This window comes from Streptomyces sp. NPDC058008 (assembly GCF_042886395.1).
GTDB lineage: Bacteria > Actinomycetota > Actinomycetes > Streptomycetales > Streptomycetaceae > Streptomyces.
The window spans coordinates 1-57,626 of record NZ_JBHVQX010000045.1 but is presented as its reverse complement, the minus strand read 5'-3'; the positions used below and the strand labels follow the sequence as shown (position 1 = coordinate 57,626).

Genomic DNA, 57,626 nt, shown 5'->3' with positions numbered 1-57,626 from the left:
GGGGGGGCCGCCCGGTGTGGGACGGCGGCGGGGGGGTGTGGGGGGGGGGGGGGGGCGGGGGTTGGGGGGGGGCGCCGTTTTCCCGGGGCCCCCCGCCCCTCCCTTTCCGGCCCGGGCACGTGACCCGCAGGTCCGTGCTCCGGATGATGAACCGCCGCGAACAGTTGCCGAAGGCCTCCGGAATCCGCCCCCGCCTCCCGTCCCCGGTCCGGTCTTCGCGAGGGAGGCTCGCGCCGGGCGGCCCGGCGGCTCCCGGACCGTCGGCGTCGGCGCGCTCGACCGCCTCGAAGCCGCAGCCTCCTGGCGGGCGGTTCCCGCTCGGGAACTCATCCGTGAACCCGGCGGCTACCGGCTCGCCCAGGAAGTCGTACCGCACGGAGCCAGCTGCTCCCCGAGCCATGGCGGCCGACGTAGCGGAGCGGCACCACGACGCCGGTCCGCCGACCGGGCCGAGGGCGAACATGGCGATACCTGCGGGTGGTTGAGCGGAACACAGACCCCTTGCTCCGTCCCTCGAATCGCACAACCGCTCAACGCAAGGCCCCGACCGCAGGTCAGAGCCTCGCCCTCCCAGCCTGTGTCCGGGCTGGGGCAGAAGGGCCGGAAACCGTCGCGTCACGCGGAGTGTTCAGGGGGAGATACGGGCGGTCGCATGCTCTGAGTAACCAGGGGGTCACGTGAAGTGGGTAGACGCGTTCGCTGACGCGATGAGGGAACTGGAGGCCTTACAGCACCAACTCGCACGGCTGGACGACCCGACGGTCGGGCTCACCGCCCTCCACGGAGAACTCACGCAGAGCCGCCTGAAGACCCTGGAGACCATCCAGGGAGGCGTCACCGGCTTGCGCGAGGAGAACCGGGAAGTACGCCGCCGCCAGGACCGGATGATCACCGACCTCAACGAGACACGCGGCGAGCTACGGCAACTGCTCGGCCTCGCCGACGCTCTTCGCCCGCTGCTTCCGGCCGCCGTCGAGGGCACGAAGACCGCGGACGATCCGTCGGCACCGGCCGAGCGGACCACACCACTGCCGGAGCCCGTCGGAGAGGCCGACCACAACGTTCCCGGGGCCGCCGCAGCACACTCCGCCGTCTCGCCCAGCACCGACTCCCAGGGGGGAACCATGGACAACACCGGGAACCAGGCACCGTCCGCCGCCGGCGGCCAAGCCCAGGACCTCGCGCTCAGGAGCGCCATCGAGGCCGCTTACCGGGGCACGGGCACGTCCGCTGTCCAGCCCTCCACCGCCGCACCTCGTGAGTCCGCCGATGCCCAGGACCCCCGCGTCGCCCACGGGGTCCTGCTGCTGAAAGCCGCCGGAGTGGCCTCCGCAGAACTGATCGCGCACCGCGACACCTGGGAGTGGCTCGCCGCCCTGGCCGTAGGACACTGCCACTTCCGTACCCCGCCGGCCATCGAGGACTTCAAGGAAGGCCGCGTCCGGACCGTCCTGTCCGGACGCTCCCTGATCGCGTTGCTGATCGAGCTGTGGGACACGCGCTCCACCGCCGCACCGCTGGGAGCCGACTGGTCACTGGCCATGACCTCGTACGAGCGCATCGCGGCCGAACTCGCCGACATCGCCGGACAGGGGGAAGTGGTCCGCATCATCCTGGACGACGGCCTCCCCTTCCCGGAGGCCGACGCCTGACCACTCGCCGCACGCCGCCGAGCAGACGGTGGCCGCCAGGACGGATCCGGGCGGCCACCGTCGTGGCGCAGGAGCCTCGCCGAGCGATGCGGAGCACAACGACTGTGTGCGCACCGACCCGGCGCGCACCGACCCAGCGGGCAAAGACCCAGCGGGCAACGACCCGGCGCGCACCGACCCGGCGCGCAACCGGAGGACGGTGGCGTCGGTATCCGCGGTCCTGCCGGAGGCGTTTCGTGTGACGACAGCCGGATGCCCATCGCCTGGGACGGCGGGCGTCGTCCAAGCCCGTTCGCGAGGGACGGTCACCCCGGCCCGGACGCATGACCTTCGTCGTCAGCCGTCCGCCCATGATCGGAGTACCCGTGCCGATCCGTGGTCGTGGTCCTGTCCCGAGCTGCCTCCGACTCCAGGCGGGGACGGTGTCCCGGGGCGCGCGCTGGGCGGCTCACGCCGTGCGGCAGAGGGCGTGGTCGATCAGTTCGCGCAGGGCGTCCTCCTGGCGGGCCGCCGTCGGTGCACCGGCCGGGCGGCTGTGCGCGGAAACGGTGACGGTGCGCCGACCGTCCGTCGTCGTGGCGGCCCGGACGAGGTAGCCGAACCCGCTTCCCCCGTGCCCGAGGTATCCGCCCCCGCAGGACAGCGGGGTGAAGAACAGGCCCAGGCCGTCCCGGGTGCCCGCGGGGTGGCCATGGTCCGGCGGCACCGGGACGGTGGCCCGCATGGCGGCGAGAGCGGCGGGCGTCAGCAGTCGCCCTCGGACCAGGGCTTCGAGGAAGTGGTTGAGGTCGCGGGCGGTTCCGGTCATCGAGCCGTCCGCCCCGCTGTCGAAAGGACGGTAGGGGATCGTGGCGTCGGTCATCGGTCCCTCCTCGGCGAACTGCTGGTAGTTGGCCGCATGCGGCTGCGGGAGGAAGGGCCAGGTGCCGGGGGTGTCCGTGTGCCGCAGACCGAGGGGGCGCAGGATGCGGTCGTGGACCTCTTGTTCCCAGGAGCGGCCGGTGACCTTCTGGATGATCATTCCGGCGAGCACGTAGTTCGTGTTCGAGTACGCCCAGTCGGTTCCCGGTGCGAAGTCCGGCGTGTGCCGCATGGCCATGGCGACCAGTTGATCGGGCCGGTAGGCGTGCCACCGGTTGGTGTAATACGTCTGTGCGCTCGGGTCGGGGAACACGTCGGCCGTGTAGTCGTACAGACCACTGGTGTGGTGCAGCAGATCGCGGACCGAGATGATCCGGCCATCGTTGCCGGCACCGGACACGACCCCGGGCAGCAGCTCCTCCACGGTCTGATCGAGCGTCAGCCGCTGCTCGTCCACCAGTTGCAGGACGACGGTGGCGACGAACGTCTTGGTGATGCTGCCCAGCCGCAGATAGCCCTCCTCCGGAACCGGTCGGCGACTCACCAGATCGCTGACACCGGAGCGCGCCGTGACAGTTCCACTGGGGGTCACCAGGCGGGCCGACACCCCCGTGACCCCGGCGTCGCGCAGTACGTCGGCGTCGCGCTGCAAGGACGGGCCGCCGTCGAGGGAGCGGGAGTTGGCCGCTGAGGCCCCCGCAGTGGGGGGAACCGTCAGGACTGAGGTCAGGAGAGCGGCTGATACCAGTGAGCGGCGAAACATCATGGACCGAAGCTAGGAGTCACAGAGTCCGCCAGCCATCCGGGCCGCCCCCAGATGTACCGGGGGGCTGACCGTATGGACTACAGGTGTCAGCCGACGCGCTGACGGGGCGTACGCCTCCTGCGAAGACCGCGCCTACCCGCGACGCCAGGGAATCCGCCGCACGCTCCCGGGCAGGGCCGACCCGGCGCGCCACCGCAGGAAGCCCGGCTCGCGTGGCAGCGTGCTCGTACCCCTCGTCCAGGAAGCGCTTCGTCCAGGGCTCCCGGCTCGCGCGGTTCGACCCGGCCGACCAACCGCCGGCGCCACGCGGCCGAGTGCGGGAACAACCGACTCAAGGCACACCGCACCGTCGCCACGCGATACGACACACGCCCCGTTCCCCGCGAAGGGACAGCGACAGCGCTCGTCGCAACGGCCGACGAGTGGCTACGACGCGGTCACCCTCGACATCAGATAGGTGTTCCCCGCGTCGGGATCGCCGTAGAAGAAGAACAGCTTCAGCCCATCCCGCTGTGCACGGTCCACGTAGAAATTCCACGCGTACGTGGACGGGGGCTCGGGCGGCGGGGTCTCGCCGGTCGTCGAGGGGAGACGATTCTCGACCTGGGTCCGGGCCGTCAACGCCAGCTTGACCTCCTGTCCACTGTCGTGGTCGGTCAGCTGCCACGTCCCCGTACCGGAGAGGCGCCAGCCGTCCTCGAAGTCGAAGTCCTGGCCGTCGAGTCTCCGGACACGGGCCGTTCCGTCCTCGCGCAAGGCAACGCGCGTGCCCTCGACGTTCTCCCAGACACCGGAGACCTCGGCGCGCGTAGCATCGTGAAGCCCCGTCCCCCCGTAGTACTGGGAGGGGCCGCACGCTGTCAGAACAGTCAAGGCCACCATCGAGCCGCTGAGCGCGGTCCTCCACGCGCGCAGCCTGCGCCTGCTCCCGTCCGCCACGGACCCGCCCCCCTTCGCCCGCACCGGCCGACCGGTAGAAGCGGGCTGTGGACGGTTACTCTGCCAGCCCGACTGAACACGTTCAACTCCGGGGCTCGGGGCTCGGGGCGGGAGGACGGCAGTGCTGTCAGGAGATACGGCAGTGATGCCAAGAGAGTCAGGGACGGTTGCTCAGTTCGCCTCGCCGCTCCGCGGCAGGGGTTCCTCCGGTGGAGGCTTCCCGTCGCTCTCCGCCGCAGGGCCGGTCGAACGGTAGCGCCCCATGCCGGCAAGGATCACAACGGCTCCCAGAGGAGCCATCCCGAAGAGCACGGGGAGGTCCCTGCCGAACCTGCCGATGAGGAAGGCCAGACCGGCAAGGGCGAGGATCAGCAGGGGACGCCTGATGACGTGACGGCCCACGACGGACATGCGACGCCGTACCCCGTGAGCTTCGTTGAGCCGTGTCCAGTCGGACGGTGACATGACATCAGGGTAGTTCGTACGCCGGCCGTCGCCCGGGCAGGACGAACTCGGGCCGGTGACGCACTGTTCCAGAGGCGTGCGTGCGCCACCGGCCGGGCAGCGCAGACGGTTCGCCGCCCCACGGCGGCGCCGGCCCCCGTCGGCCGCGCCGACCGGGAAGCCGCTCGTCGGCCTGACGGCGGTGGCAGCACGGAGCATCTCGCCGAGGAGCGCTGAACCCTTCAACTGCCGGCCGCGAGACGGCTACCGTGGTGGCACCACCAGCATGGAGGACCCGATGAGCGCGCAGCCCGAGGAAGCACCCGTACCGCCGGCCCCGGCCGCCGCGGCTCAACTGCTCCAGGAGCTGCGTGCCGACCGCCGGGCCGGTGCGTGGGTGCCCGCGTTCGAGCAGGACTGGGCCCGCGCCCTGGACGACGCCCGTCACAGCTACAGCCTCGCCCCGCTGCACGGCGTGGTGGATGCCTGGCGGGCACGGCTGGCCGCCGCGCCGGCGGTGGACGCGTTCCTCGCCGGCGGGTGCGACGACTCCGACGGGACCGGCCTGGACCAGGTCCTCGGTGCCCGCCGGTGACCGACCTGCCACCCTGGCCTCCGCGCCTGTCGCCCCAGGCCGTCGGCACCGTTGGTGAGTTGCCCGACCACGCGTGCGAGATCCTCCGGGACGTCCTGGACATAGCGGGCCGCGACCCGTGGTCGTTCCCGCCCTTCGACTCCCGTGACCCCGAAGGTGAGGACGTCCGGGCCGCCTCGGTCGGACAGCTCACCGCCGTCTACTGGGTCAACCGCCCGGCCGGGCGCCTGTACGTGGTGGATGTCGTCTGGCTCGGCTGAACCCGACCAGCACCGGCGACCGCCACCGGTTTCAGGGGCCGGGACGGTTCAGGCCCGCGTTCCTGAGCCACGGCGGAGGCGGGATCACGACCATGCCCGAGCCATGACCGGGTCGATACGGGCCGCTGTACGGAGCCGGCCACAGCGCATCGAGCCGGTCAGGTGGCCGGGCCGCAGGTACGACGAGTGGGGCGAGGCCCATCGGACCGGTTGCTGGTCCACGTGGCGGGAGGCTCGTCGGACGGGTTGCTGGGCGGCTCGTCGGACGGGGGTTGCTCATGGATGGCCGGAGGCCCGCTGGATGGATTGCTCGCGGACGTGGCGGGGGTTCCATCGGACGGGCCGCTCGTGGACGTGGCGGGCGGCTCGTCGCACGGGTCGCTGTTCGACGCGGCGGGGTGGCCCGGCCCGTGAGAACCCGGGCCGTCTCGTGGCACCGAGTAGTGCGTCGGCGAGGACCTGGGGCCATGACGCAACCCTTCCCATAGGTGGCACTCAGTGCCACAGTGGGGTCATGGATTCTCCAATCATCTCGGGGGCCTCCCAGGCTTGGGCGGCACTGGGTGCCGATTCTTCGCTGCTCGACCGGGTGTCCTACGGCGGTCCGTCCGGAGGGCTGCCGGCGCGGCTGCCCGTCATGGAGCTGGCGCGGGCCACCGTCGCGGTGTGCTCGCTCGCGGCCGCCGAGCTCACTTCCGTACGCACGGGGCGCCCCGTGCCCCGTGTGCGGGTCGATGACGAGGCAGTCGCGGCGGCGTTCCTCAGCGACCGGTTGGTGCGGGTCGACGGACAAGGGTGGTCGACCTTCTCGCCGCTGTCCCGGTTCTGGCGGGCGACCGACGGATGGGTTCGTACGCACGCCAACTACCCGCACCACCGGGCCCGATTGCTCTCCGCTCTCGGGGTGCCGGGAGACGTCGTCGAGGAGGCGGTGGACGCGGTGGCCCAGGCGATCGCGGGGCTTACCGCGCTGGAAGTGGAGGAGACCGTGTACGCGGCGGGCGGTTTGGCCGTCGCGGCACGCAGCCCCGAGGACTGGGCCAAGAGCGAGCAGGGGGTCATGGTCGCGGGGCAGCCGCTGCTGACGACGGCGCGCATCGATGATGCCCCGGATCGGATGCCCGGAGGTGCCGCACTACCGTGCGCGGGGCTGCGCGTTCTGGATCTGACCCGAGTGCTGGCCGGACCGGTCGCCACCAGAACGCTTGCGTTGCTCGGAGCTGACGTGCTGCGGATCGACGCTCCACAGCTGCCGGAAAGTCAGGAGGCTCACAACGACACAGGGATGGGGAAACGCTCGACCACCCTGAACCTGGGGGAGGCCACCGACCGTAGGCTCTTCGAGGAACTGCTCGATGCGGCAGACGTGGTAGTCACCGGTTACCGGCCGGGCGCGCTGGAACGGTTCGAATTGACGCCCGAGGCGCTCGCCGAACACCGCCCAGGGCTCGTGATCGCCCAGCTCTCCGCGTGGGGCCGTTACGGGCCGTGGCGCGAGCGGCGCGGCTTTGACAGCCTGGTCCAGGTGGCCACCGGCATCGCCGAGCTGGAGGGCTCGCCGGACTCGCCCGGTACTCTGCCCGCTCAGGCGCTCGACCACGGCACCGGCTATCTGCTCGCGGCCGGTGTCCTGCGAGCGCTCACCGAGCAGCACCGCACGGGCGGCACCCGGCTGGTCCGCCTCGCGCTGACGCAGACCGCGCACTGGCTGGTCCACGACCTGGCACTCGCTCCGGGCGAGGACGAGGGCTTCGACGCCGAACGCTGGCTGACCGAGACCGACAGTCCCATGGGCCGACTGCGGCACGCGCTGCCGCCGGTGTCGTACGAAGGGGGCCCGGTGAACTGGGCACGTCCGCCGGGTCTATGGGGAACGGATGCCCCGGTCTGGGGCGGTGCCTGACGCATACCTTCGGGGCGTGCGCCCGTCACACCAACGCAGTCGTGTCACGGCCGCCGGGAGTCGGACGGCCATGACACCGAGTCGCCCCTCACGGCACCGCACGGAGGCGTGGCAGGAGTCGGCCGGCGGCATCGGCGTCACTCCTGGCTCCTGCCCCGGAGCGAACAAGCGCGTCTCCGTTCCTCCGGCGTCGCCGTGACCCTCGTCGTCCGCGAGCACAAGCGGCTCGGCCGTGGCAACAAACTCTCGATGCTCGCCGAAGAGTTGAAGGCCGGCGACGTCGGGCTGGAATTCCTGACCGGGGAGCTGAAGGGCTCGCACGACCCCTCCGGGATCGTGTTCACCGTGTTGGCGGCCATGTCCGGGACGGAGCGCGAGTACATCCGCGACCGCACCCTTGAAGGCCACGAATCCGCCCGCAAGCGCGGCAAGACCATCGGCGGCGCGGGTGTCACCGACGAGGACATGCTGTCCATGGCCCTGTACCTGCGTGACCAGGAGATGAGCCTGCGCGACATCGCCAAGCGGCTCGTCGTCACCACCGGCACGAAGAGGGGCCAGCACCCCTCACCCGCCACCGTCATGCGGATGCTGCGCGAGCACGACGAGAAGGCCGCCACGGTGGCCAGCGTGTGATCACCCGCTGCCTTGCGGCTGATGTCCGAGCCAGGACACCGGGGCCGGCAGGGCGGGGTACGAGCCGCGGCCCGGAGACGCGTGCCGCTGGGCCCGGGCAGGGGACATCCCTCAGGCGGCCTGGTAGTGGTGTGCCCTGCCGCCCCGCCACTCCACCCAGCCGGTGTCGTCGAGGAGCCGCTCGGTATCCGGGAGTCCGGCACGGCGGAGGAATTCCTCGACGTCGCGGTCGTCGTGGGCGAGGCCGACGATCTGTCCGTTGATGGTGACTCGTCGGCCGCCGGTGGGGGAGGGGCGGTGGATGACTATCGGCGCGCTCATGGTTCCAGCCTGCGACGCGCGGCCGGTCACGGCACCCCGGGCGCCACCACGTCCGGGGCGGTTCGGCCGGTGGGCGCGGTGGGCGGGAACACGGCGAACGTATCCGCTCGCCCTCGCCGGAGCCGGGTGAGGACGTCGCACGGGAGGGGGCAGCCGCAACGGCCGGGACCTGACCGGCGAGGCGCGGCACCTGGCGCCCGACCCGGCACCCGCCCACCTCGCCCAGGCCCCGTCCCTCCGCCTCAGGCTGCCCGCGGGGCGCCGTGGCGCAGGCCGTCGAAAAGGAGGCCGGTGATCTGCCGGGCCTCGATCAGCCAGCCCTCCGTGGCCCGCATTCCGCAGATGCCGCCCAAGGCGCGCAGCAGTGTGGAGCCGGTGACGTCGGCGCGGACGGTGCCCGCCGCGCTGCCGGCTTCGAGCAGCAGGGAGAGGGCGTCCGCCATACGCGTCCGCGCCGTGTCGAAGACCGGTGAATCCGTCGCCATGATGCTCTCCAGGACGGCGGACATCCCCTTGCCCACCGCCGCGTGATCCACGAGCAGCAGCAGGAAGCGCCGCAGCGCCTCCTCCGGGGGGTACTGGTCCAGCAGGTCGCGGGGCGCGGCACAGAGGGCGTCGACCTCCTTGCGGTAGACCTCCTCGATCAGTGCTTCGCGGGTTTCGAAATGGCGGTAGAGCGTTCCGACGGCGACTCCGGCGCTGCGGGCGATGTCTTCCACGTGCGCGTCGGCGTCGCCGCCGAGGAACGCCTGGCGGGCCGCGGACAGCAGGGCCTCGCGGTTGCGCCGCGCGTCGGCGCGCAACGGGCGTGATGACGGCAAGGAGACCTCCATAAGGTGAGTCTGGTTCCGTTTATGTGTATGGTTTCCGGAGTCCGGTTCATCTTACGGAGGGGATTCCTGTGCCCATCACGGACGACGGCCTCGGCGGCCTGCGCGTACTGATAACCGGTGGTAGCCGGGGCCTGGGTGCGGCCGCCGCACGCCGCTTCGTCGCCTCCGGCGCGACCGTGCTGACGGCCTCCCGCACTCGGCCCCAGGACGACAGCGGCGCCACCTTCATCGCGGCGGATCTCTCGACCCAGGAGGGCGCGGCCGAACTCGGCCGCCGGGTCATCGAACACGTGGGCGGCGTGGACGTGCTCGTGAACAACGCGGGCGCGGCGAGCGCCCCCGCACCGACCCTGGGGCGGTCGGACGAATCCTGGCAGGCGGACCTGGAGATGAACCTCCTCAGCGCCGTGCGCCTGGACCGGGCCCTGGTGCCGGGAATGGTCGAGCGGGGCTCCGGTGTCGTCGTGCACGTCTCCTCGATCGCCAGCCAACTTCCCCAGCGCACGGAGGCGTCCTACGCCGCCGCCAAGGCCGCGCTCAACACCTACAGTCGCGAACTGGCGACCGAGGTCGGCGAGCACGGGGTGCGTGTGGTGTGCGTCCTCCCCGGCTTCGTCGTCACCGACGGCGCCACCGCACACCTCCAGCACATGGCAGACCAGCAGGGCGTCACCACCAGGGAGGTCACGGAGCAGATCATGCGTCACCTGAAGGTCCCCATGGGCCGTCCCGGGGACCCCGAGGACGTCGCGGAGATGATCGCCTTCCTCGCCTCCAGCCGTGCGAAGTGGCTCACCGGAGCGCAGTTCCGTGTCGACGGCGGCATCGTCCCGACCGTCTGAGCAACCACCGACCATCAGAACAGGACACTCCCGATGCCCATCACCCTGGCCTCCGTGATCATCGACGCCGCTGACGTCGAGACGGAGAGTTCCTTCTGGCACCAGCTGCTCGGCGGCTCGCTCGCCCGCACGCCGACCCACCACTTCGTCCAGGCCCCCGGCCTCCCGGTGATCGTCATCCAGTCGGCCCCCGGACACATCGCCCCGAACTGGCCGGACGGCACCCCCCAGCAGATGCACCTCGACTTCAACGTCGGCGACCTCGCGACCGCCGACCGCACAGCCGTCGAAGCCGGCGCCGACCGGCTGCGGCCCACGGACGAGATCACCCCGCCGCCGCGCACCGGCAGCTGCGTCTACGCCAGCCCGGCCGGACACCCCTTCTGCCTGCGCTCGGCCTGAGACCCGCCGGTGACCACCGGGTACGGGGAGGCGCGTACCCGGCGGGCAGCCCGGGGCCATCCTCAAGTCCGGGGGCTCCCGCGAACGCCCGGCCGACGCACCCTCATGACCGGCTGTCAGCCGTCGCTGTGACGGGTGATCAACGGCACTGCTGGCTCTACTGGTTGTCGCGCCGGAGAGCTGTACACAGGAGCGTTGCTGCCGGGGCGGCACCGGGGAGCCGCAGTGCGCGCACATCGGCGCGGCGGCCCCGCCGGTCACATCACCCCGTACCCCCGTACCCCCGTACCCCCGTCACCCGTCACCAGAGGGATGGGGCCCCTCGCCGGTCCAGGCAGCGCTCGCGTGCGCCGCGGCGCGTGGGTGTGCCTTCTGCCGGCGCGGGCTACGCCGTGACGGCCGGTCCGTGGGGAAGGGGGCTCCGCTCGGACGGGGCGGAAGGGAACGTGACGCCGGTCAGCTCTTCGGAGACCGCCCACAGCCGCTGCTGGACGGCCACCTCGTACGACTCCGCGCTGGAGGTGACCAGCCGGGGGTGGCCCTTGATCTCGTTGCGTCCGCCGGGACCGTAGTACTGGCCGCCGAGCGCGGCGGGGTCGGTGGCGGCGCGCAGGGTCGGCAGCGCTCCCATCGCCGGCGTCTGGGTGAACAGCGGCGCGAACCAGGTGAGCGGAAGCCGGAGGGCCGCGGGGGCGTTGCGGGTGAGTTCGGTGCTGGACATGCCGGGGTGCGCGGCCGTCGCGACGGTCGTGCCGTGCGGGGCGAGCCGGCGCTGCAACTCGTAGGTGAACATCAGGTTGGCCAGCTTCGACTGTCCGTAGGCGGCGGCCCGGCCGTACGACGCCTCCCACTGCAGGTCGTCGAAGTGGATCGCGGCCCGGATGCGGTGGCCGGTGCTGCTGACCGTCACCACGCGCGAGCCGGGCACCGGCAGCATCAGGTCCAGGAGCAGCCCCGTGAGCGCGAAATGGCCGAGGTGGTTGGTGCCGAACTGCATCTCGAAGCCGTCCCGGGTGGTCTGCTTCGGGGTGTACATGACGCCTGCGTTGTTGACCAGCAGGTCGATCCGGTCGAGCCGGGACCGCAGCGCCGCCGCCGCGGTCCGGACGGAGTCGAGCGAGGTCAGGTCCAGCGCCTGCACGGTCACGTCGCCGGTCATGCGGGCCGCGGCCTGCTCGCCCTTCCCGGCGTCGCGCACGGCGAGTACGACGGACGCGCCGCGTTCGGCGAGCGCCTTGGCGGTCTCGTAGCCCAGTCCGGTGTTGGCGCCGGTCACCACGGCCACCCGTCCGTGCTGGTCCGGAATATTCGCCGTCGTCCACTTCTCGCCCATGCCAGGCTCCCAACTGATTAACATACCGGAGGTACCTTACGTCGGGAACGTTAAAGTACTTCCGGTACGTTGTCAACGTACCGAAGGTACCTAAGTTAGGCTGGTGATCGTGACTTTCCAGCGGGCACGGACCGAGGAGCAGCGGGAGATCCGCCGGCAGGCGATCCTCGACACGGCGTCGGCGATGCTCGACGAGATGCCCGTGGCCGCGGTCACCCTGAACGAGCTCAGCCGCCGGGTGGGCCTGGCGAAGCCGAACGTGCTGCGTTACTTCGAGTCCCGCGAGGCAGTGCTGCTGGAACTGCTGGACCGCTTCCTGCGGGAGTGGCTGACGGAACTGGCGGACGAGCTGACCGCCGGCATCGACGAGGACCTGCCCATGGCCGAGCGAGCGACAGGCGTGGCCGAGATCCTCAGCCGCTCACTCTCCGGCCGGGCGGTGATGTGCGACCTCTTCGGCGCGCAGGGAAGCGTCCTGGAGCACAACGTCTCCGTCGAGGTCGTGGCGCGCTACAAGCGCGCCTCCCTGGAACGCCTGACGACCATGACCGCGCTGATCCGGACGCACCTGCCGGAGCTGGGCGGGAACGCGACGCTGTTCAGCCTCCAGACCATGGTCATGGCGGGCGCGCTGCCCGCGTACAGCACACCCCCGCCCAGCCTTCGGGCGGCCTACGAGGCCGAACCCGACCTGGCACGGCTCCACCTGGAGCTGAACGACTACTTGAGGCAGGCACTGACCGCGACCCTCCTGGGTGTGCTGCCCCGCCGCTGACCCGCCCGCACGGCACCGACGCGCACCACGAGCCTCTGGGTGCCCCACGTTCGGCCGGCGGGGAGAGCGGGGCGCCCAGGCGTACGTGGAAGGCGGGACGCCGGCGGCCCGTGCCCGATCCGAGCAGTCGGAACGGGAATCCCGTCACCACCTCGGCGAACGGCCGGGCGGGCGAGACCCGGAGCGGTCGGCCGTCCTCATGTGTCGGCGATCACCCGCACGTTCATGCCGTGGGGTCCGTGACTCCCCGGGCGGCACGGGACGCCGGCCACGACGTCGCGCGCCCCGGGAGCGGGACGCCGTCGGGTGCGACGGACGCGCTCGTCCGGATCAGGCCCGTCACCTCGACGAGGCTCGACGCACGGGTCCCGGAAACCCGAGCGTCCTGCCCCAGCGGCCGGCTCATGGCCAGCTGCCCGCCGTCGCTGCCGCCCGCCCGCGGTGGTTCCACCGCTCGACGGATCGTGGACCGCCGACAGGCGCGTGGGCACCGACCGGAGCGCGAAGGGACGCGACGCCCGCGATGCGCCCCTGTCCGCCCTGCCCCCTGCCGGCGCGTCGCCGTGGCCTCAACTTCCCACCGCCTATGGAGGATTGCAGGCGTGTCACCTGCTCTCGAAGGGGCTGTGAAGCTTCAGGCCGATCCTGGTTCCGGGGGCGTCCACGCGGAGAGGCGGTGGTCGACGCAGCCGACGATGGCGGGTGTCACCGCCGTCATCTGAGGACGCCAGCCGGGGACGGCGTTGACCTCGCAGATGGTGAACGTGTCCTCGGACGTGAACAGGAGGTCAACCCCGGCGATGGCGAGCCCCACGGCCCGGGCAGCGCGGACGGCCAGGTCCTCCGCCTCCGGATAACGGCCCGTACACAGGGTGGCTGCGCCTCCCCGCCCGATGTTCGAGGCGAGACCACCGTCGCGGGAGGTGCGCACCGCGGCGGCCACCGGCACGCCGTCGACCACGATCAGGCGGAGGTCCCGGCCGTGCGAGTGGGACACGTACTCCTGGAAGAGATGCGGTGTCTCCCGTGCCAGGGCGCCTGCCACGCCGCGCAGCAGATCCGCGTCGGGGGCGAGGAACACCTGCTTTCCCTTGTGGCCGGTGACGGATTTGACCACGCACGGTGTGCCGAGGCGCCGGGTGCGCACGACCCCTTCCAGAGGGGCGGTCGCGTAGGAGAGCGTGTCGGGCACCGGCAGTCCGGCCAGGGCCAGTTCCTGCGCCTGCCAGATCTTGTTCCGGCACACGAGCTGCGCGTCCAGCGGGTTGAGGAGCGTGGCTCCCATGCGTTCCAGATGCCGCAGAAGGGTCACCTCGCGGTCCTGGCGCATCGAGCTGGGCATCTGGCGCACGCACACGACCTTCGGGACGGGAACGTCCGCGCCGCCCAGCGTCCGCAGGACCAACTGCCCTTCGTGGACCCCGAGGACGAACTCGTCGGTGTGCCAGACGGCGAACCGGGGTCCGTGGAGTGCCGCGAGGGCATCGGCCAGCTCGCGGGTCGCGCCTTGCAGCGGAACCGGGCGCTCCCGCACGAGCAACCACACATCGGCAGGTGACGGTAACGCCGCGCGCGCCATGCACGCTCCTTCCCACCTCGGCACCGGGACGGGAGAAACCTACCCCGCCGGAGGGGAGGCCACCACGGAATCCTCCGGCTGAGCACGCCCGCCCCGGGCCCCCGCTCCCACGCACGCGGCGAGCGCCCTCCGGACGGAGACGGCGGACCGCTCAGCCGGCCGGTCCCCGGACCGACTCACCAGGCGTCCGGACCCGCGTCCGCCGCCCCGGTCCCGGCCCGCCACCCGCGCCGCCGCCCCCGGCTCACCGTGAACACCCCGAGCAGCAGGGCCCCCGCCGCCCCCGCGACCGCGACCGTCAGGGCGAGCGCCGTACCCCTGGCGGTGTGCGCGGCGGGCGCGGTCACCGACACCGCGCGCCCGTGCGGGGCCGCCGCCCGCGCGGGCCAGGGCGCGGTCACCGCCGCTACCGGATCGACCGACCCCGCGCCGACGAGTCCGGGCCCCGCCGCGGGCATCCGGTAGGCGGTCGCCGTCAGCCTGTCGGCCAGTTCCGGGCCGGTGACCTGCGGGCGCGCCGTCACCACGAGTGCCGCCGCCCCCGCCACGAAACCCGTCGCGAGGTCCGCCCCGCTGCCGGTGAGCTGACCCCTGCCCGGGCCGACACCGACCAGGGCCGTGCCGGGCGCCGCCACGTCGGGCGCGGTAAGCGGCGGGAGCGTACGGTCAGGAACGCCGCCGGGGGCCAGCGCCGCCACCGCGACGACCTCGGGCAGCGCCGCCGGGTAGGCGGCGGGCGCCGCCGTCTCGGGGTCACCGGCCGCGGCAGGCGCGTACGCGGGTGCGACGACCACCGAGCCCTGGTCCACCGCGGCCCGTACGGCGGCCGTCAGCGCCCGGCTGCCGCGCGGAAGGGCCAGGGGTACCGCGATGACCCGCGCCTTACGGGCGAGCGCCGCCCGGACCCCGGCCGCCACCCGGTCCGCGCTCGCGGTCCCGTCGTCTCCGGTCACCCGGACCGACAGGATCCGCGCCCCGGGCGCCACCCCGGCGAACCCCGTGCCCTTCAGGGGAGCCGCGCCGGCCAGACCCGCGACGAACGTGCCGCGCCCGGCGCAGTCCGCGCCGCTCTCCCGGCCCGCGCCGCCCGCCAGGTCGGGGCCCACCACCACCCGGCCCTTCAGCGCCGGTGCGTCGGAGTCGACGCCGGTGTCGAGGACGGCGATCGTGACGCCCTCGCCCCGGGACCGCTCCCAGGCGCGGGTGTATCCGAGGTACGCCTGTGCCCACGGCGCCCCCGCCAGACTGCGCCGCGCGGGCGTCACGCAGCCGCCGCCCCGCGGGACCGCGGCACTGACGGCGGGCAGCGAGTCATCCGCGTCCGCAGCCACCGCACCGGGCGCCCCGGCCGTCGACAGCAGCAGAACGGGCAGCAGTACCAGCCCGACACCCCGGCCCTGCCGCGTGACCGGGCGGCCCACGACGCCGCCCTCCACGCCCCCGCGTCGTCTCCTCAGCACGGCACATCCTCCGGCAGCAGGGTCCGCAGGTCGTCGACGGTGGCCGTAGGCAGCGCCCCCAGCCGGCCGGCCTGCCGGGTCATCATCCGCTCCAGTACCGTGCGCGCGTACCGCGCGTTGCCGAACGCCGGCCCGCGCTCCACCTGTGCGAAGTGCGCCCGCAGCAGGTCGAGCGTGGGCGCAGGCAGCGTGTAGGCGTTCCCCTCGCACATCCCCCGTACGATCTCCACCAGCTCGTCCGCGTCGTACGAGGCGAACGGGACCGTCCGCCCGAAGCGTGAGGCGAGGCCCGGGTTGGAGGCGAGGAACCGCTCCATCTCGGGGCCGTACCCGGCGACCACCACGGCCGTGTCGCCGCGGTGGTCCTCCATCAGCTTCAGCAGGGTGTCGACCGCCTCCCGCCCGAAGTCGGAGCCCCCGGCGCCCTCCGGGGTGAGCGTGTACGCCTCGTCGACGAAGAGCACTCCGCCGCGTGCCCGTGCGAACGCCTCCGCGGTGAGCTGAGCCGTGTGCCCCACGTAGCGGCCGACCAGATCGGCACGGGCCACCTCGATCAACTGCCCGCGCGGCAGTACGTCGAGGGCGCCGAGCAGTTCCCCGTAGAGACGGGCCACGGACGTCTTGCCGGTGCCGGGCGGGCCGGTGAAGACGAGATGGTGGGCGACGGCCGGTGCCGGAAGACCGCTGGCGCGCCGGCGCCGGGCGTGCTTGAGCAGGTTGACCAGGTCACCGACCTCCGTCTTGACCGCCGCCAGCCCGACGAGCGCGGTCAGTTCGCCGAGGACCGTGTCGAGCCGCCCGCCGTCCGCCGCCGCGCCGTCCCCGGTGTCGGAGGCGACGGCCGCCGCCACGTCGGCGCCGACGTCGGAGGGCAGGAGAAGCGTCAGCTCCTCCTCGGAGACCGCCTCGTGCTCGGTGAGCCGGAACGCCTGCCGGTCCACCATCCCTTCGAAGACCTTGCGTGCTTCGCGCGCGTTGCCGAACGAGTCGTCGCGGGCCATCCGGCTGAAGTGCAGGGCGAGCGCGCGGGTGGTGTCCGCACGCAGCGTGAACCGGTTGCGTTCGCACAGCGAGGTGACGATGGTGACCAGATCGTCCGGCTCGTAGTTCTCGAACTCCACGGTGCGGCTGAAGCGGGAGCCCAGCCCGGGGTTGGAATCCAGGAAGGCCCGCATGCGCTCCGAGTAGCCCGCGACGATCACCACGGTGTCGTCGCGGTGGTCCTCCATCAGCTTCACCAGCGTGTCGATGGCCTCCTGGCCGAAGTCCGCGCCGCCGGAGCCCGCCTCGGCGGCCAGTGTGTACGCCTCGTCCACGAACAGCACCCCGCCCAAGGCCCGTTCGAAGAGGGCGGTGGTGCGCTGCGCGGTGCTGCCCACGTACTCCCCGACGAGATCGGCGCGGGCCGCCTCCACCAGATGGCCCGAGCGCAGCACCCCGAGTGAGCCCAGGATCTGCGCGTACAGCCGGGCCACGGTCGTCTTGCCGGTGCCGGGCGGGCCCGCGAAGACCAGATGGCGGCCGGTCGCGGGAACAGGCAGGCCCATCTCGCGGCGTCGCCGGGCCAGCCGGTTGAGGTTGACGAGGGTGGCGACCTGCTCCTTGACCTGCCGCAGCCCCACCAACTCGTCCAGCGTCGCGAGAGCCGCGTCCGCGCCGGTCTCCGCCGGGCCCTCCACGACGCCGCTGCCGTCACCGCGCGACCCCAGGACGTCGGGCTCGGCGTTGTCACGGCTGTCGAGGTCGTCGGCCGCCAGGACGCCCTTCCTCACGGTCTGCCGCACTCCCGCGCCCCCGCCGCCGGTCACCGTGCAGCGCACCGCCCGCACCGGCCGCTCGCTCGCCACGCGCAGGCCGTCGCCGCCGGACCCCTCGACGCGGATGTCCGTGAGATGCGCCGCGGCGCCCGCCCCGACGAGGATCCCGTTGCGGGTGCTGCCCGCCACACGGCAGCGTACGGCCGTCAGTTCGGCGGGTCCCTCCACGAGCACACCGTCCGCGCCGGAGCCCTCGACCGTCACTTCGGTCAGAGCGGCCGTGCCGTCGCCGCGCACCACGACCCCGGCCTTGGCGCTCGCCCGCACCGTGATGCCCTGGAACGCCGGACGCGACCCCTCGACGACCAGGCCCGAGCCGCCGCTGCGGTCGACCGTGCCGTCCTCGACGGTGCCGCGCGCCCCGTCCCGGAAGAGCATCCCGTGGCCCACCGCACCCCGCACGCCGACCCCGCGCAGCACCGGTTCGGCGCCGATGACGACCAGCCCGTGCCCGGCCGGCGACTCGAACACCACCCGGTCCAGACGTGGCGCCGCGTCTCCCCGGAACACACCGCCCTCCGCCCGCCCCGTGTCCACCGTCGCCCGGACCAGTACGGGCGCGGCGGCGTCCCGCACCAGCAGTCCCGCCGCCGTCGATGCCGACACCCGGGTGTCGGTGAAGGTGCCCCGCGAGCGGTCCGTCGCCACGATCCCGTGCCCGCCAGACTCCCTCACCACGAGCCCCTTGAACGCGGGGTTCGCCGCGGCCGACAGGAGCACCCCGTGCGTGACGCTGCGCTGTGCCTCGCAGTCGTCGAGGACGGGCGAGCCGGTGGAGGAGAGGTGGAAGCCGATGACGCACTCCACCGTCCGCGCCCCGACGAGCCGGGTCGCCGCCTGTTCCTCCAGGGCGATCCCCGGCTTCAGGCTGCGGGTCACCGTGAGGCCGGTGACCGTGCCGCCCGCCCGGCCGTTGGCCAGCAGCCCGTTGCCGCGCGTGTCGCGCACCTCGCAGCCGCGGACCGAGGTCGCCGCGTTCTCCCCGAGCACCAGGCCCGAACTGCCCAGGTGTTCGAAGACGCAGGCCTCCACGACGCTCGGGTGCGGCGACAGATCGACCAGGCCCGCGCCCCGCGCGTTGGTCACCCGGCATTCCCGCATCGCGAGGGAGCCGGTGTCCCGGGCGAGCAGAGCCGTCCAGCCGTTGCCGTGGACCGTGCACCCCTCCAGCTCGGCCTGGCCGCGTGGCACGTCCACCACCGGCGCGTCGTCGTCCGCGCCGCGCAGCACCAGGCCCGACAGCTTCACGGCGTCCGCGACGACCTGCACGGCGCTGCCGTCGCGCGGCGTGATCTCCGGCGGGTCCGCCGGGTCGTCCGCGACGATCGTGACCGTCTTCGTGACGACGAGCGTCTCGTCGTACCGGCCGGGCCGCACCCGCACCACACTGCCCGGCCGGGCGGCGCTCAGGGCCGCCGCCACCGTGGACTCGGGGGTGGCCACGAAGGTCTGGCGTCCCATGGGGTTCCTTTCACGAGGTCGAGCAGGTGCGACGGGGACCTCAGTCCCGTAGCGCTGTCTGGATCTGTGTGGTGCGGCGCCTGGTGATGTACAGGCCGCGGCCCGCGGGCAGCACCCGCGACCGGGTGCCCGGCACGACCTGTCCCTCCGACGGCGGGCACGACAGGAGCAGGACCGGCGTGTTCGTCTCCATCAGCCGCCGCAGGAGCGGATCCGCGCCGACCGCGCGCGCCGCCCCGTTCGCGCCGCGCGCCACGATCAGGTGGAAGCCGATCTCGGTCCCCTGCGCGAGGAGTTCGTACAGCGGTGCGAACGGGTCGTTGCCGCCGAAGCCGCCGCCCGACACCAGTTCGTGGTCGTCGACGATCACGAACAGGCGCGGCCCCGACCACCAGTCGCGCAGCGCGAGCCGGCCCGGCGCCACGTCCTGGCCCGGTACGCGTTCGCGCAGTGCGCGCGCCGCACCGTCGACCATCTGCCGCAGCAGATCCGTGCCCACCGCGTAGCCGAGCCGGTGCGCGTCCGGCACGGTGTCGGTGAGGCCGCGCCGGAAGTCCACCAGGAGCAGCCGGGCCTCGTCGGGCGAGAAGCGGGAGATGACGGCCTCCGCGAGGTGCGCCACCAGGTTGGTCTTGCCGGACTCCACGTCACCGACGACGACGAGGTGCGGATGCGCCTCGAAGTCGTGCCGGAACACCTCCAGACGCAGATCCTCGAGCCCCAGCGGCACCCGCAGGTCACCGTCGGCCGGCGGCAGCGTGGTGGCCGGCAGCGACGTCGGGAGCATCCGCACGGCCGGCGCCCGCTCCCCGTCCCAGGCGTCCTGCGCCCGGCGTACCAGAGCCGCGGCCCCGGCCGCGAGGGTCCCGGGCGACGGGTCGCCGTCCTCGCGCGGCAGCGCGGTGAGGAAGTGGCTGCGGTCGGCAGCCAGGCCTCGCCCGGCGACCGCCGGCACCGTCGCCGCCGCCCGCATGTTCACCAGCGACTCCACCGGGTCGCCGAGCCGCAGTTCGAAACGCGTGCCCAGCTGGTCGCGCAGCGCGGCGCCCATCTCCGACCAGCGGCCCGACGCGACGATCAGGTGCACCCCGAAGTTGAGACCGCGCGAGGCGATCAGACCGAAGGTGGGCACGAGGTCGGGGAACTCCTGGCGGACCGTGTTCCAGCCGTCCACCACGAGGAACACGTCACCGTGCCGTTCCTCGGGGAACTCGCCCGCCGAGCGCCGGCGCCTGAAGTCCGCCATCGACTCCACTCCCCGCTCCGCGAACAGACGTTCGCGGAGCGCGACGACCGCGGTCACCTCCGCGACCGTCCGTGTCATCCGTTCCGGGTCGAGGCGCCCGGTCACGCCGCCGACGTGCGGCAGCCCGGCGAGCCCCGTCAGAGTGCCGCCACCGAAGTCCAGGCAGTAGAACTGCACGTCGTGCGGGGTGTGGGTGAGGGCGAGCGCGCAGATCAGGGTGCGCAGCAGCGTCGACTTGCCGGACTGCGGGCCGCCCGCCACACCGACATGGCCGCCCGCCCCGGACAGATCCGCCGTCAGCTCGTCCCGCCGCTGGTCGAAGGGCCGGTCCACGACCCCGACCGGCACCTTCAGGAACGGCGTCGGCTCACCGGGCGGCGGCAGCAGCAGGTCCAGCGTCGGCGGCTCGTCGAGCGGGGCCAGCCACACCTGGTGCGCGGGCGGCCCGGAGTGCTCCAGCTTCGCCACGGCCACGTCGAGCAGCGTGCGCGCGGGTCCCGCCCGCTCCGGCTCGGGAGCGGGCGCCGCGGGTACGGGCAGCGCCCGGGGCGGCACCCAGCCCGCCTCGAACGGCACCACCTGCCCGGCGATCACCGCCCGCTGCGCGGTGGGCCGCGCCGGCCGGTACCCACCCGAGACGTAGGCCGCCTTGAAGCGGGTCAGCGACCCCACACCGTTCTTCAGCAGACCGCTGCCGGGCTGCGGGGGCAGCTCGTAGGCGTCCGGCACACCGAGCACCCCCCGGCTCTCCATCGCGGAGAAGGTGCGCAGCCCGATCCGGTACGACAGATGGGACTCCAGCTGGTTGATGCGCCCCTCGTCCAGGCGCTGCGAGGCCAGCAGCAGATGCACCGACAGGGAGCGCCCGAGCCGGCCGATCATCACGAACAGGTCGAGGAAGTCGCGGTGGGCGGCGAGCAGTTCACTGAACTCGTCCACGACCACGAACAGCGTCGGCAGCGCCGCCAGGTCCGCACCGCCGGCGCGGGCCTCCTCGTAGGCGCGTACCGAGGTGAAGTTGCCCGCCCTGCGCAGCAGTTCCTGGCGGCGGATCAGCTCCCCGTGCAGGGCGTCCTTCATGCGCTCCACCAGCGCCGCCTCGTCCGCCAGGTTGGTGATCACCGCCGAGGTGTGCGGCAGCCGGTCGAGGCCGAGGAAGGTCGCACCGCCCTTGAAGTCGGTCAGCACGAAGTTCAGCGTCTCGCTGCTGTGGGTCAGCGCCAGCGACAGGACGAGCGTGCGCAGCAGCTCCGACTTGCCGGACCCGGTCGCCCCGACCAACATGCCGTGCGGGCCCATGCCGCCCTGCGCGGACTCCTTCAGATCCAGCATCAGGTGCCCGCCGTCGGCGGCGACCCCGATCGGCACCCGCATCCGTTCGCCCGGCGCGCGCGGCGCGTGCAGCCGTGCCACATCCGCGTCGCCCAGGTCACGGATGCCGAGCAGATCGGTCAGCTCGGTGTCCTCCTGGAGCGGCTGGTCGCTCCTGACCGCCGTGCCCAGGCGGTACGGAGCCACGGTCGTCGCCAGCTGCCGGGCCGCAGCCGCGGCGAGCGCGTCCGGCCGGCCCACCGGGGTGCGGGCCGGCCGGCCCGCCGCGTCGTCGGTGAGCATGGTCAGGGTGCCCGGGGTGACTTCGAGGCGCAGGGTGCCCAGTTCCTGGGCGCCGGCCGCCAGCGCACCCCGCACGTCGAGGACGACCGTGTTGCGGTACCCGCTCTGCGCGAGCCGAGCGCCCGGCGGCACCGCCGACAGGTCGAGCACGATCACCGTGTACGGCTCGTCCCGGTCCGGCACCACGCCCGGCTCGAACGGGCCCCGTGCGGTGAACTCCGCCCCCAACAGGGGCTCCAGCTCCGACACCGACTGCGCGACGAGGCGGGCGGGGCCCACGCCGTCGCGGTCCGTGGGGTGCTGGGCGTGCGGCAGCCACTTCGTCCACGCCCAGGCGTCGAACCCGTCGCCGTCGGCCAGCACCACCACACCCAGGTCGTGCGGCGCGTGCAGCGTCGTCAGCTGCGCCACCACCGCCCGCGTCATGGCCCTGGCCGCCGCGAGGTCCTCGCGCGCCGCCTCCTCGGGGACCCGCTCGCCCTGCGGCGCGGTCCGCCCGCTCATCAGGACCCGTGCGAACGACCGCAGCCGCACCGCGACCGGCTGGTCCGCGACCGTCGTGTACGTATGGATGAAGCGTCGCAGCGCGTGCGCGCACAGCGGCTCCAGATCCTCCACCGGCCGTGTCGACAGGGGTGTCAGCGTCAGCGCGAGCTGCTGGTCACCGGTGCCGAACCGCACCTCGCCGAAATCCTCGTGGCCCGCCCGCCGCTCCCACAGCCGTCCGGTGCGCGCCACCGACCAGAGGGTCCCGGGCTCCGGATGGCTCCACGCCCCCGCCCGCGACTGCTGCTCGATGACCTTGCGGATGCGGCGCCGGCTGGTCGCCAGATAGCGCAGGTAGTCCCGCCGCTCCCCGCGCAGCGCCCGCTTGCGCTCACCGGCCGCCCTGAGGAACTGGGACACCAGCATGACGACGGCCGAGAGCGCCATCATGCCGACGGCCACCCACATCAGGACGCCGTTGCCGTCCCCGGGACGGATGAAGACCAGCACCATGCCGAGGGAGCTGAGCGCCATGGGCAGATAGGTGACGACACCGCTCATCGCGCTCTGCGGTTCGGGCAGCGCCGGCGGCTCCTGGAGCGCCAGTTCCCCCTGCGGCATCTGCGGTCCCGTCCGCCGCGGCGGACGACGGAAAGTGACGGTGCTCAAACCGGCTCCCGGCTCGACGGAACGGCCCCGGTCCGGACAATGCGGACAGCGGCCGACGGGGTGTGACACGAAGTGGCTGAACCCGAATACGACTTGACGTCGGGTGATCATACTGTCGGGCCGGAGTCGCGGTAGTGTGCCCCCGTTCCTGAATCGGACCGTCGGTGAGTTCTCGGCGGGAGTGAATCGAGCTGCCGTGAGCGACATGACAGGCGAACTCTGCCGCATTACCGTCAGAGCGCCTTCCATATCCTTCGAGTTGGGGATTCCGGAGGACGTTCCGCTCACCGATCTGCTGCCCGTTCTCGTCGAGTACGCGGGCCCCGAACTCCACGAACGCGGCCTCGACCACGGCGGCTGGACCCTGCAACGTCTGGGCGCCGCCCCGCTGGAGGAGGACAGAACCGCAGCCTCCCTCGGCCTGCGCGACGGCGAGACCCTCTACCTGCGGGCCCGTCACGAGACCCTGCCCGAGGTCGCCTTCGACGACCTGGTCGAAGGCATCGGGGACACCCTGCGCGCCCGCCCCGACACCTGGCGCCCCGCACTGACCCGCCGCCTCCTGCTCGGCTTCGCCGCCGCAGCCCTGCTTGCCGGCCTCGCCACCCTCGCCCTGCCCGGCGAACCCCTGTGGCGGGCCGGCACCGCGGGCGCCCTCGCCCTCCTGCTCCTGGCCGGCGCCCTCACCGCCTCCCGCGCCGTCGGGGACGCGGGCGCCGGTGCGGTCCTCGGCCTCCTCGCCGTCCCGCACCTCGCCCTCGCCGGCGCCCTGATCCCGCAGGCCGGGGCCGGCGAGGACCCCCTCGGACCCCGGCTGCTCGCCGCGTCGGCCGCTGCCGCGGGCGCCGCCGTCGTCGCCCTGGCGGCCGTCGGCGCCTTCGCCCCGCTCTTCCTCGGCGCGTTCACCGTCGCCCTCTTCGGCGCCCTCGGAGCAGCCGCCACCTCGGCGGGCCTGCCACTCGCCCAGAGCGCCGGCTGGATCGCCGTACTCACCGTCGTCACCTGCGGCTTCGCCCCCGGCCTCGCCTTCCGGTTCGCGGGCATGCGGCTGCCCTCGCTGCCCACCGGCGCCGACGACCTCCAGGAAGGCATCGCGTCCTTCCCCGCCGAACGCGTCAAGGCCCGCGCCGCCCTCGCCGACTCGTATCTCACGGGCATCTACACCGCCTTCGGGATCGTCGCCGTCGGCTGCCAGACCGCGCTGCTCACCGCCGACGGCTCCCAGGGGTGGACCGGACCCGCTCTCGCCGTCGCCCTCGGCCTGCTGTTCCTGCTCCACGTCCGGGTGGTCGGCGCGACCTGGCACCGGCTCGCCCTCGCGGGCTCCGGGGCCTACGGGCTCGCCGCCACCGCCGTCGTCCTCGCCACCCGCACGGGCCTGCCCGACCGGCTGGGAGCCACCGCCGTCCTCGCCGTCCTCGGCGCCGTCGCGGCCGTTGCCGCCTGGACCGTGCCGGGCCGCCGCCTGGTGCCGTACTGGGGACGGGCCGCGGACGTCCTGCACCTGCTGAGCGCGCTCGCGCTGCTGCCGCTCGCCGCGCTCCTGTCCGGTGTCTTCGGCGCGCTCCGCGCGATCAGGGGCTGACCCGCCCATGAGCACCCAGACCCGCAAGGACCAGGTCCAGGCGCACCTCTTCGTGATGGGCCGGCTCTCCGGCGGCCTCCTGCGCGCAGACCCCGACGCCGCGGAGACACCCTCCGCCCGCACCTCGCGCGGCCTGCTGTGGGGTGCCCTCCTGCTCGCCCTCGCCTGCCTGGTCACCGCCCTGTTCGGGCTGATCCGCCCCGGCGGCGCCACCTCCTGGCGGGTGCCCGGCACCATGGTCCTCGTCCGTGACACCGGCGCTCGCTACCTCTACGTCGACGGCGTCCTGCACCCCATGCTCAACGAGGCGTCCGCCCGGCTGCTCGTCGGTGACCAGCTCACCGTCACCGACATCGCCGAGGCATCCCTCGGGGACACCCCGCGCGGGCCCGCGCTCGGCATCGTCGGCGCCCCCGACGGCATACCCGCCGATCTGACCGCCCGGACATGGTCCGTGTGCGCCGGGACCACCGCCGGCTCCGGGGACACCACCACCGGCGAGCCGGTGACCGGCGTCGTCATCGGCGCCCGGGGACACGCGGGCAGCGACGGCGGACTCCCCGCCGACCAGGGCGTCCTGGTCACCGCCCCGGGCGAGGGCGTCCAGCTCCTCCTCAACGGCCGCCGCTTCCCCCTCGACACCCGCCACGGCACCCAGGCCGCCCTCGGCTGGGCCGGCGTCACCCCCACCCCGGTGGGCCCCGCCTTCCTGGAGGCGCTCGACGCCGGGCCCGAGCTGGGCCCGCCCGCGGTGACCGGACGCGGCGACAGCGGACCCGGCCTGAGCGGCGGCGCCCCCACCCGGGTCGGCCAGCTCTTCACCGCGTCCGGTCAGCACTACCTGCTCACCACCGGGGGACTCGTCCCGCTCAGCGACCTCGACCACCGGCTGGTGCGCGGTGATCCGCGCACCCAGCAGGACGCCTACCGGGGCGCGGAGGTCCGCGAACGACCGCTCGGCCCGGCAGACCTGGCCGCCCACACCGCCCCCGCGTCGGCCGCCGTACCCGCCGCGGAACGGCCGCGCACCGCCCCGCGCGTCGAGACCGTCGATGCCGCCGCGAAGGAGATCTGCGTCCGCACCGCTCCGCGCGGCGACGGCCACGTCACCACCGTCGCACTCACCGCCGCCGACACCGTGCCGCACGCGGCCCCCGCCGTCCAGGCGGCCGTACGCCCCGCCTGCACCCCGGCCGACAGCGTCTGGGTGCGCCCCGGCGTGGGGATGCTGATCGGCGCCGAGTCCACGGCCGGCACCGGCGGCTCCCGCTATCTGCTCACCGACGTGGGCGTCCTCTATCCCTTGACCGACACCGCGCTGAAACAGCTCGGCCATTCCGCTTCACCCGCCGTTCGCCTCCCCCAACGCCTCCTGCGGCTCATTCCGCACGGCCCGCTGCTGGATCCGAAGGCCGTCACGGAGAGCCGGGCGGGAATCGCTCCGGAGCAGACAGAAGCGTCGGGTGCGGCGAAGTCACGACAATGCGGGCCGTGAGATGGCCCGGTGAAAAATCTGAGCTATATCTGAGGTACTTTCGCTCACCAACTACCAATCCCAGCCGATAGTGTGACTGCCTGTTCGACCGGTGCTCGCGGGGTGAAAGGAAACATCACATGAGTCTGAGCGAAGGCGTCAGCGCGGACCTCCTCAACCGGCAGCAGGCCGATATCGATCTGGCGCGCGCCGCTTTGGAGGACAACGTCCTCGCGATGGCGAAGGCCGGTGCCACGGCCGAACAGATCCGCAGCGACGCGAGCCTGGCCTACATCGCCCAGTCCTCGGCCATCTTCGGCCAGAAGCTGGAGGAGTGGATGGAGGCCTACCGCACGGTCAAGGCCAAGGTCGACGCCCTCCACGTGGCACTCACCGAGGCCGACCGGACGCAGAACGCCGGCGAGATGGACGCCCAGACGTACTCCAGCGCCTGGAGCCCGTCGGGGGAGAGCTACTTCGACGCCGGGGACAACGCCTACCTCGCCCTCCGCGGCGGCGGCGCGTAACACCGGGGCCGGCCCGGCACAACCACCGACCAGCGGGATCAGCGACCAGGAGGCAGTGTTCATGGCGGACGTACAGGTGAAGAAGGCCGCGGCCCACGCGGTGATCGACGACATGGTGCAGGCCAACTCCACGATGACGGCGGCCCTCCAGGACATGCTGGACCGCATCCGGCCGCTCCAGGCCTCCTTCTCCGGCAACGCCGCGGCCGCCTGGACCGAGTTCCAGACCACGGTCAACATGTCCGTCGAGAAGATGAACAGCACCTTCGGGCAGGGAGCGCAGTCCCTGGAGCGCATGGTCGACGCCCAGATCGGCGCGGACCACCGCGCGGCCAGCCAGCTCGCGCAGTAGCGGTCATGGCGAGCGACGACACGGTGACCGGCAAGGCCCAGGAGTCCGACGGGTCCGGGACCGGCACGTACAAGGTCGACGAGGCGGAGATCGACCGGGTCGCCGCCCTGCTGAACGGCGTGGTCGAGACGCTGGGAAAGCAGCCGTCGCGCCAGACCCTCCAGTACTTCGCGGGCCAGGGCGGCGTGGGTGACTACACACACATCCACGCCGGCTCGGGCCGGGGCGTGACGGGCAGTCAGGCGCTTCAGGACAAGTTCAAGAAGTTCGCCACCGACCTGGAGAAACAGCTGACCGACATGGAGACCAACATCCGCGGTCTCGTGGTCGATCTCCTCCTGGCCAAGCAGTACATGAAGGGCGGCGAGCTGACCGCCGCGCTGACCGCCGAGCAGATGATGGCGGACCTCCAGGATGCCCTGGCGGACTTCGGCGGCACGAACAGGGCGACCACACCGGGCACCACGGTGTAGTCGCTCCGCCCACGGCCGTGCGCGGCACACGGAGAACCGGTGGGCGGGACGGAAGAGGGAGAGGCATGGCGGGCAGTACCTGGGAGGAGGCGCTCTCCCTCTACACCGGCGGCACGCCGACCACGCGCCTGGAGGTCGCCGGCAGCGGCGAGGGGTACGCCAGCTGGTTCGCCGGGACCAAGGTGGACCCGGCCGGCGTCCGGCCCGACTCGACGCAGGCCTGGGACCTCGCCGTCTCCATCCCGTGGGTCGACAGCGACAACGCCCTCTGGTACTACCAGGTCGGCCTCAAGATCGCCCCCGAGGTCGGCAGCAACATCGACTCCCCGCTGAGCCGCTTCATGAAGGAACCGATCGACTGGCTCTACGCCGCCACCGGTGAGGTCGGCACCGATGTGGTGAAACTCCTCAGTTTCGACTCCGCCGGGATGGCCGCGCGCGGGATGCGCGAGCACCTCATGGCCACCCACGAGCAGCTCATCAGCTGGGCCGGCACCCTCGACGTGCCGGACGCCGAACTCCAGGGCAGCGCCGCCGGGATCCTCAAGGACGCCCTCATCGGTGTCGCCAACGAGTTCGAGGACCTCGCGGTCCAGATGACCGTCCCGCACGACTTCTCCCTCGACATCGACCAGGCACGCAGCCAGCTGCGCGACTCGACCTTCGTCCTCAGCCGTGCCTACGAGACCTGGCGCAACAGCCCCGGCGCCTGGCCCGCGCAGCGGATCGTCTTCCGCTTCTGGGAAGCCTTCCAGGCGTACATCGGGCAGCCCGCCCAGGTGACCGGCTCCGACACCTTCACCCCCGTCACCCCCTTCGGAGACCCCGCCGGCCAGGAGTTCTGGGACCGGATGGAGGACCAGGCCAAGAAGGACTGGACCTACGGCGTCGTCGACAACCTGGACCTGGCGGCCGTCACCGAACTGCCCCGCGTCGAAGCGCGCTACGCCACCACCACGAGCGCGATCCCCGTCGTCACGAAGCCGTCCTGGCGCACCCCGAACAGCGTCGTCCCCGCCGGCGACGCGTCACTGCCGGGATACGGGACCGACCCGGCGAAGGCCGCACAGGACATCGCCGACGAGGCGGAGAGGGCCCGGCAGGAGGCCGAGAGCCTCGCGGCCGACGCGAGCACCGAACCCTCCGGGTCCGAACTGCCGTCCGGTGAAGGGTCCTTCGCCACCGACGCGTCGACCGCCACCGCCGACGAGCTCTCCGGCACCACGCCCGACAGCGACCGGTCGCTCCAGGACATCGTCGACGGAGCGGGCACCGGCACCTACGAGGCCACCGACGCCACCGACGCCGCCTACGGGGCGGGCATCTACCCGGCCGGCTCCGTCATCAACGGCGACGGCACCGTCACCGGCCCCGGCGGCACCCTCCTGAAGAACTCCGACGGCAGCCTGGTCAAGGCACCGGCCGGGGCGTACGAGCGGCAGCAGGGACAGCTGCGCCAGTCCCAGGCACTCAAGGACGCCGCCAAGGCCCAGGAGAAGCAGTACCAGGACGACCTGCGCAGAAGGCAGCAGGAGGCCGAGCAGCGCGCCACCCAGCAGCGCGCCGCGGAGCAGTCCCTCCAGAGGGCCCGCGCCGTACGCACCTCCGGGCTCGACGCCGACGCGCTCGGACAGGCCCGCTCCGCCAAGGGCTCCCTGCGTGTCAAGCAGCCCGACGGCAGCTACGCCGACTACACGAGGTCCGGCGAGACGGCCAGGGTCCCGCGCTCCACCGCCGTACGCACCTCCTCCGGCGAGGGCGTCGTCGCCGAACAGGCCGTCGGCCGCCGCACCAGCTCCTCCGGCAGCCCCATGATGCCGCCGATGGGGGGCGGCGCGCCCGCGGCCGGAGGCCAGGGCCAGGACCGCGAGCGCAAGAGCTACCTCGACGAGGACGAGGACGTCTGGGGCACCCGGCGAACCAACGGCACAGGAGTGATCGGCTGATGGACGAACGCACACCACGCGACCCGGGCGCGGTCGTCGCCTCGACGCTTCAGGAACAGCTCGGCGAGATGACGGAGGGCCTCCTCGCCCACCGCGACCGGCTCCTGAAGACGCAGGCCGAAGTGGCGGCGCGTACCACCACCGTGCGCTCCAAGGACCGCTCGATGAGCGTGACCGTAGGCGCACGGGGCGACGTGCGCGAGATCAAGTTCCACACCGAGGACTACCGCAGGCTGGACCCGGCCCGCCTCGGCAAGGCCGTCCTGGACATCGTCGGCAAGGCGCAGGAACAGGCGGGCCGTGAGGCGTACGAGGCATTCGCGCCGCTGCGCGGAGCGGGCGCCGCGATGCGCCGCTCCATGGAGTCGGGCAGCGCCCTCGAAGGCCTTCTCGCCCCGCTACGGGCCGCCGCTCCCGGCTCGCAGGGTGAGGCCGGTACTCCGCACACCGGCGCGCGCTCCACCGCGCGCCCGGGAGAAGGACCGGTCGCATGAGTGAGGACCTGCGCACCGCCGAGCAACTGCGACAGCTCTTCGCCCAGTATCCGCAAGCCGGCCAGGCCCTTCAGCGGATCATCGGCAACGTCGACCAGATCAACGCCCTGAACAGCCGGGGCGGCGGCAACGGCGAGGACGACGCGTCCAAGCAGTACCAGCTGGCCATCGGCCAGGGGATGCCCCCCATCAACGAGACCCTCGATCTGCTGAAGGTGCTCGTCCTCCAGATGGGCGTGAACGGCGCGTCCGCGATGAGCGTCTTCGACGCGGCGGAGGCCGAGGCGCAGGAGATCGGTCACTCCTGGCAGCAGGACCCCGCACAGTGACCCTCTCCGGGCGGTAGCCGTGCTGAATCCCAGTCCCGAGGTGCAGGAGCTGATGAAGGCCCTCACGGGGATGCCCTGGCCCTCGATCAACGAGGACGAACTGCGCCGGGCGGCCCAGCTCTACGAGGCCACCTCCGACGACTTCGACGTCGTCCGCGACGAGCTGACCACCATCGGCCGGTACATCCGTGAGAACTTCTCCGGCGAGGCCGCCCAGACCTTCGCCCACTACGCCGAACTGCTCACCGGCGGCGACGCGGCGGCCCTGGCCGGAGTCAAGGACCAGGCCGCCACTCTCGCGAGGATCGCCGACGACACCGCCGTCGACGCCGAGTACGTCAAGTGGATGATCATCGCCCAGATGATCGAGCTGATCGCGGAGATGCTCTTCGAAGCGGCCGTGTTCTGGGTGCCCGGCCTCGGCCAGGCGGTCGCCGCCCACGTGTCGTTCCTGACGATGCTCGTACGTCTCCTGGTGCCGCGCCTGGTGCTGGCCCTGGTCAAGTCGATCGCCACGCACACCGTGATCAGCATCGCCATGGGTCTTGCCATGGACGCGCTGATCCAGGGGCTCCAGATGTCGATGGGCCGCCGGGACGAGTGGAACACCGACCTCACCCTCCAGGCCGTGACGTACGGCGCCTTCCAGGGCCTCGTCGGCGGCCCGCTGGCCCTGCTGGGGGCCAAGGTGGGTACCACACTGGGCCGGAAGTTCGGCAACGACTTCACGAAGACGCTGACCGACCAGATCGGCGACGCGCTCGCCAAGGGCGCCGGCTCCGGCCGCCGGGCCCGACGGTTCTCCGGCGAGTTCGTCGAAACGCTGGGCGGGATGAACGCGGAGCTGGTCAAGGGGCTCAACAAGTCCGCCAAGGAGACGGCGTCCGACGCGTTCGTACGAAGTGTGGGCGACCAGTTCGTCCGCGCGGAGATCAAGGGCCTCAGCAAGGACCAGGCACGCTCCCTGGGGGAGACCTGGGCGAAGACCGTCGCCAAGGAGTGGTCCGGGACGACGGCCGTCGCCGACGTCAAGAAGGCTCTGCGGACGGAGCTGTCGGCCGTCGCACAGACCATGCCCGACTCGGTCGGGCCCCTCGTCAGGACGCTGGCCGACGAGGTGCCCGACGCGATGTCCAAGGCGGGCGTCAACCCCTCCAAGGGATTCCTCGCCGCCCTCTACGCCACCGACATGCTCACCCAGGGCATCTCCGAGAACCTTGCCGAGGGCGGCTACAACCTCATCACCACGGGCGAGTTCACCACATCGGGCGGCACGTTCCTCGCGGGCGTCCTGACGACGGGCGTCAGCCACGCGGGCCGGCACTTCGTGGTGCAGCCGCTGATGACGCACTTCGCGACGACGAACGCGGCGGTGAACAAGGTCAACGATTTCCTGCTCTCCCTCGACGGCCCGGAACACGGATTCCTCCCCAAGGGGGCGCCCACCACGCCGTCCACGGTGCCCGCCGTGAACCAGGCCGCGACGGCGAACGCAACCCCGGAGGAACTGCCCGGGCCGGTGATCAAGCCGACGCAGTCGTCGGCGCCGGTGCTGCCGGTCGACGACGGCTCGCCGAGGCAGGAGTCCCCCGACACGGCGCAGGAGGTGATCGCGCCGTCGCACCTGACTCCGCTCGACCAGATGCCGTCGCAGCGGACCTTGTCCGGTCCGGCCCCGTCCAACCAGGCACCGGCCAACCAGGCACCGTCCAACCAGGCCCCGTCCAGTCAGGCCCCGTCCAACCAGGCCCCGCCGAATCAGACTCCACCCGACCCGACGGCCGGCCGGACCCAGCCGAACCGGACGATCCCGGACCAGACACCTCGGAATCAGCCTGAGCAACAGCTGGGAGAGGCGGGGCGGAGCGAGACGGCCGAGGTCCCCGGCCCTCCGGAGAAGATCCGCCTCACGTCCACGGCGTACGACCCGGAGGCACCGTCGTTCGGAGACGGCGAGACCGGACCGCAGGTCACACCCGGGACCGAAACGGCGGAGACACCGTCCTCCGCGGTGCTGCCCGACGGCGTTCCGTCGCTCGACGAGCACGACCCGCAGGCCGACCACGGGACGCCGACCGAGACTCCGGTGCACCTGGACGACATCGGATTCGAGCAGGAGCCCCCGGTTCCGCAGACGGTGCCCTTCGTCGAGGAGTCCGGGCCGCCGGACCACCTGTACGACATCAGCGGCTATCTGACGGACCCTGACACGAAGGAGAAGTACGAGGGGCAGACCGCCCCGGGACACGTCCGGATCACACTGGCCCCACCGCCGGACACGCAGGCGCGAACGGCCACCGGAGACAGCCCCGGGCTGGCCGTGGCGAAGGACCTCGTGGCGAAGCTCTCCCCGGAGCTGCGCGCGGAGGCCGACGTCGAGGCGCTGGCGCGGCTCCTCGACCACGAGACGCGCACGCTGATCGGGGACGGGCACGCATTCATCTACACCGAGCGCGGTGGCGACAAGGTCGCGGTCCTCCAGATGAAGCTGGGGCGGGAAGGGCTGGAGAGGCGGGAGGAGACGTCCGGCACCCCCGGGCAGCCGTACAAGACCGATCTGACGGACGGTGCCGCCCGCTCGGTCCAGAAGGGCCTCAGGAAGAGCGCGTTCTTCCGGCTGGGGCTGAGCATTCCCGGGTCCGTCTCCGGGGTGCTGCCGTTCTCCGCGGGCGTGGCCCGCAACAAGAGCCTCTCGCACAGCGTCTCGCAGATCTCGCTCTCCACCCGGCACCGGGAGACCCGCGCCGCCGAAGCCACCAGGTCGTATCTCAGCGGTGCGGACATCACCCTGACCATCACTCCGCTGAGCAGTATCCGCAAGGGCACCACGACCGGAGCCGAGACCGTGACGGTCCCCCTGGACCGGCAGGTCCGACTCGAGGTGCCGGTGAGCGCCGACCGGCGGGTCACGGCCGCCGACGTCCTGCCGAAGGTGTTCGACCGGCCGCCGGGCAGTCGCATCTCGGGCGGGCACGTCGAGGGCGTGGGATCGATGAAGTCCCTGGCCGACTGGGCCCTCGGGGGCAAGCGCCGGCCGGGGGCCGGATCCGGCGGTCAGCACGGCCAGACCGTGCTGGACTTCTTCTCGTCGCGCAACTTCCAGCAACAGGGATCACGGTTCCTGCTGGGCGAGCTGACCCCGCCCAGGGGACACGAGGTGTCGGCGCCCGTGCTGGGAAGCTATCGCACCCTCTCCGCCTCGTCCGCGTACGAGCTGCGGAACACCGATGTGGGCGCCCAGCGGACGGAGATCGGCCGCTCCTCCGCCGTCTCGTGGCTGTGGAGCGCCTTCCTGGGGATCAAGGTGGACTTCCTGGCCCGCGCCGGCGGGAAGGTCACGCACAACCGGGCGACCTCGCAGTCGGTCCTGAAGGCTTCGCAGTCGGCGCGCAAGACGGTGGCCCGGACCAAGGGGTCGCTCACGGCTTTCGGTCTGCAGGAGGTCACCTTCGACGTCACCCGGCCCGACGGCGAGCGGAAGCAGCACACCACCTGGATCCTGGTCCGTGAGGCGGCCGACGACGTGCGCCGGGCCGCGGGCTACGACACGGGCCAGGAAGTGAGCGTGGGCACCACCGGTGAGCCCGACATCGAGGTCCTGAAGCACGACGCCGACGGCACGGGCGAGCGCCGCTACGACCTCTCGCTCGCCCGGGTGAAGAACGTGGCGCTGGCGGAGGACGCGGGCGGGAAGATGCTCGCCCAGCTCAGGAAGGAGTACGGCAAGGACGTACTCCTCTTCACGAGGGAGGAGCTGCTGAAGTACGAGCTGACCAGGTCCGCGGGCAGCGAGACGGACAGGATGCGCTACTACAACACCGCCCTCGTGCTCGACGCGATGCGGCCCAGCGAGATCGGCGCGCACGCCGACCAGATGCACAACGGCGGTCGCAGGCTCTGGCTGGTCGGCAGCAGCTCGACGCTCGGCTTCAAGACGTACTACAGCCACACCCTGGTGCTGAAGATCCCGGACCTCGAGCTCAGGTACGAGGGAGGCGACCCGCGGGATCTCAACCGCATCGGCAATCCCGGCCAGACCTCGATGAGCCAGGGAACACTGCACTCCTCGCAGAACGGCTTCGGCCTCGAGATGCGCGGCGGCAAGACGTACGAACAGGGCGGTGGCAGTGGCTACCTCAGCGGTGACCTCCAGGACAGGAGCGCCGTCGCCTCCCAGGTGACCAGGACCATCGGGCGTGACAACCTGCTCGTGACGACCAAGGGGGCCCACCAGTACCGGATGACGGGCCAGGTCACCGCGGAGATCGTGGGCCGTACGGAGAACGGCGCCGTCCTGAAGCACCTCTTCAACTCCCGGAACCTCCCGACGAAGAACCCGGTACGGACCCCGTTCACGGCGGAACTGAGCGTCCCCGATCAGTTGCTGCCCCCGAGGGGGACGGTGCGGGAGGAGGGTCCGCCGTGGCCCACGCGGACACCCGACCTCAGCACGGTTCCCGCGCTGACCACACTCGTCCGCCCCAACGAGAAGCTGCTCAGGACCGTCCTCGACGAGTTGCACAAGGCCGCCGGTGAACCTCGGGGCATGGTCGAGGAGGGAACCTTCGCCTACGAGGTCGTGTACCGCGCACTCGCCGGCCTCACCGCGCACTCCGACGAGTTGTTCTCACCCGAGGGATACGTCATCCCCGGGCTCGACGACATCGGGCTCGTCCACCGTTTCGAGCACACGGTGCGTCTGAAGGGCCGCCGTTCGGCGGTCCGTCCCACCGGTACGTCCACCCACCTGGAACCCGAGCAGAACATCTCCCTGGCGACGGCGATCCTGGCCAGGAGCGGGACGGAGCGCGGCTGGGGTGTCCAGGCCGGGGCTCTCGGCCAGCTGCCGTTCTTCGCGCAGGGGCGGCTCGAAGCGAATCTCACCCTGATCCAGCAGACGGACGGTGAGGCCGACACGCACGCGCGCGGGGCCTCCGCCGACACCAACCTGGTGCGCACAGGCCAGCAGTACGTCCCGGTCGCCGGGGACGTCGAGATAGAGGTCTGGGTCGAGGGGAGCCGGCGCAAGGGCCTCGCGCCTTCCGCTGCGCCGTCCGTCTCCATGCCCGGCGCCTTCAAGGGGCTCATGACCCCGGCCGAGCTGGTGGGCCTGGACCTCTTCGACGACGGCCTCGGCGCCTGGCTCCCGCCGGACACGATGCACGGCTGGAGCCTGTCCGTATCCGAGGACAAGCTCCTCGACCTCTACCCCGTCGGCCCCACGAAGGACGGGCAGGAGGACGCCGTGGCACCGCACAGCCCGGAGGTCCAGCGGCTGCTGCGGAGACTCCGGGATCTCGGTGCGGCGCAGCGGGACCTGGACACCGTCTCCGACATGCTGTCCGGGGAGGCATTGCGCGCCTCGGTCCAGGCGGGCATCACCGACACACGTCGGATCCAGGTGGGCAAGGACCACCTCAAGAGGGTCCGCGAGCAGAAGGACCTACAGGTCCGGGTCGTGCACGAGCTCTTGGGCACGTCCGCGGTCGAGGGCCTCGCCGCGATCGGTGACATCGAGCACACCCGCTCCACGATCACGACGCTGGCCGAGTCCATGACACGGAACACGACGTCCGGTGCCGCCCTCTCCATCGGCGGACGGCGGGAACAGCACGGCGAGCAGCCGCCACCTCTCCCGGGCGGCGGCGCCGGACAGTCCGTGTCGGCGTCGAAGTCGTGGGGGTCGGAGGCCTCCGCCTCCCTGACCGAGACCGTGACCCATCTCAACGTGCTCAGCGGGCCGTTGGCGGTGGTCTCCACCCGGTGGAGGACCACCGTCGAGTTCGTCGACGGCGACGGTGTCCCCCTCGCCCTCGGCGACGCCGCGGGTCACGGCGGGCTGTTCGAGATCGAGCGGACGATGAAGGGCCTGATCCCGCTCCTTCACCTCGACCCGCCACCCGGAGCGGCGCCGCCCCTCGGTACGACGCCACCCGCCCGGCGGCCGGACGCCCCCACCACGGCGTCCGCCGCCCCCAACACGATCCCGGACGGGCAGACCACGGCCACCTGGCAGGCGAAGGTCCGGGAGATGGCCGCCGCCAACGAGCGGGCCGGCATCAAGCCGGGCACCACGCACCACGTCAAGCGGGTGCACGGAGCGGAACGCGTGCAGAAGCTCGTCACCGATCTGATGAAGATCGCGAACGGGAAGAGTCTCGCGTCCGTCGCGAAGGGCTCCAAGGGCGAGGTGCTCTCCGCCCTCACCCGCTCCGGACGGCTGGCGTCCACGGCCCTCGCCGTCGCGGTCGACGCACTCGCCCTCGCCAACGCGATGTCCACCGGCTCCGCGTTCTCCGCCAGCGGCTACCACCCGCCCACGGTGGTGCACCAGAACAGCTCGGGCCGGGTCACCGGTGAGGTGACCGTGCACATGCAACCCCGGCCGGAGAGGGCGACCGTACAGAAGATCAGCGACACCGTCCGCCTGGAGACGGCGACCGGCTCGGGCTACGGATCAGGGGGCAGACTGTCCGCCACCGCGTCGGAAGACACGGGATTCGACGGGGTGTTCACCGAAAAGGGTACGTACGACCAGGGATCACAGGGGGTGATACCGAAGGCCGGACGGTCCTCCGAAGCGAGCGGAGCCCACGCGGGGAGCGTGGAGAGCAGACTCAACGAGAAGCCCCCGACGGGCCGCGCCCTGCTGATCAGGATGCCGGTCACCGTCGTGGCCGAGGTGACGTCGCGCCACAGCGTGAAGGAGAAGACCCCGTTCGTCCCCTCCGCCGTGGCCGGCAGCGCCGAGCTGTTCGTCGACATGTGGGTCTCCGAGACGAAGGCGGCCGAGATGGGCGTCATCGACAAGGAGGACGCCGTCTACCAGCGGCTCGCCGACGCGTGGACGCTGGCCGACACGGCGCAGACCGCCGTGAAGGACAACTACGCCGCTTACCAGAAAGCCCGCACCGGATGGTTCGACACCCTCCTCGCGCACCGGCTCTCCGGCGGGGCGGACACGGACCGCCCCACTGTGCCGGACGAGGTCCGCGGCGAGATCGAGCGCCTCCGGCTGAAGGTCAGGCAAGCGGCGGACGAGTACGGCAGGAAGCTGCGGCAGGCGGTCGACCTCACCGAGGCCCACCAGGCCGGGAACCTCGTGGCGGAGGCCCGGCTCCTCGGGGCCGAGGACATCACGGCCTCGCTGAACGAGCACGCGAACAGCGCGTTCGACCAGAGCGTCCGCCACGACGCCGACCAGCAGAGCTCACCCCCGCAGTACAACGAGGAGAACGGCACCCTCACCCTCACCGACGGGTCCCCCGGCGTCGTGTACGCGCGGCAGCCGCACGCCCCGGCCGAAGGGGCAGGCGGCTTCGGCGACGGCCTGTTCCACGCCCTGCTGACCGATTCCACCGTGTCCGCCATGAGCCCCGAAGCCCTTCGCGACACGGTCCTCGGCATCCTCGAAGGGAAGATACCGGACGGCTTCAGCGCCGAGCAGAGGACAGCCGTGGAGAACGTGCTGGCCTTCTACCACCCCGACGTCCATGTGGACCGCTTCGGGCAGGAGGAACTCACCGGGCCGCTCTTCAGCGAGATCACCGGCGCACCGGAGTTCAAGGACTGGGGACACATCCCGTACGGCGCGGGCGAGGCGGTCCGTGACGGGAAGCCGGTGCTCTCCGAGGCCCAGCTGAAGGCGATGGCACAGGCGCAGGCCGGGCGTGACCGCAGCCGCCCGCACGACGAGGACGCCCCTGAAACCCATCTGCTGCACGCCGCCGCCGACCTCTACGCACCGCTGGCCGCGATCGTCCTGCGGAAGGACGTCACCGTGCTCTCGGGAGGCCGGCGGTACGACATGGTGCCCCGGCGACTGGCCCGTCCGGACCCCGCCCCCGGAGGTCCCCGTGCGGAGCAGCCGCCGGTCGAGGCGGCCCCCGGCGCACCCGGCATCATCGTGCTCCTGGACGGCGGCACGTACTACGCCGTCACACCGGTCGGCGGCGCATCCCCGGTCCCGGCCTTCGGCACCGGGAACGGCGCCGGGGCCACGGGACCTGTTCCGCGGCCGGCCGTGCGTCAGGGCGCCGACCGGGTGAACCTGCCGATCGAGGCGGACACCGACGCCCTGTACATCCTCCACAGGTCACCGGAGGCCGGTGTCCTGTACGGCGCCCTGCGCTCGGAGGGCCGCGCGCCCGGACTCGCCAACCTGAAGGAAGGCGGGAGGCTGTACGTGGTCTCCCACGACCACCAGATGACCGGCGCCAACCGGGCGATCGACCGGATCCGCGCAGAACTCGCGGAGCAGCGGCCGGACCTGAGGAGCTACGAGATCTTCATGATCGTCTGCCAGGCGGCGAGCCTCGGCCAGAAGGGCGGAGGGCTCACGTCCGCCGAGAGTTTCGCCCTCACCTCCGGGAGCGTGACGTACGCGTCCGAGAACAACATCACCCTGTACGCCCACGGAGCCGACGGCGAGATCATGAAGAGTTTCCCCGACTCGTGGGAGGCGTCGGTCGAGCTGGGGGAGCAGGTCGTCTCTCTCGCACTCGTCGGTGATTTCGTCCGCCACACGGAGAGGGACGTCTTCGACGACCTCGCGGAGGCGATGGAGAGGATGAGCCTGAACGACCCCCCGGGCGCCGGTGGCACGACCTCGGTCTCCACCGTGGAGCAGGACGCCTACGACGTACTGGCCTCTCCCGGCCCGTCGCAGCCCCTGCCCTCAGTCACCTCTGCCGAGTGGGCCGCTCTCCTCGACCGGCTCGGCAGCTCCATCGACGCGGCGGGCACCTCCGAGGCGCGCACCGCCGCCGAGGCGGCGGCGCTGCGGGAGCTGACGGAGCTGCGCGACTCCGGAAGGTTCTCCGAAGCCGAACTGCGCGCGGCGCTCACCGAACGCTCCTTGGAGAACGCGCCCTGGATGCTCGCCTTCCTCGAACCCGGGCGCGGGGTGGCGAATCCGCTTCGCTAGGGGATGATCACCATGCGTTCGAACGCCCGCACCGGCACAGCCGGTTCGTACGAATTCCAGTCGACACCACACATCCACAGAGGGCAGAACAGATGGCGGCCACGCAGAGCGGCAGCGCACACGGGGACGGTCCGGCGACCGAGGGTGGCGGCACCCCCGGCAACGGCAGGGAGCCCGGACCCACCCTGCGCGGCGGAGTGATCGGCGCGCGGACCGGGCGCGGCCCCGCGCCCGCCGCGCCCCGTGCCGCTGCCTCGGAGGCCGACGACGGTGCCGGTCCGCCGGACGCGGTGGGGGAGCCGGCGAAGACCGGCGCCGCCGCCGACGCGGCTTCGGAGACGACCACTCCGGCGGGGGCGGGCCGCACCACGGAGTCCGGTACGGAGCCGGACACCGCCCCGGATGCGGCCCCCGGTGGCACGACGGCCGTCGAGCCCACAGCTGCCGGGACCGGCACCGCCCCCGGGACGGCGACTGTTTCCGAGGCCGCCACCGCCCCGGCCGGCGCGGACACCGGGGGCGGGACAGCCACCGGCTCCGGCACCACCGCTGGACCGGCCCCGAGCACCCCGCCGGCGCCCGCCCGCTCCCGCCGCTCCTGGCTCCGCGCCCCCCGGACCCTCACCGCCTCCACGACCGCCGGTGCGGCCGTCGCGGTCGCCGCGTCCCCCGAGATACCCGGCGACGACAACCCCTCCAAGCTCACCGCGCCCATGGTCGCCGCCGCCGCGCTCGGCGGAGTCCTCCTGATCGCCGCGCCCTTCGCCATCGCCCTGCTCCCCGGCCACGACGGGCCGGAGCCGACGGTGGAGCGGGCCGCGGGTTACGAGGGTCCGGGCGTCGGCCCCGACGGAGTGGTGCCCAGCGCCGAGCAGGGCAACGGCGACGTGGCGACGGCCGGTTCGGCGGGTGGCGGCAAGGCAAGCGCCGGGGCACCCCCGGCCCTGCCGGGCACCGGCGCGGCCGCCGCCGCCCCGGCCGGATCGGGCGATCCCGCGGCGCGGGACACCGGCACGGGCACCGTCGAGGGCTCCGCCAAGGGCCCGGACGGCGCGAGCGAGGACGGCTCGACGACGGCGCCCGGATCCGGCACCTCCGGCACCGGTACCTCAGGGTCCGGCACCGGTACCTCAGGGTCCGGCACCGGTACCGGTACCACCGGCTCCGGCGTCACGGTCGCCGAGAACAAGGCGGCCGCCACTCAGGCGCCGGCCGGCTACCTCGCCTGGAACGGCCCGCACTGCTCGTCGGCCGGCGCCTCCTACCACGAGTACGGCTCCTCGACGACGCCCAACGACGGCGACCAGTGGACCACCCACACGGGCGGCTACAGCAAGAACGGCTGCTCCGGCCGGTTCCGCAGCATGCCGATGAGCGGCAGCAACAGCGACACCGTCAACAAGGTCGTCTTCTCCTGGCGCACCGGCGGGGTCACGACGGGCAACTGCCGGGTCAGCGTTTTCGTACCGAACGACTCCAACGCCAAGCACGTGGGCGGCAACCCGTCGTACTACACGGTGCACAACGGCTCCGGCTCATCGTCCGCGCAGGTTGGCTCGTTCAACGTGAACCAGGTCGGCAACCTGGGGAAGTGGGTCTCGGGTCCGACCGTACGCATCACCGGCGGCAACATCGCGCTCGTGCTGCACGACCGGGGCAAGGACTGGAACTCCAAGGGCGCCACGGACGCGCACCACGCGGTCGACGCGGTCGGCGTCTCCTGCACGACCTGACCGGACGACGGTCCGCACCGAGCCGGTGCGTCGCACGTCTCTCCGTACGGGCCGAAGACACTCAGGGGTGCGGTCACGCGGGGAAGCGGTCCCGCGCCCGGTGCCGGGCTCCTGAAGATTGGGGCCCGGCCGGGACGGATCACCGCCCCGGCCGGCCCCCACGGCCGCATCGCGGGGTCCGGTCGCCGAGGACGCGACCGGGTCGGATCCGGGGCCGTCCCGGACCGACGCGCGGCACCCGGATCGCGCGTGTCACGGCGGTGGACCGGGTGGGGTGATCGGTGTCGCCGCCCGTCACGACGGGAGTGAGGGGCCGGGTCGGCCGCGCGGGTGGACCGCCCGCAGGCCCCTGACCCGGCCGGTGGCGGCCGAGAGGGGCGGGAGGGGTCCGCACCTCGCTGACGGCCGGGCGGAGGCGGCCCGTACCTCGCCGACGGCCCGGGACATCACTCCCGCGCGGCCCGTCCCACGGCACCCGCCGTGCCCGTGCCGTCCCGGCCGGGATCGAAGTGGGCCGGGACGTGCTGGAAGAAGAAGTTGTGGATCAGCCGGGCCGAGGACTTGCTGTCCCCGAAGTACTCCTGGGCCTGGTGGAACTGGCCGGGGTCGAACAGCACGAGGCGGTTCGGCACCATCGCGAGGGAGACCAGCTCCCGCCAGTTGCCGACGTCACCGCCGTCGGCGAGGATCTCCTGGACGTCCGCCCGGTCCCGCAGCTCGAAGAAGTGCCGTACCCCGGTGCGCCGATGGGCGTAGAGGGAGGTGCCGCCACGGCACTGCTCCGCCGTGTTGAGGTACAGCACCCCGGCCCAGCGGGCCTCGTCCACGTGAATACGGGCGCCCCGGTGCAGGTTGACCTTCCAGTCCATGGCCGAGGACATGTGCAGGTGATTGGCGATCAGTTCCTCCCGGGCCCCCGGGCCGAGGACCTCGCAGATCCGGCCGATGGCCTCCTCCTCCATCCAGGGTGGTGCCGGTGCGGTGCGATAGGCGAAAGCACTGTCCGCACGAGGGGTGAAGACGCGGTCCAGAGCGGCCGCTCTGGCGCGTCCGAAGTCGGAGTACACGTCGTCCACGACGACGAGGGAGGCGTGGTCGATGCCGGTGACGCTCACGGCGAAGCTCCTTCCAGGTCACGGGCGACGGCCGGGCAACCGCGGATGAAGGCCGTCACCTCCGCCACGGCGCGGCGTGAGGCGGCCTGACAGAACCGCTCCACATGGCCGACCGGGTAACTGCTGAGGGTCACGGACGTCCGCTCGCGCAGCCGGTCGGCCAGACGCAGGCCGTGCCGGGCGTCGGCCCGGGTGTCGTACGTTCCGGTCTGGATCAGCACGGGCGGCAACGGGGCCGCGGGCAAGGGGATATGCAGGGGGGACAGCGCGGTGAGGGCGTTCCGCTGGTCGGTGCGCGACGGGTCGCCGAGCATCCCCGTCCAGTGCCGGCCGATCCCCAGGCGGGGGAAGTCGATCAGGTCGGTGACCGGGAAGCGCAGGATCCAGCCGTCGAACAGACCGGGCTCCAGCAGCACCGCGCGCGCGGCGCCGACCGCGCCCATGCTGTGCCCGAGAACCACGAGCGGGCGCCGCGGGCCCACCTCCCCGCGCAGCAGACGGGCCGCGTGCAGGAGATCGTTGTAGCCGCGCTCCCCGCCCGGAACGCGATGGGCCGGTACCAGCGACCGCGTCACCACCCGTGCGAGCGTCAGCTGTTCGGCGCGGGCCAGTTCCTCCAGGGCGCGTTCCAGGGGCGCGTTGGCGAGGGCGGTCAGCCCGCCGTGTTCGAGGAGCAGGACGGGGCCGGCGGTGCCGGAAAGCTGCACGGGAAGCCGGCCGCCGTCACCCGCCGTGCAGTACCGGGTGGTACGGGGCAGGGGCGCGGGCCATCCGGTCGAACTCAGCGGCCGGGGTCGTTCCTCGCCGTCCAGCAGCAGTTCCATCCGGCCCGCCGCGGTGCCGTCCGGCCTTCGGGAGACCCGCAGCCACAGGGCGCAGTTCGCGGCGGGCGAAGCGGCCACCTCCGGGAACGAGTCTCCGGGCCGCCCCCCGGCCACGAGACGTGCCTCGAGGGTGTCGCCGTCGACCCGGTACAGGGCCTCGGCGGCCTCCGCGCCCCGCCCGGCGACCGTACGGACCAGCGCGTCGCGCCGCGTTCCCCAGGCCCAGGCCAGGGCCGTCCCTTCGGGGAAGACGACGGCCCTTCCGGGCTCCCCGCCTCCGGGCGGCCCGGCGCGCAGCACGGCCCTGGGCGTGCCGAGCGCCTCACCGTGCCACCAGCGGTCCGCGCCCAGCAGCAGGCGGGTGCGCGGACTCGTCGCGGCCGGCAGCGGTGCGAGGACGAGCCGGCCCGTCACGGGGTCCGGACGCAGCAGGCGCTGTGTCGTCACGCCGCGCGCGGTCGAGCGGACCAGCACGGCCGAGGGGTCACCCGTCGCCTCCACGGTCACCAGGGCCAGGGGACCGTTGCCCAGCTCCACCGCACGGTCCTCCGCGAACGGCTCACCGCTGCGGTGCACCGCCACCCTGATCCCGTCCACGGGAGGATCGTCCAGCCGGGCCCCCGGCGCGAAGCCCGTGTACACGAACCCGGGTCCTCCCGGGCCACCGGTCGACGACGGCACACGCGCCAGGTGCACGAGCCCGGGGCGGCGGGCGAGCACGGTGTCCGCGGCGCCTGGCTCCGCGAGGTAGCCGTAGTCGCCGCCGGGACGGCCGTACAGGACGGCCGGCGGACCCTCGGCGGCCGGGTGGACGGTCAGCGGGGTCAGCCCGTCGGGCCCGGCGGGCAGATCGACGGCGTGGACCCCCGCCGTGTCCCCGCGCAGCAGACGGGCCCCCGACTCCGCGTCCTGCCACCAGTAGCCCGCCGTACCGACGGTCGTCAGCCCGTGCACCGCGACCGGCCGGCCGGCGCTCCCGTCCGTCGTCGGCATCCCGGTCAGCCCTGCTCGTCGGAGGTCAGTTCATGCCGGCCGGCGGCCAGCCGCAGAGCACCCGCCACCAGCAGCGCGGCCACCAGGCACCCCGCGGCCGCCGGCACCGGAGAGCTCTCGGCCGCAGGCGAGCGGACCAGCAGCACGCAGTAGGTGAACGGGTTCACGGCCGCCAGCACCCGCATGAAGGCCGGAAGGCTGTCCAGGGAGTAGAACAGCGGCGCCGTCATGACCAGCGGCAGACTGAACAGCGACGTCATGAGGTCGCGCTTGCTGTAACTGTTGACCCCGAACCCCAGCGCGCAGCCGGTCAGCACGGTCAGCAGACACACCAGCACGGCCAGGCCCGCCATCCGCACGTCCTGGACGGCGCTGCCCCGCCCGAGCACCTGCTTGAGGAGGAGGATCGCGGCGATCTGCACCGTGGCGACCAGGGTGTTCGCCGCCAGGATCGAGCCGATGTACTGGGAGAAGGACACATCGGTGGTCCGGGCGACGGCGTACACACCCCACTTGCGGTCGTTGGCCACGTCGCCCATGCACCAGAACAGGGCGCGGATGGCGATCACGACCAGCACACCCGCGTACGCGAAGTCGTCGTACGGCATGCCTTCGATACGGGCGCCCCCCACCAGCGTGCCGAGGCCGGTGACCATGAACAGGAAGTAGGCGGGGGCCTCGATCATCCGGCTCAGATGGCTGGTGCGCCAGTTCCACACACTGAGCAGGTGGAAGCGGGCCAGCGTCAGGGAGGTCTTCACTGCTGCACCATCACGCTCTCGGGGGCCGGGGACCGTTCCGCGTGACGCGCGAGGTACACGTCGCGCAACGACTGCTTCTCGGCGCTGAGGTCCCGCACCCGCAGATCCGCCGGCAGCCAGGCGAGGACCGGGCGCAGCCCCGTGGCCAGCGGCACCTGCACCGACAGGCCGGCCCGGTCCGCGTCGGTCTCCAGGGTCCACTCGGGGGGCAGCGCGGCGGCGAGCCGGTCCGGACACGCCTCGGGCATCGGTTCGGCGAACACCACGCGCACCTTCATGGTCGCGCCCGCCCGCCGGACGAACTCCTGGATCGGCAGATGGGCGCGCAGCCTGCCCTCGTCGAGCAGCACCAGGCCGGACGCCGTCCGCTCGATGGCGTCCAGGTCGTGGGAGGAGACCAGGACCGTGGCACCCGAGGCCGCGCGCTCGCGCAGGTGCTCCATGACGAGTTCACCGGCCGCCGGGTCCAGCCCCGCCGTCGGTTCGTCGAGCACGTAGATCGCCGCGTCGGCCACCAGGGCGCGGGCGATCTGCACGCGTTGCAGCTGGCCGCCGGAGATGTACTCGGCCTGCTGGGTACGGACCTTGTCGAGGTCCAGCAGTTCGAGCACCCGGTCGACGGCCGACGCCGGCGCACCGGTCAACCGCGCGATCAGCTCGATGTTCTGGCTGACCGTCAACGACCAGTCCACCATGGTCCGTTGCGGCGCCCACATCAGTCTCCCCCGCCCGGTGTCGGTGGTGACCGTGCCGGACGTGGGACGGATCAGCCCGGAGACGATGTTCAGCAGGGTCGACTTGCCCGCCCCGTTGTGGCCCACCACGGCGAGAAGGGTGCCGGGTTCCACGGCGAAGGAGACGCCCGACAGGGCCTCTGTTCCCGTGCGGTACCGCTTGGTGATCTGATCGATAGTCAGGCTATGCACCGAAATACTCCTCCACAAGATCCGCGCCCGCTTGTTCGCCGCCCTCGGGGGGCAGGGTCAGCAGGCTCCGTGCCCGGTCGGCCGCGAGCGCGCCGCTCAGCCAGGACCAGGCCCCCGCCGGCCACACACGCGGTGCGGGCCCGCCGGCCCGGAGGCCCGGTCCGGCGCCGGGCGAGCGCCGTACCGCGACCAGACGCACCGGCCCGAGCCGGTGTCCGACCGGCACGACCGCACCCAGACTCTCCGGCCGGGCGAGCACCACCTCGCCGCTCACCGTGCAGAAGGAGCGGCGCCGGTCCAGCCCGGCCAGAGTCCCCTCGCGTATCGCGGCCAGCGTACGGCCCCGCACCCCGGTCGGCGTCAGATACGGCCGCGCCGCCCCCGTGGCGCGCTCCACCACGAGCAACTGGTCCGAGACCAGGGCCCATCCGCGGGCCGACAGCGCCAGACCCAGACTGGTCTTGCCGCTGTGCGGATCACCGTGGAAGGCCAGACAGCACTCCCCCCGGACGAGCACCGTGGCCTGCACGGCGGCGATCTCCTCGCGCATCGCCCGGAACGGGGGCAGCGGTGAGGGCACCGACGACCAGCGCGTGAACCGCCGCTCCTCGATCAGCACACCGCCCGGATCGGAGCTGAGCCGGAACGCCTTCGGCGAGTCGTCCTTGGCCAGCAGCGACCGCAGGAAGCCGCCCTCACCGGAGGACAGATCGACCCGGTACCGCGGCCGCGCACCGGGCCCGGCCCGGTGCGGGCCGAAGAAGAAGTCGAGGTCGGTGGCATCACCCGGGGTGCAGCGGACCCGCACCACGGTGCCGAAGAAATCGAGCAGCCGCTCGGCGTCCGGCGCATCATGCGGCACAGGCGTCTCCTCCTCCGGCCGGCCGCGGACACACGGCCAGGAGCTCCTCCAGATGCGCCCGCGGATCCCAGGTGACCCGCGAGGTGGGACCGTCGGTCCGTACCTCGAAGCGGGTGCCGCGCGTCAGATGCAGGCGCCAGGCCAGTCGGAGCGGCCGGTCGGGCGGGGCGCACCTGCCGAGGCGCTGGGGCCGCACCATCCAGGTGCGTCCCCACCGGGTCGGCAGGACCGGGGCCTCGTCCAGCACGGCCGCGTCCAGCCACGGCAGCAGGGGCAGACTGCGCTCCCGGACACCGACCGGACGGCCGTAGCAGTACAGGCGTCCCCGGTGCCGCCGGTCCGTGACGAGCAGGTCGTCCGAGACGAACACCCAGCCGAGCCGCAGGAGATGCAGGAGGACCAGCGACTTGCCGGCCCCGCTGTCCCCGGTGACCGCGAGCGCCCGGGCGGTGCCGTCGGGCGCCGCCACCGCCGCCCCGTGCCGGATCAGCACGAGATCGCACAGCGGAGGCAGCCCGAAAGGAGGCACGGGCGAGGGCAGCCGGGCACGCGCCCCCCACTCCTCGTAGAGCCGCCACGGCCCGGCGGCCGTGCGCCACCTGACCCGCTTCACCGCCGCCGTGCCGAGCGCCTGAGTGAAGGCGCCGCCGTCCTCCGTCTCCAGCCGCACCACCAGCCCGGCCGGCGAGCCCTCCGCCACGAGATGATCGCTGAGGTAGTAGCGCAGATGGGCGGCGTCAACGGGATCCGGGCACCGGAACTCCACCGTGACGTCGAGGAACCGGGCGGCCACCGCCACGGCGCCGGGGTCAGGCATCGAGGCCCGCCTCCATCCCCTGCTCGCGCTGCCAGGCGATGAGCTCCTCGCTGATCTCCCGCCGGTCGACGCGGTACTCCGCCTCCTGGGCCGGCAGCCCGTGGACCCGGCTGGGGATCAGGGAGCAGGCGTGCTCCCGCGGGCTGAGGACACTGTCGAACATCCGCCACGGGAACTCGACGCTCAGCCCCAGCTCCTCGCGCTCGTCCCACAGCCCGCTGCCCGGGCGCAACTCGCACTCGGTGAGGTACTTGGGCGCCGGAAGGCCCTCCGCGCGACGGGCGCGGATCTCGTCGAGCAGACGACGGCGGTGATCAGGGGTCTCCTTCGGGTGGCCGATCATCACGCCCCACACACTCCGCATCCCGAGATCCCGGGCCGCGTACAGCATGCGAACGCCCTCCTCGACCGTCTGCCGCTTGTTCATCAGGTCGAGGTGGTCGTCCAGCAGCGTCTCGATGCCGAGCTGGACCGTCACCCGGCCCAGCGCCGCGAGCCGGCCGAGCCTCTCCCGGCCGAAGTCGGGCCTGATCTCGCAGAACACCCGGTAGTCGTGCCGCTCACCGGAGTCGGCGACCGCCTCGACCAGCCGCGGCGGCAGCGCGGTGTCGAGGAACTGGAACCGGCGCTGCCCGTACGTCCGCGCCAGATGGTCCATCTCCGCCAGGACGCGCCACGGATCGTGCATCTTGAACCGGGCGTCGTAGGAGTCGTTGAAGTTGCAGAAGTCGCACCGGTCCCAGTAACAGCCCCGGGACACCTCCATGCTCACCACCAGCCGGTCGCGCAGCCACGGCCGCCGCAGACCCGCCTCCACCAGCGCGGACTGCTCCGCGTACCCGTCCTTGAAGGTGTGCGCCCGGCCGGCGACCAGCCGGCGCCGCCCGCCCAGCGCATGGTCCAGGGCATCGGCGAGGACGTCCTCCGCCTCGCCGTACACCACGACGTCCACCTCCTCGTGCAGCGCGAGGACGTCACGGGCGACCTGGACGGACCCGAAGTAGCCTCCGAGCACCACGCGGGGCCGGGGCACACCCTTCCCGCGTGCGACGCGCGCGACCCGGCGGGCCAGGAGCAGACTGGGCAGCAACTGGAAGTGAGTGCTCGTCAGACAGAGCACCTCGGTCCCGACGAGACGCTCGGCCAGCCGGTCGAGGTAGCCGTCGAACGACTCGCGCAGCAGGGCCTCCTCCTCGCCCGTGGCGAGGAACTCCGTACGCGCCAGCTCCTCGCGCTCCGCCCGGTGCCCGGCGCCCGGCGCCGCCCACAGCGGCAGCAGCGCGACATCGGAGGCGAAGTGCCGGTTGGTGAACAGCTTGTACGCGTTCTCCGTCAGGCCCCCGCTCCGCGCATGGGCGTAGAACTCCATGTGCGCCGGGACGAACCGGGCACGGCAGCCCAGTTGCCGCAGCCGCCGGGTGATGAGGACGGCCGGATAGCAGGTCGCGAAGGGCGTGAAGAACGGTAGCGAGACCACCGCCACGGTAGCCGCGGGGGCCGTACGGGCCACCGGCGTCAGCGGCAGGAGTGCGGGGCTCTGCGTCATCGGTGTCCTTCCGCGCGCCGCACGCACGGAGCGTGGTGTGCGCGATGATGGGTGCGGGCCCGGTGCACCGGCTTGGCCCCGGTGCACCGGATCCGACCCGCGGGGCGGGTCAGTCCACGACGAACTGCTTGTGAAGGCCGGAGGCCATGATGGCCTCCTCGATGGTGGGCTCGAAGAATCCGTCGTCCTCGAACTCCACCTCCGCCTCAGCGGTGTCGAGCTGCTCCCCTTCCATGTGATTCACCTCCTCCCGGCAAGTGGTTGCGCCGACCTGTCCGGCGTTTCGACGGACAGGAGTCTGTTGACCAGCAGCCGCCACACGAACGTGCGCAGCCTCGGTAGGGATCCGGGGGCGCAGCGCCCGGCGAGAGCGGCCCACGAACTGCCGTCCCCGGCGACGAGGCGGGCCACGGCGGCGCCCGACGCGGACAACCGCAGCCGCTGCCCGGTGACCAGGGAGGTCAGCAGGACATCGGCGGCCTCGGTGACGAGCCGCGTGCCGGGGCCGAGGCGCAGCAGCAGATCACCGGTCAGCTGCGCGGCGGAGTCCAGCACGCCGGTGCCCGGTTCGGCGGGTTCCAGGCACCGGTGGTGCAGCGCCGCCCGTACCAGGGCGTGTTCCGAGGAGTCGCGGCACAGCTCCGCGGCTGTCGCGGGCATGCCGTCCAGGAGCCTGCTGGGGAGAGTGAACAGGGCTCCCTCGCGCGGCTCGTACAACAGGGTCCGCCGGCCTTCGCGGAGCCGGACGACCCAGCCTCCCGCGGGCCGCAGCGGAACGAGGTCCCAGTCCGGCCCGGGGCACGGAACCCGCGGCGGGCCGTCGCCGCCGGCCTCGCCGGTGCGCCGGGCGGCCGCCCGCAGGAAGACGACCTCCTCGGCGGGCCGGTCCTGGTCGCCGAAGGCGCCGCCGAGGATGCGGTCGGCCCGGGCGGCGACGTCCCGGTCCTCCGCGCTGCCGGGTTCGGGCAGCGGGCCCACGTAGTCGTAGCTCAGCGCCATCTGCAGGTCGTCGCCCGGGTTCTGATGCAGCACCCGCACCTGGAACAGGTCCGGGGTGGCGGCGACCGGGGACAGGGCGTCGAGGACGAACGGGCCGATCCCGAAGGTGCTGTCCGGGACCGCGTACCGCTCGCGCGACCGGGCGAGCGTGGCCGCCGCGAACTCCACCGTGCGGGCCGTCTGCCAGCGCGCCTCACCGGGGAACCCGGCGATCCCGAACAGGTGCACGCTGACACCGGAGCCCAGCAGCGCGTCCAGGTTGGGCGCGATCCAGGACGCCTTGATGTCCTTGCGCATCCGGTCCAGGACGTCCTGGTTGTACGACTCCAGCCCCAGGTCGAGACGGCGGCAGCCGGCCGTGTAGAGCGCGTCCGTCAGCCGGCGGTCGATCGTCGGCGAGAACCGGGTCTCGCCGTACCAGAGGTAGTCACGGCCGGCGAGCCCGTGCGCCAGCGCCCGCATGCTGCGGACCGTCAGGATCTCGTCCACGAACTGGAAGTGGCGGGTCCCGTGGCGGCGGTGCAGCTCGTCCATCTCGGCGACGACGGCCTCCGGCGCGCGGATGCGGAACTTGTCGGACGCGAAGGGGATCGCGCAGAAGGCGCACTTCCAGGCGCAGCTGCGGGAGGCGATCACCGGGAGCACCGGCCCCGGCGCCAGGTAGCCGTCGGCCAGCGGGTGGTCGGTGAAGTCGGGTACGGGCAGCTCGCCCAGCGAGGCGGTGGCCGACGGGCACCGGTGCAGCTCGTCGCCGTCCGGTACGACGATGCCGGGCACGCCGTGCAGGGACCGGCCGGACAGCAGCCGGTCGACGAGATCGACGATCGACTCCTCGCCCTCGTAGCAGACCAGGGAGTCGATCAGCTCGAAGAACGGGTGCCCCGGCCGGAGCCGGTCCGCGATCCGGGTGACGAAGTTCCCCCCGACCGTGATGTGCACCTCGGGCCGCTCCCGCCTGATGAGGCGCGCGGCGGTCAGCGCGGCGATCAGCTGGGAGTCGGCGGAGACGGAGAGACCCACCACCTCCAGGTCCGGCAGCGCACGCAGCCGGGGCACCAGGACGCGCTCGAAGACGCGCACGTACGGATTGTGCGCGGTGTCGGCCACGGCGCGCACGACCTGCCGGCTGGAGACGGGACGGTGCCGCAGGTCGAACCGGTCGAAGTTCAGCTCCGAGCCCGGGGTCAGGGCCGCGATGCCGTCCAGCACGGCCTGGCAGACCGCCGTCGCGGCCGCGTGGCCGTCGACGTCGGTGATGCTCCCGGGTGACCGCAGGAAGTCCGCCGCGCGGTCCACCGACGAGCGGGCCGCCTCGAACCGGTCGCGGGCCCGGGGCCTGAGCGCCTCGTCGCACTCGGCGGCGTAGCCACCCGCCCCTTCGGCACTGAGGAGATGGCGCATCGTCTCGGCCGACAGGTCCAGCGCGGACGCCGCCACGCCGTGCCGGCGCAGCACCGCCAGCAGCAGGGGGACGGCGAGGTGCGGGGCGTAGGGGTTCCACAGCGGCGGGTTGATCAACAGGACCCGGGACGAGCCGGGCCGACGGGGCGGGGAAACGGGCATGTGCGCGGGCATGGGCTCACCTCGCCCCCTCGCGGGGGAATCAGCCGGTGTGGGCGCGGTACGGACTCTCAGGAGCGGTCGGTGTACGTGCCTTCGCCGTTCCAGCGGGCGATGCGGCCGGGTACGAACGTCTCCCGCACCGTGTTCTCGTCCGGCGTCCAGGCGCGTCCCAGAAGACGGCGTGACAATTCTTCGAGAGGGCTCTTTCCCTCCGGACTTTCCGTGAGATTCATGGGCTCTTTCAGAGCCACGACAGGATTTGAGATGAACCGGGGCCGGCCCCGGGGATTGGGTGCCGACTGGTGCGCGGTCAGCGGATGCAGGATCCAGGCGTCCCCGGCTTTTCCGGTGAGAGAAAGGCGGTCGTCAGACGCGTCGACGTAATCCCTGGTGGGAATGTGCGCGCTGGTCGATCCCTCCGGCCGCCCGGCCAGATGACGGAGAATTCCCTTCGTGGCCGAGGGCGCCGTGAGAGTGGCCCCCTCACCCTCGTCGACATCGGACCAGAGGACGAACAGCAGCAGTGCCTGTTCGGGGCTGTCGGGATGGTGCACGAAGAAGTCCCCGTCCACATGCCAGCTCCCGGACAGCCGCGTGGTACGGAAATTGCAGATCAGAGCATTGCTGAGACGGACGGGCCGTCGGATCCGGTCAGCACCGCCGAGCAGCGTGCACACGGCAGACCAGAGCACCGGAGCCACGTCGGCGAGGTCCGCGACACGGCTCGGGGGCAGCGAGGTGAGGCCTGCGGGGACGACGAGCCGGCCGTTCCTGGACAGCCCCTCGCGCCGGAGCGTGGTCTCGAAAAACGTTCGGAGCCGGGAACCGGGCGTGAGGTCCACGGCATTGCTCACCCGGACATATCCGTCGCGAACGAAAGAGGCCGCGATGTTCTCGGGTGAAAATGCGGAAGTGCGCGCATCCTCGTGAGGGTGAGAAAGAGATTCCTGGGAGGGCGTGGAAACATTCGTCAACGGAGCCCCCGTTGCTTGTCTGACTCGACCGCGGCGAGGCTAGCAATGCTCCGTTTGCAGTGTCAATGACCACGAACGGGTCGGTGTTCGAAGCGGGTGCAACACAAAGGGGACTTCCTGTTTCTCAAACATGGAAATCCCGCCGTCCCGGTGGCCTGATCGCCGAGCCGCGGAGCGAGTCGTCCTCGGCCGCGGCACCGCTCGCGCCCGTGTGGAGCCCACCCGTTCACGCTCGGCAACCGGTGATTTCCAGCCAGATTCGCCTCTTTTCCCCGGTGGCCGGTTCGAACGGGACGGATACGGATCCGCCACCGGAGTGCGCGTGAAGGTCGATCCCGTGTAAGCCGTTCGGGCACCTGTTCGCCCAAGGCCCCTCCGGCACGGTCCTGATGTGAAGTCGGCGCACCGGATGCCGCCGTCGCCGGAGCAGGGGCGTACGAGGCGTGCGACAAGGCCAGGAGGGAGGGGGCCCGGCTGCCGGGACGGACGCGGAGCTCACGCCCCATTGCCCGGGTGACCCGAAGCGAACCGCGCCGGCTGACCGGCACGACCGAAGCGCGGAGCTACTCCGGCGGCCGGCCGGAGACACCCACGTACCAGTCGTCCGCCTCCGTCATCCCGTCCATGCTCGGCTGATAGGGCTTGACGACATCATCGGCGTCCTTGAAGTACACGGTGGTGCAGAGCGGGTACTGCTCACCGGCATGAGCCGTGACCAGACCCCGGGGCTGCACCCACACGAACTTGCCCGGCTGGGTCCACTTCCTGCGGGCGAAGGTCAACGTGGGGTCCGCCGTTCCCCGAAGCAGCAGATCCGACCAGCTCATGTACGTCACTCCACGAGCGTAGAGCGCCGACTCCACTGTGGGAAAGGGGAGTTGACAGCACGCGGCTTCGAGGGCTATCAACCCGGGGAGCGATCGGTCCGCGGCGTCACGGCCTGGACGTACGTGCCGGTGCGGCCGCACCTCCTCACCGACCCCGACGGCCGGACCGTCGACCTCCACTCGGCCTGACCGAGGCCGACCGCTTCCGGGACCGTCAGGACGAGAGCGACAAGGGCGCTCCCACAGGGCGCGTCAATGCCACGGAGGTGCCCCCTTCGTACGCCCCGGGTCTTCCACATGATGTGAGCACCGCTCGCGAACGCCTCCAGCGGGAGCGGGCCGCGGGCCGCCCGCCGGGCCCTGGCAGACTGCACCGCATGAGCCCGTTGACGCCCGCCCGCGCCCTCCTGCTGGTCACCAGCGGCATAGCCTGCCTGGCCACCGCGGCGAGCGCGCTGGTGGGCCTCGTCGTCGGAGGTCCGCCCGCCGCCCTGGTCCTGGGGATCAGCGCGGGGGCCGGGAGCGCCGTCGGAGCCTTCCTCGTACGGAGGCGCGCACTGGCCTCCCACGCGCGCGCCCGGACAGCGGTGATGGCGCACGGATACGCCGAGGGCGTCGCCCAGTACGTCCTGCTGATCATCTCCAACTACGCGGCGGCCGTCTTCCCCCGGAGCGGACCCCACGGCGTCACTCCCGAGGAACGCGCCGCACGCCGTACCGACGCCTACCGGATCGCCGCCGAGGAGGAAGTGCCCCACCGGGTGCGCGAGGCCGCGGCCGACGTCCTGGCCGCTCTGGACGAGGGCGACCGCAGCGGCTCCGCCGCCGCCCAGACCGCGCTCGTCATCGCCGTGCGCGAACACGCCCGACAGCCCGTCCCGCTGCGCCCGGGGCCGTAGCCGTCGCCCGCGTACCCCTTCGTTCCCACGCTCCGAAGCCCTTCGGGTGTACGGCCGTGCACACCGGCCACGGTTCGTCGGCCGGCCACAGCAGAGGGCCCGCCACCGAACTCTCCCGCACCCCGGGCACGCCGTGCCGGGGGTGCAGCCGGGTGGTGGGCCGCCAGGGCGGGGAAAGCCGCTTCCACGTCGAGGGGGCGCGGCGGGGTGGTGCGGGTCCTGGGGAGGTCCTGCCGGGTACGGTCGGTGAATTCCTCGACGTCACGAGCGCGAAGGGACGCGGCGAGCCCACCGTTCCTCTCCGGGTGCGGCTACATCGGGACGATACCCGTCTGTGTGAGTGCCAGGCACACCAGGAGCTGGACCAGGAGCAGGTCGGCGGGGATGAATTCCCAGCGCTGCACCTTTATGTCCCTGTCCTTGAGCGATTCCGGTGACGCCTTCAGTCGTCCCGCACGGATCGCCTCCACAGTCCTGGTGAGCAGGCCCTTCCCGCGTTGGTCGAGAGCCATTTCGATCATGGAGGATCCGAAGCTCATGAGGATGTGCTGTTCCATGCCGCGGGTGTGGATGACCAGTCCGTCCTCCTTCTCGACGCTGCGGTAGGCGCCCCAGGGAATCCACTCGCGCCGCCACCAGTCGACCAGGGCCAGCCCGCTCTCGTGCACCTCTATCCGGCTCCTGCCGAGACGGGTCATGACCCAGCCGATACCGAGCACGACCGACGTGGCCATGAGTGAGTCGCCCGTGGAGTCGGACGGCGCTGCTACCGTCCACACGAGGACGATGCCGGTGAGAATCGCGCACCAGGCGAGCACGCAGAAAGCCCACAGACTTGTTCTGCGCACGATGCGGGGCTTCACTTGATTCTCTTTTCCGCTCACGGTGATGGTCTCTCCCTTGGCAGGAACGGCTTTCCGTACACGCTCGGACCGTACTGAATCGAGGGCTCCGTCACTCCTCGACGCCAATGGTGACGGAACGATCCCTCGGTCATTGTCCTTCCTCCGGCGGACCAGGCCGACCGATTTCCGGTGGTCCGGGCCAACTACCGCACGGAGGAAGGGAGTTCCGGCCCCACTCCCGCCCCGTCCGATGTGCGAGGCGCCGACCGGGACAGGGACCGGGCACGGAGAGCGGTGTGAGCCGACGGTCCCGGTCCGCACCGGCGGGTTCGGGGGCCGGACGCACTTCACCGGAGCCGTACGTCCGAACCGTCCGGGGAACTGCCCCCCTCTCGCCGTCCAGGCCCGGTCCCGTCGCACTCCGCGTGGCCGAGCCACTGACCGGCGTCGATGGACGGGATCGGCGGGAGGACCGGGCCGCGGCCTATTGCGAGGTGCAGGCCGACCACCGTATGGTCTCGCGGGCGACGATGATCACGCGGGAGTTCCACCGGCGGGCACCGCGAGGTCCTCGGACTGACGGCCGGCGGAGCAATCGCGACGCGCGCACGGCGGCGACCTGCCTCGGCGACCGACGCGCGCACAGCCGCCCGTCCGGCCCGAGCCGGGAGGGAGGGCGGACGACGGGTCGGCGTCGTCCCGGCCTCCTGCGCACCGCCGCCTCGGACGGGCCGCCGCCCTTCTCATCGAAACAGCGGCCCGTGACCACACCGCTCAGCGGGACGCGGCGGGCCCGCCCGTCACGGGATCGGCGCCGACCGGACGGGGTACGCCGCGCCGGGAACCGTTCCGGAAGATGTGCTGGTCGTTCCGCACACCGAACAAGGAGAGATGTTGTCCACCCATCCGCTCACGACGGACACCGGCGAACTCAGCTCGCTGCCCCATGACTTCCCCTTCGACCCCACCCACGGCTACGACCTGCCGCGCCTCATGGAGGTAGGGGCCCCACAGGGTCCGGACGACTTCGCCGACTTCTGGCGGGAGCGCTACGCGAGTGCGCTGCGGACCGACACGGCGCCACGCATCGAGGGGCCGTGGACCACCGTGGACGGCGTGCGGGTCGCCGACATCTCCTACACGTCCGCCGACGGTGTCCGCATCGGCGGGTGGCTGACCGTCCCCGCCGACGGCGAGGTCACACAGGGCTGTGTGTCGGCACACGGATACGGAGGCCGGGCGGCCCCGGACCCCTGGCAGGCCCCGCCGCGGACCGCGACCATCTGGCCCTGCCTGCGCGGCCTCGGAACGCGGAGCCTGCTGCCCGGCGTTCCCGACAAGTCGGCGGGGCACGTCCTGCACGGCATCGGCGCCCGGGAGTCGTACCTCATCGGAGGGTGCGTCGCGGACGTCTGGTGCGCGGCCACCGCACTGCGGCTGCTGGTGCCGGAGGCCGCCGCAGGGCTGACGTACCTGGGCACGAGTTTCGGCGGCGGCATCGGGGCGCTGGCGCTCCCCTGGGACGACCGTTTCCGGGCCGCCGGCCTGACCGTGCCGACCTTCGGGAACCATCCGCTCCGGGTGACACTTCCCTGCACGGGCAGCGGAGAGTCGGTGCGTACGCGGCTGGCCGAGGATCCCTCGGTGCTGGACGTCCTGGCGTACTTCGACGCCGCGACGGCGGCCCGGCACCTCAGCATCCCCGTCCATGTGGGCGCCGCCCTGTTCGATCCGTCGGTACCCCCTCCGGGACAGTTCGCGGTGCACAACGCCCTGGCCGGGCCGCGCGAACTCCTGGTCCTGCGGGCGGGGCACTTCGACCACCCGGGCGAGCGGGCCGAGACGGCGGCACTGGAAGAGGCCCAGCGGCGCTTCCTGACGGCGGCGGATCCCGCGGGCCCGCGCCCCACCGCCTGACCCCCTGCCGCGCGCCCGGATCCACCGGCGCCGGGGTCCTCGCGGGTCCCCGCCCCGTGACCTGGCAGTTCCGCGGCGCCGTCGGCGTCCGGCCCGCAGGACGTCGCGGAACCGCCACGGTCGCTGATTTCAGGTACGGACCTCGGCCACGCGCGATATGCTGATGCAGAATGTGCAAGGGATTTGCAGAACAAGGAGGGCCATGGCTACGCGGGCGACTGATGCGGGGACGAACCAGAGCGTCGAACGAGCGGTCTCGGTGCTGCGCGCACTCGACTCCGGCCGGCCCGAACTCCGTGTCTCCGACGTTGCCGAGCTCACCGGACTGGGCTCCTCGACCACCTCCCGCCTGTTGTCCACCCTGGAACGCCTCGACATGGTCGAACGCGATCCGGTCAGCAACCTCTACCGCCTCAGCCTCGGCCTTCTCCCTCTGGCCGCCACCGCCACCAACCGCCACCCCGTGCACCGGGCCGCCCGCACGGTGCTCCAGGGCCTCGCCACCCGCACCGGGCTCGGGGCCAACGTGGCCGTGCGCCGCGACGGCGAGCTGATGTTCCTGTGCAATTTCGAGGGCACGCGTGCCCCCAAGTCCTATACGCAGGCCGGACACACCGCCCCGCTGCATGCCACGAGCATCGGCAAGTGCCTGCTCACCGGACTCGCCCCCAAGGAGCGCCGAAAGCTGCTGGGGGACCCTCTCGACGCGCACACCGAGTACACCACCACCAGTCACGATCTCCTCGACGCCGAGATCGACACCGTCCGGCGCACCGGTTACGCCGTCGAGGCCGAGGAGCGCGCCCTGGGCCGCGCGTCCCTCGCCGCGCCGGTCCGTGACGCTTCGGGGGAGATCGTTGCCGCCATCTCCCTCTGGGGCCCGACCTCGGTGCTGGGGGACCGCTCCGACACCGAGGGGCAGCGCCTCGCCCTCGTACGCGAGGTCATCGAGGCCGCCGACGCCATCAGTCAGGCGCTCGGCGCACTGTGACGCACACGGCGAAGGGGTCCGGCGGGGGCTGAAC

At 72.4% G+C, this 57,626-nt stretch carries 44 protein-coding genes; 22 read left to right on the top strand and 22 right to left on the bottom strand.

Translation table 11 applies throughout. From position 1 onward, the window contains the following. Window positions 1–677 precede the first annotated feature (677 nt). Complete coding sequence (locus ACFVS9_RS31865) at window positions 678–1,652, top strand: hypothetical protein (RefSeq protein ID WP_389938087.1); 975 nt, start codon at window positions 678–680, stop codon at window positions 1,650–1,652. Between the two features lie 448 nt (window positions 1,653–2,100). Here the strand turns inward: ACFVS9_RS31865 and ACFVS9_RS31860 are convergent, their stop codons facing one another. From ACFVS9_RS31860 to ACFVS9_RS31850, 3 genes are all read right to left on the bottom strand, one after another. Next, window positions 2,101–3,165 carry a serine hydrolase domain-containing protein gene (locus tag ACFVS9_RS31860; protein WP_389938084.1) on the bottom strand — a complete coding sequence of 355 codons (1,065 nt, stop codon included), beginning with the start codon at window positions 3,163–3,165 and terminating at the stop codon, window positions 2,101–2,103. A 540-nt stretch (window positions 3,166–3,705) separates the two neighbouring features. Further along, a complete protein-coding gene (locus ACFVS9_RS31855; protein ID WP_389938094.1) occupies window positions 3,706–4,161 on the bottom strand; it encodes a hypothetical protein in 456 nt (151 codons plus the stop codon). Between the two features lie 228 nt (window positions 4,162–4,389). Continuing rightward, window positions 4,390–4,683 carry a hypothetical protein gene (locus ACFVS9_RS31850; protein WP_389938081.1) on the bottom strand — a complete coding sequence of 98 codons (294 nt, stop codon included), beginning with the start codon at window positions 4,681–4,683 and terminating at the stop codon, window positions 4,390–4,392. A gap of 277 nt (window positions 4,684–4,960) precedes the next feature. Here ACFVS9_RS31850 and ACFVS9_RS31845 point away from each other — a divergent pair, with 277 nt between their 5' ends. The 4 genes from ACFVS9_RS31845 (at window position 4,961) to ACFVS9_RS31830 (ending at window position 8,056) form a co-directional block, all read left to right on the top strand. Next, entirely contained in the window at window positions 4,961–5,257 is a 297-nt protein-coding gene (locus tag ACFVS9_RS31845; protein ID WP_383114885.1) for a DUF6247 family protein, read from the top strand. Between the two features lie 59 nt (window positions 5,258–5,316). Then, window positions 5,317–5,517, top strand: coding sequence for a hypothetical protein (locus ACFVS9_RS31840; protein ID WP_389938077.1), 201 nt, complete (start codon window positions 5,317–5,319; stop codon window positions 5,515–5,517). Window positions 5,518–6,031: 514 nt separating this feature from the next. Further along, window positions 6,032–7,420, top strand: a complete 1,389-nt coding sequence (locus ACFVS9_RS31835) for a CoA transferase (protein ID WP_389938074.1) — start codon at window positions 6,032–6,034, stop codon at window positions 7,418–7,420. A gap of 195 nt (window positions 7,421–7,615) precedes the next feature. Then, on the top strand, window positions 7,616–8,056 hold the full coding sequence (locus ACFVS9_RS31830) for a recombinase family protein (RefSeq protein ID WP_389938071.1): 441 nt from the start codon (window positions 7,616–7,618) through the stop codon (window positions 8,054–8,056). A 111-nt stretch (window positions 8,057–8,167) separates the two neighbouring features. Here the strand turns inward: ACFVS9_RS31830 and ACFVS9_RS31825 are convergent, their stop codons facing one another. Together ACFVS9_RS31825 and ACFVS9_RS31820 are read right to left on the bottom strand one after the other, a co-directional pair. Further along, on the bottom strand, window positions 8,168–8,377 hold the full coding sequence (locus ACFVS9_RS31825; protein ID WP_383114889.1) for a hypothetical protein: 210 nt from the start codon (window positions 8,375–8,377) through the stop codon (window positions 8,168–8,170). 242 nt (window positions 8,378–8,619) lie between these two features. Then, window positions 8,620–9,198 (bottom strand): TetR/AcrR family transcriptional regulator, encoded by a 579-nt coding sequence (locus ACFVS9_RS31820; protein ID WP_389938068.1) that lies wholly within the window; start codon window positions 9,196–9,198, stop codon window positions 8,620–8,622. Between the two features lie 80 nt (window positions 9,199–9,278). Between ACFVS9_RS31820 and ACFVS9_RS31815 the strand changes: the two genes are divergently transcribed. Next, window positions 9,279–10,052, top strand: a complete 774-nt coding sequence (locus tag ACFVS9_RS31815; RefSeq protein WP_389938066.1) for an oxidoreductase — start codon at window positions 9,279–9,281, stop codon at window positions 10,050–10,052. Between the two features lie 33 nt (window positions 10,053–10,085). Beyond that, complete coding sequence (locus tag ACFVS9_RS31810; RefSeq protein ID WP_389938064.1) at window positions 10,086–10,454, top strand: VOC family protein; 369 nt, start codon at window positions 10,086–10,088, stop codon at window positions 10,452–10,454. A gap of 385 nt (window positions 10,455–10,839) precedes the next feature. On the opposite strand, the gene ACFVS9_RS31805 is transcribed toward ACFVS9_RS31810, so the two are convergent. Then, a complete protein-coding gene (locus ACFVS9_RS31805) occupies window positions 10,840–11,787 on the bottom strand; it encodes an SDR family NAD(P)-dependent oxidoreductase (protein WP_389938061.1) in 948 nt (315 codons plus the stop codon). Window positions 11,788–11,896: 109 nt separating this feature from the next. On the opposite strand from ACFVS9_RS31805, the gene ACFVS9_RS31800 reads away from it, so the two are divergent. After that, window positions 11,897–12,562: a TetR/AcrR family transcriptional regulator gene (locus ACFVS9_RS31800; protein ID WP_383114894.1), complete on the top strand. Its 666-nt coding sequence runs from the start codon at window positions 11,897–11,899 to the stop codon at window positions 12,560–12,562. A 634-nt stretch (window positions 12,563–13,196) separates the two neighbouring features. On the opposite strand, the gene ACFVS9_RS31795 is transcribed toward ACFVS9_RS31800, so the two are convergent. The 4 genes from ACFVS9_RS31795 to eccCa form a co-directional block, all read right to left on the bottom strand. Continuing rightward, entirely contained in the window at window positions 13,197–14,108 is a 912-nt protein-coding gene (locus ACFVS9_RS31795; protein WP_383114895.1) for a RimK family alpha-L-glutamate ligase, read from the bottom strand. Window positions 14,109–14,317: 209 nt separating this feature from the next. Beyond that, window positions 14,318–15,601 (bottom strand): S8 family serine peptidase, encoded by a 1,284-nt coding sequence (locus ACFVS9_RS31790; RefSeq protein WP_389938058.1) that lies wholly within the window; start codon window positions 15,599–15,601, stop codon window positions 14,318–14,320. Beyond that, on the bottom strand, window positions 15,595–18,879 hold the full coding sequence (locus tag ACFVS9_RS31785; protein ID WP_389938055.1) for an AAA family ATPase: 3,285 nt from the start codon (window positions 18,877–18,879) through the stop codon (window positions 15,595–15,597). The genes ACFVS9_RS31790 and ACFVS9_RS31785 overlap by 7 nt, the downstream gene beginning before the upstream one ends. A 40-nt stretch (window positions 18,880–18,919) precedes the next feature. Continuing rightward, window positions 18,920–22,846, bottom strand: a complete 3,927-nt coding sequence (gene eccCa / locus ACFVS9_RS31780; RefSeq protein WP_389938052.1) for a type VII secretion protein EccCa — start codon at window positions 22,844–22,846, stop codon at window positions 18,920–18,922. A 253-nt stretch (window positions 22,847–23,099) separates the two neighbouring features. Between eccCa and eccD the strand changes: the two genes are divergently transcribed. The 10 genes from eccD (at window position 23,100) to ACFVS9_RS31730 (ending at window position 40,733) form a co-directional block, all read left to right on the top strand. After that, window positions 23,100–24,479: a type VII secretion integral membrane protein EccD gene (gene eccD, locus ACFVS9_RS31775; RefSeq protein WP_383114924.1), complete on the top strand. Its 1,380-nt coding sequence runs from the start codon at window positions 23,100–23,102 to the stop codon at window positions 24,477–24,479. A 7-nt stretch (window positions 24,480–24,486) separates the two neighbouring features. Next, the gene (gene eccB, locus ACFVS9_RS31770; protein WP_383114899.1) at window positions 24,487–25,974 is read left to right on the top strand and encodes a type VII secretion protein EccB; all 1,488 of its coding nucleotides are present in this window, start codon (window positions 24,487–24,489) and stop codon (window positions 25,972–25,974) included. A 119-nt stretch (window positions 25,975–26,093) separates the two neighbouring features. Beyond that, the gene (locus tag ACFVS9_RS31765) at window positions 26,094–26,480 is read left to right on the top strand and encodes a hypothetical protein (RefSeq protein ID WP_383114900.1); all 387 of its coding nucleotides are present in this window, start codon (window positions 26,094–26,096) and stop codon (window positions 26,478–26,480) included. A 61-nt stretch (window positions 26,481–26,541) separates the two neighbouring features. Next, window positions 26,542–26,832: a WXG100 family type VII secretion target gene (locus ACFVS9_RS31760; protein WP_383114901.1), complete on the top strand. Its 291-nt coding sequence runs from the start codon at window positions 26,542–26,544 to the stop codon at window positions 26,830–26,832. A 5-nt stretch (window positions 26,833–26,837) separates the two neighbouring features. After that, window positions 26,838–27,305 (top strand): hypothetical protein, encoded by a 468-nt coding sequence (locus ACFVS9_RS31755; RefSeq protein ID WP_389938048.1) that lies wholly within the window; start codon window positions 26,838–26,840, stop codon window positions 27,303–27,305. Window positions 27,306–27,370: 65 nt separating this feature from the next. Next, the gene (locus ACFVS9_RS31750; RefSeq protein WP_389938045.1) at window positions 27,371–29,251 is read left to right on the top strand and encodes a hypothetical protein; all 1,881 of its coding nucleotides are present in this window, start codon (window positions 27,371–27,373) and stop codon (window positions 29,249–29,251) included. Continuing rightward, window positions 29,251–29,745, top strand: a complete 495-nt coding sequence (locus ACFVS9_RS31745; protein ID WP_383114904.1) for a YbaB/EbfC family nucleoid-associated protein — start codon at window positions 29,251–29,253, stop codon at window positions 29,743–29,745. Before ACFVS9_RS31750 ends, ACFVS9_RS31745 begins: the two co-directional genes overlap by 1 nt. Next, window positions 29,742–30,074 carry a hypothetical protein gene (locus ACFVS9_RS31740; RefSeq protein WP_389938043.1) on the top strand — a complete coding sequence of 111 codons (333 nt, stop codon included), beginning with the start codon at window positions 29,742–29,744 and terminating at the stop codon, window positions 30,072–30,074. Before ACFVS9_RS31745 ends, ACFVS9_RS31740 begins: the two co-directional genes overlap by 4 nt. Before the next feature lie 19 nt (window positions 30,075–30,093). Beyond that, window positions 30,094–39,000 carry a hypothetical protein gene (locus ACFVS9_RS31735; RefSeq protein WP_389938040.1) on the top strand — a complete coding sequence of 2,969 codons (8,907 nt, stop codon included), beginning with the start codon at window positions 30,094–30,096 and terminating at the stop codon, window positions 38,998–39,000. Between the two features lie 92 nt (window positions 39,001–39,092). Beyond that, on the top strand, window positions 39,093–40,733 hold the full coding sequence (locus ACFVS9_RS31730) for a hypothetical protein (RefSeq protein WP_389938037.1): 1,641 nt from the start codon (window positions 39,093–39,095) through the stop codon (window positions 40,731–40,733). A 446-nt stretch (window positions 40,734–41,179) separates the two neighbouring features. On the opposite strand, the gene ACFVS9_RS31725 is transcribed toward ACFVS9_RS31730, so the two are convergent. From ACFVS9_RS31725 to ACFVS9_RS31675, 11 genes are all read right to left on the bottom strand, one after another. Continuing rightward, window positions 41,180–41,848, bottom strand: coding sequence for a DUF6445 family protein (locus tag ACFVS9_RS31725; RefSeq protein ID WP_383114908.1), 669 nt, complete (start codon window positions 41,846–41,848; stop codon window positions 41,180–41,182). Further along, window positions 41,845–43,665, bottom strand: a complete 1,821-nt coding sequence (locus ACFVS9_RS31720) for an alpha/beta hydrolase family protein (RefSeq protein WP_389938034.1) — start codon at window positions 43,663–43,665, stop codon at window positions 41,845–41,847. The genes ACFVS9_RS31725 and ACFVS9_RS31720 overlap by 4 nt, the downstream gene beginning before the upstream one ends. Window positions 43,666–43,670: 5 nt before the next feature. Beyond that, on the bottom strand, window positions 43,671–44,426 hold the full coding sequence (locus ACFVS9_RS31715) for an ABC transporter permease (protein WP_383114910.1): 756 nt from the start codon (window positions 44,424–44,426) through the stop codon (window positions 43,671–43,673). Further along, window positions 44,423–45,352 carry an ABC transporter ATP-binding protein gene (locus ACFVS9_RS31710; protein WP_389938030.1) on the bottom strand — a complete coding sequence of 310 codons (930 nt, stop codon included), beginning with the start codon at window positions 45,350–45,352 and terminating at the stop codon, window positions 44,423–44,425. The genes ACFVS9_RS31715 and ACFVS9_RS31710 overlap by 4 nt, the downstream gene beginning before the upstream one ends. Beyond that, window positions 45,345–46,214 carry a hypothetical protein gene (locus ACFVS9_RS31705; protein WP_389938027.1) on the bottom strand — a complete coding sequence of 290 codons (870 nt, stop codon included), beginning with the start codon at window positions 46,212–46,214 and terminating at the stop codon, window positions 45,345–45,347. The genes ACFVS9_RS31710 and ACFVS9_RS31705 overlap by 8 nt, the downstream gene beginning before the upstream one ends. Further along, window positions 46,204–47,031, bottom strand: coding sequence for a hypothetical protein (locus tag ACFVS9_RS31700; RefSeq protein WP_383114913.1), 828 nt, complete (start codon window positions 47,029–47,031; stop codon window positions 46,204–46,206). Before ACFVS9_RS31700 ends, ACFVS9_RS31705 begins: the two co-directional genes overlap by 11 nt. Then, window positions 47,024–48,577 carry a B12-binding domain-containing radical SAM protein gene (locus ACFVS9_RS31695; protein WP_389938024.1) on the bottom strand — a complete coding sequence of 518 codons (1,554 nt, stop codon included), beginning with the start codon at window positions 48,575–48,577 and terminating at the stop codon, window positions 47,024–47,026. The genes ACFVS9_RS31700 and ACFVS9_RS31695 overlap by 8 nt, the downstream gene beginning before the upstream one ends. A gap of 109 nt (window positions 48,578–48,686) precedes the next feature. Next, window positions 48,687–48,812 carry a hypothetical protein gene (locus tag ACFVS9_RS31690; RefSeq protein ID WP_383114915.1) on the bottom strand — a complete coding sequence of 42 codons (126 nt, stop codon included), beginning with the start codon at window positions 48,810–48,812 and terminating at the stop codon, window positions 48,687–48,689. A gap of 5 nt (window positions 48,813–48,817) precedes the next feature. Then, window positions 48,818–51,151 carry a B12-binding domain-containing radical SAM protein gene (locus ACFVS9_RS31685; protein WP_389938021.1) on the bottom strand — a complete coding sequence of 778 codons (2,334 nt, stop codon included), beginning with the start codon at window positions 51,149–51,151 and terminating at the stop codon, window positions 48,818–48,820. A 56-nt stretch (window positions 51,152–51,207) separates the two neighbouring features. Beyond that, window positions 51,208–52,113: a phytanoyl-CoA dioxygenase family protein gene (locus ACFVS9_RS31680; RefSeq protein ID WP_389938018.1), complete on the bottom strand. Its 906-nt coding sequence runs from the start codon at window positions 52,111–52,113 to the stop codon at window positions 51,208–51,210. A gap of 563 nt (window positions 52,114–52,676) precedes the next feature. Next, window positions 52,677–52,940 (bottom strand): hypothetical protein, encoded by a 264-nt coding sequence (locus ACFVS9_RS31675; RefSeq protein ID WP_389938016.1) that lies wholly within the window; start codon window positions 52,938–52,940, stop codon window positions 52,677–52,679. A 51-nt stretch (window positions 52,941–52,991) separates the two neighbouring features. Here ACFVS9_RS31675 and ACFVS9_RS31670 point away from each other — a divergent pair, with 51 nt between their 5' ends. Both ACFVS9_RS31670 and ACFVS9_RS31665 read left to right on the top strand, forming a co-directional pair. Further along, window positions 52,992–53,129: a hypothetical protein gene (locus ACFVS9_RS31670; protein WP_389938013.1), complete on the top strand. Its 138-nt coding sequence runs from the start codon at window positions 52,992–52,994 to the stop codon at window positions 53,127–53,129. A 188-nt stretch (window positions 53,130–53,317) separates the two neighbouring features. Continuing rightward, the gene (locus tag ACFVS9_RS31665) at window positions 53,318–53,839 is read left to right on the top strand and encodes a hypothetical protein (RefSeq protein WP_389938010.1); all 522 of its coding nucleotides are present in this window, start codon (window positions 53,318–53,320) and stop codon (window positions 53,837–53,839) included. A 311-nt stretch (window positions 53,840–54,150) separates the two neighbouring features. On the opposite strand, the gene ACFVS9_RS31660 is transcribed toward ACFVS9_RS31665, so the two are convergent. Continuing rightward, entirely contained in the window at window positions 54,151–54,702 is a 552-nt protein-coding gene (locus tag ACFVS9_RS31660; RefSeq protein WP_389938007.1) for a hypothetical protein, read from the bottom strand. 876 nt (window positions 54,703–55,578) lie between these two features. On the opposite strand from ACFVS9_RS31660, the gene ACFVS9_RS31655 reads away from it, so the two are divergent. Together ACFVS9_RS31655 and ACFVS9_RS31650 are read left to right on the top strand one after the other, a co-directional pair. Next, on the top strand, window positions 55,579–56,601 hold the full coding sequence (locus ACFVS9_RS31655; RefSeq protein WP_389938090.1) for an acetylxylan esterase: 1,023 nt from the start codon (window positions 55,579–55,581) through the stop codon (window positions 56,599–56,601). 202 nt (window positions 56,602–56,803) lie between these two features. Continuing rightward, on the top strand, window positions 56,804–57,592 hold the full coding sequence (locus ACFVS9_RS31650; RefSeq protein WP_383114921.1) for an IclR family transcriptional regulator: 789 nt from the start codon (window positions 56,804–56,806) through the stop codon (window positions 57,590–57,592). Window positions 57,593–57,626 lie beyond the last annotated feature (34 nt).

Coding starts and splice junctions, on each gene's coding strand:
- ACFVS9_RS31855 (WP_389938094.1), bottom strand. CDS start 4,161: ATGGTGGCCTTGACTGTTCTGACAGCGTGCGGCCCCTCCCAGTACTAC.
- ACFVS9_RS31850 (WP_389938081.1), bottom strand. CDS start 4,683: ATGTCACCGTCCGACTGGACACGGCTCAACGAAGCTCACGGGGTACGG.
- ACFVS9_RS31845 (WP_383114885.1), top strand. CDS start 4,961: ATGAGCGCGCAGCCCGAGGAAGCACCCGTACCGCCGGCCCCGGCCGCC.
- ACFVS9_RS31835 (WP_389938074.1), top strand. CDS start 6,032: ATGGATTCTCCAATCATCTCGGGGGCCTCCCAGGCTTGGGCGGCACTG.
- ACFVS9_RS31825 (WP_383114889.1), bottom strand. CDS start 8,377: ATGAGCGCGCCGATAGTCATCCACCGCCCCTCCCCCACCGGCGGCCGA.
- ACFVS9_RS31810 (WP_389938064.1), top strand. CDS start 10,086: ATGCCCATCACCCTGGCCTCCGTGATCATCGACGCCGCTGACGTCGAG.
- ACFVS9_RS31805 (WP_389938061.1), bottom strand. CDS start 11,787: ATGGGCGAGAAGTGGACGACGGCGAATATTCCGGACCAGCACGGACGG.
- ACFVS9_RS31785 (WP_389938055.1), bottom strand. CDS start 18,879: ATGGGACGCCAGACCTTCGTGGCCACCCCCGAGTCCACGGTGGCGGCG.
- eccCa (WP_389938052.1), bottom strand. CDS start 22,846: ATGCCGCAGGGGGAACTGGCGCTCCAGGAGCCGCCGGCGCTGCCCGAA.
- eccD (WP_383114924.1), top strand. CDS start 23,100: ATGACAGGCGAACTCTGCCGCATTACCGTCAGAGCGCCTTCCATATCC.
- eccB (WP_383114899.1), top strand. CDS start 24,487: ATGAGCACCCAGACCCGCAAGGACCAGGTCCAGGCGCACCTCTTCGTG.
- ACFVS9_RS31765 (WP_383114900.1), top strand. CDS start 26,094: ATGAGTCTGAGCGAAGGCGTCAGCGCGGACCTCCTCAACCGGCAGCAG.
- ACFVS9_RS31760 (WP_383114901.1), top strand. CDS start 26,542: ATGGCGGACGTACAGGTGAAGAAGGCCGCGGCCCACGCGGTGATCGAC.
- ACFVS9_RS31755 (WP_389938048.1), top strand. CDS start 26,838: ATGGCGAGCGACGACACGGTGACCGGCAAGGCCCAGGAGTCCGACGGG.
- ACFVS9_RS31750 (WP_389938045.1), top strand. CDS start 27,371: ATGGCGGGCAGTACCTGGGAGGAGGCGCTCTCCCTCTACACCGGCGGC.
- ACFVS9_RS31745 (WP_383114904.1), top strand. CDS start 29,251: ATGGACGAACGCACACCACGCGACCCGGGCGCGGTCGTCGCCTCGACG.
- ACFVS9_RS31740 (WP_389938043.1), top strand. CDS start 29,742: ATGAGTGAGGACCTGCGCACCGCCGAGCAACTGCGACAGCTCTTCGCC.
- ACFVS9_RS31730 (WP_389938037.1), top strand. CDS start 39,093: ATGGCGGCCACGCAGAGCGGCAGCGCACACGGGGACGGTCCGGCGACC.
- ACFVS9_RS31720 (WP_389938034.1), bottom strand. CDS start 43,665: ATGCCGACGACGGACGGGAGCGCCGGCCGGCCGGTCGCGGTGCACGGG.
- ACFVS9_RS31700 (WP_383114913.1), bottom strand. CDS start 47,031: ATGCCTGACCCCGGCGCCGTGGCGGTGGCCGCCCGGTTCCTCGACGTC.
- ACFVS9_RS31695 (WP_389938024.1), bottom strand. CDS start 48,577: ATGACGCAGAGCCCCGCACTCCTGCCGCTGACGCCGGTGGCCCGTACG.
- ACFVS9_RS31690 (WP_383114915.1), bottom strand. CDS start 48,812: ATGGAAGGGGAGCAGCTCGACACCGCTGAGGCGGAGGTGGAGTTCGAG.
- ACFVS9_RS31685 (WP_389938021.1), bottom strand. CDS start 51,151: ATGCCCGCGCACATGCCCGTTTCCCCGCCCCGTCGGCCCGGCTCGTCC.
- ACFVS9_RS31675 (WP_389938016.1), bottom strand. CDS start 52,940: ATGAGCTGGTCGGATCTGCTGCTTCGGGGAACGGCGGACCCCACGTTG.
- ACFVS9_RS31665 (WP_389938010.1), top strand. CDS start 53,318: ATGAGCCCGTTGACGCCCGCCCGCGCCCTCCTGCTGGTCACCAGCGGC.
- ACFVS9_RS31650 (WP_383114921.1), top strand. CDS start 56,804: ATGGCTACGCGGGCGACTGATGCGGGGACGAACCAGAGCGTCGAACGA.